The following is a 57671-nucleotide window of genomic DNA, read 5'->3' on the forward strand; positions in this document are numbered from 1 at the left end:
CCGCTTGGTGATTCATAAAGAAGATTATCGTCAAACCATTCACCTGCTGTGCGCCTTCTTGAGTGTACTTTCAGCTTCCGATATTCGTGAATTTAAAGAATCGGCGGGGGTTTTTCCTTCAGGCGATTAGGCAATTAATAGAAGGACTGTTGGCGATAGAAGATTCGTCAGCAGTCTTTTTGGTTCATCGACTAGGAATGCAAAAGCAGCTGATTAAGCCAAACTTGGCAATCTGTTGCTTCTTGCTTCTGGAAGATATATGATCGATAAAAGGAGTTGAGGAGATGTACCATACAGCATTTGGCGTCTACGGGATTTTGTTTCGACAAAATTGCTTAGCCGTCATCAAAAAGAAGGCGGGACCTTATCAAAACCGCTATGATTTGCCGGGCGGCAGCATGGAAGCAGGTGAGTTGCTGGAAGACACGCTGTGCCGAGAATTTAAAGAAGAAACCGGCATAACCGTTACTAGCTATCATCAATTAGGGGCAATTAATTTTCTTTACCCCTGGCACTATCAAGGAACATCTATGAATAATCACATCTGTGTCTTTTATGAGATTCAAACAACCGTTGGAAGTCTTGAGAAGAATGTTCCTCAATTTACAGGCCAAGATTCATTGGGAGCAGTTTTTTTCCCCATCGAGCAGCTAAATGAACAAAATGCATCACCTCTTGTAATAAAAGCTTGTAAGGTGTTTAAACGGGAGGCATTTACGGCAAGAAGCCAACGCCTAATGAAATGGGATGTATTAGAGGACCCTTCTTACGAATAATCCTTTCAGATCGTAAGACGTTTGACAGAAAAAGTGAAAAGAGCAGACGATACTATTTAGTAAGGATAAGGTGTTTTCGTAAACCTCTCTATTGTTCAACTTAGCACATGACATTTTTCTTAATAAAAACCGAAACTTTTGTCCACTTCTTTTCCTTAAAACCTCTTGAAAACGCTTAATTTAAAGGGAGTTTAATAAAACTGTGAAAAAAATCACAAAAACTATTTACAAACGAAAAAAGATGTTGTATGATCTGTATGTGAAGTAGTTAACAAACAAAACATGTTTAAAAACTAGGAGGACATACAATGGCTAAGACATTGGAAAAAGAAGTGACAATCGACGTACAAGCAATGATCGACGATTTAGCAACGAAGGCAAATGTGGCGTTAAAAGAAATGGAAAGCTTTGATCAAGAAAAAGTGGACCACATTGTTCATGAAATGGCAATGGCAGCATTAGACAAACACATGCCTTTAGCTAAAATGGCAGTAGAAGAAACTGGCCGTGGTATCTATGAAGATAAAGCGATCAAAAACATGTACGCTTCAGAATATATTTGGAACAGTATCAAACATGACAAAACAGTCGGCGTGATCAATGAAGACAAACAAAAAGGCTTGATCGAAATCGCTGAACCAGTTGGTGTCGTTTGTGGGGTAACACCAACAACCAACCCAACATCTACAACGATCTTTAAAGCAATGATCGCTTTGAAAACACGTAACCCGATCGTTTTTGCTTTCCACCCATCTGCACAAAAATGTTCAGCAGAAGCTGCACGTATCGTTCGTGATGCAGCCATCGCTGCTGGGGCACCTGAAAACTGTGTGCAATGGATCGAACATCCATCAATCGAAGCGACTGGCTTATTGATGAACCACCCAGGAATTGCGATCGTATTAGCAACTGGTGGGGCTGGCATGGTCAAAGCAGCATACTCAACTGGTAAACCTGCATTAGGTGTTGGACCAGGGAACGTACCTGCCTATATCGAAAAAACAGCGAAAGTGAAACGAGCAGTCAATGACTTGATCGTATCAAAAACTTTTGATAACGGAATGATCTGTGCCTCTGAACAAGCAGTGATCGTTGATAAAGAAGTCTATGCCTCTGTGAAAGCAGAATTTGAAGCACATCAAGTATATGTTGTAAAAGCAAAAGAATTACAAAAACTTGAAGATGCCGTGATGAACGAAGGGAAATATGCCGTAAATCCAGCAATCGTTGGTCATTCAGCAATGGATATCGCGAAATTAGCAGGCATCAACGTACCAGAAGGAACAAAATTATTGATCGCTGAACTTGACGGTGTCGGTGCTGATTACCCACTATCAAGAGAAAAACTTTCTCCAGTTTTAGCAATGATCAAAGCAAACAACACAGAAGACGCGTTCGAAAAATGTGAAGCAATGCTTGATTTAGGCGGATTAGGCCATACAGCGGTGATCCACACTGAAAACGAAGACTTGCAATTAGCCTTCGGCCTACGCATGAAAGCTTGCCGTATCTTAGTTAACACACCATCTGCAGAAGGTGGTATCGGAAATATCTACAACGAAATGATTCCATCATTGACACTTGGTTGTGGTTCATACGGGAAAAACTCTGTATCACGAAATGTTTCTGCTGTGAACTTGATCAACGTGAAAACTGTAGCGAAACGGAGAAATAATATGCAATGGTTTAAATTGCCACCAAAAATCTTCTTTGAAAAGAACTCTCTAATGTACTTGGAGAAAATGGAAAACGTTGAACGTGTCATGATCGTTTGTGACCCTGGTATGGTTCAATTCGGCTATTGCGATACGGTTCGTGAAGTACTTGCTCGTCGTAAAAATGACGTGAAAATCGAAGTCTTCTCTGACGTAGAACCAAACCCATCAACAAACACCGTTTACGCTGGAACAAAAATGATGGTTGATTTCAAACCAGATACAGTGATCGCCCTTGGTGGTGGATCAGCAATGGATGCTGCCAAAGGCATGTGGATGTTCTATGAGCACCCAGATACTTCATTCTTCGGCGCGAAACAAAAATTCTTAGATATCCGTAAACGGACATACAAGATCGACAAACCAGAAAAAACGCAATTCGTTTGTATCCCAACAACGTCTGGTACTGGTTCTGAAGTAACACCATTTGCGGTTATCACTGACAGTGAAACACACGTGAAGTACCCATTAGCTGATTACGCATTGACACCAGATGTAGCAATCGTTGACCCTCAATTCGTAATGTCAGTACCTGCGTCTGTTACAGCAGACACTGGAATGGACGTTTTGACTCATGCGATCGAATCTTATGTGTCAGTAATGGCATCTGATTACACTCGTGGATTGAGCTTACAAGCAATCAAGTTAGTCTTTGACTACTTAGAAAAATCAGTGAAAACACCTGATATGGAATCTCGCGAAAAAATGCATAATGCCTCAACAATGGCAGGTATGGCCTTCGCCAATGCATTCCTAGGTATTTGTCACTCTGTAGCTCACAAAATCGGTGGTGAATATGGTATTCCTCACGGACGTACAAATGCGATTCTTTTACCGCACATCATCCGTTACAATGCCAAAGACCCACAAAAACATGCAATGTTCCCTAAATATGACTTCTTCCGTGCCGATACAGATTACGCAGACATTGCGAAATTCTTAGGCCTTAAAGGCAAAACAACGGCTGAATTGGTTGAAGCATTGGCAACAGCTGTTTACGAATTAGGACAATCTGTTGGTATCGACATGAGCTTGAAAGCGCAAGGCGTCACTCAACAAACACTAGATACAACAGTTGATCGCATGGCTGAATTGGCTTACGAAGACCAATGTACAACAGCAAATCCAAAAGAACCACTAATCTCTGAATTGAAACAAATCATCGTTGATGCCTATAACGGCTAAACAATGAATCAAGAACACCCTGCGGTATCTTAGCTGCCGCAGGGTGTTCTTTTGTCGTTTCATTTTTTTTGAGAAAGCAAGCTGGCAGTTGCCGCTTCCTTGCCCAGATCAGTTAAGAATGCGAAAAACAGCAATCGAACAGGGAGGGATCATAAAAAAGGAGTGGATGTCTCCACTCCGTAAAAGTCTCATTTTTTCAGGGTATCGCCAAGGCGGCTGCTTTTTTGCTCAAACAGATAGGCTCGTTACTTGCTGCCGTTTTTCTTCAAGCGTAGCATCTGGAAGCTTTGTTTTTCCAAGACGACACGCAAAATGCCGTCATTCAATTCCGCTGTTTTTCCATTGACGGGCACAACGTTGTTCGGGGTTGCTTCGGTATTGACGGCATGCAAGTCTGGGTGGTGCAACACTTGATGGGTAGCGATTTGCAATGAAACATATTGACGCAAGTCGCAAGTGAATTCGTTGGCATCCTGCAAATCCTTATTTACCAAGAAAAAGGTCAAATAGTCATCTTCGTTTTCGATCGCAATGGCATCCACATAAGAAGCTTTTCCGTGGCTGCTATCGAAATCAGCTCCTCGAAGGATGCTATGCAACACGTGACCGCGACCATAGTTGCTGATCATTTCATAGGGATAAAAAATCGTTTGTTTCCAAGCGGCAGTATCGGAAGTCATGATCGGTGCGATCACGTTGACCAGCTGTGCCATGCAGGCGATTTTAACGCGATCTGCGTGATGAAGCATCGTGATCATCATGCTTGCGACGAGTAAAGCATCTTCGAAGTGATAGACGTCTTCTAATTGTGGTGGGTGTTGACTCCAAGGTTCGATTTTTTGATCCTGTTCATTTGAGTGATACCAGACGTTCCATTCGTCGAAGGAAATATTGATAGTCTTCTTGCTTCGGCGTTTGGCTTTCACCGCATCACAGATCGCTGCGACTTGACTGATGAACTGATCCATTGCGACATTGCTTGCTAGATAATCTTGGCTATCGCCGTTACGGTTGCCATAATATTGGTGCATGGAAATGTAGTCGACTTGGTCGTAACAATGACTTAATACTGTATCTTCCCACATGCCAAAGGTCGGCATCGTGAGAGAAGAACTACCACAAGCAACGGTTTCTATCGTTGGGTCCACCAGACGCATCGCTTTGCCAGCTTCTTCTGCGAGACGGCCGTATTCATCGGCTGTCTTATGTCCTTCTTGCCAAGGGCCGTCCATTTCATTGCCTAGACACCAAAGTTTGATGTCATGAGGATCGGCCACCCCATGGGTACGACGGAGATCACTATAATAGCTGCCGCCTTTTAAATTGGTGTATTCAATCAAGTTTTTCGCTGCTTCGATTCCTCGTGTCCCAAGATTGATCGCCATCATCGGTGCCGTATTGACTTCTTTGGTCCAATCCATAAATTCGTTTAAGCCAAACTGATTGCTTTCGATTACCCGCCAGGCCAAATCGATTTTTGCTGGCCGTTGCTCTTTAGGGCCGACGCTATCTTCCCATTTATACCCAGAGACGAAGTTGCCTCCTGGGTAACGGACGATCGGCACATTCAACTGCTTGATCAAGGCAGCGACATCTTGACGAAAGCCTTGCTCATTGGCAAAAGGACTTTCTGGTTGATAGATCCCTTCGTACACACAGCGCCCTAAGTGCTCCACAAAAGAGCCGTAGATCCGTTCGTCGACTGGTGCCAAAATAAAGCGTTTGTCTAAATACATCGTAGTTTTCTTCAAATTTGCAACCCCTTTCTTTTCTTTCATTGTAGCGATAGTCCATGAAAATAAACACTACATTCTGTCTTATTCTATTGACGTTTTGTCCGTTTTCTTTATACTAAAGGCAAGTAGGAAGGAGTGAGAAGTTGAACGTAACCTATTCAGGATTTCAAATGCACAATGCTGTTTCCGATCATATTTATCGACCCTCTGGCTTAAAGCATTATCTTTTCGTGTTGACGTTGTCTCCAATGGTTTTCACTTTTGAAGATGGTCATCAAGAAACTAGTGAAAAAGGTAGCTGCATTCTTTTTCCTCCAACCGTCTATCAAGATTATCGTGGCAAAGAAGATTTTTTTAATAGCTTTGTTGAGTTTCAAACGGATCAGGTGATCGAAGAAACCTATGCGATCCCTTGCAACCAACTGTTCCAGCCGAAAAACATTCAACAAATCAACAAATTGATCCAAAAGATCAATCATGAATCATTGTTGCCGCAACGGCACACGGAAGAATTGATCGCGGCGTATATGACAAATCTATTGGTCTTACTTGAACGCAATTTTGAAGAAAGCATCCCGCAACCACAAAACGAACACTATCAACTGTTTCAAGCGATGCGGTTGAAAATGTTAGTCAATTGTGAGCAGCAATGGGATTTTTCCCAGTTTAGCCGAGAGCTTTCCATCGGTAAAAGCCAATTCTATAAGCTCTATCAACAGTTTTTTCATACCACGCCCAAAGAAGATTTATTGCAAGCTCGGTTTCAAAAGTTTTTTTATTTACGCAGCAACGAAACACTAACGATTCGAGAGGCGGCGTTTCAATCTGGGTTCCAAAATATCAACCATTTTAATCGGCTCTTTGCGAAGCGCTATGGCTGTGCACCGACAAAGTACCAACAGGAGCAATAGTCAGGGGTGATTGGTAAAACCGCAGAAAAAAATCTGACGAATTCTTGACGGATGCAAGAGAAAACGGGACAATGTCATTAGGAGGTGGCGTATGGATACAGAAACGATCGTAAGCGAACTTTCTAAACGTTCAAGCGAATTGGAAGCGCTACAAAGGGAATTGGGTCAAAGCCAATTAATGAATAATGAAGCAGCACAAACGTTCATTTTTGAATTAAAGGATTATTTAGATAGCTTAAAGCTCGTAACGGATTTAGTACCGTCAGCGGCAACTACAACAGTGGAAGTTGACCAGTTGTCGTACGTCTTAGGTGAACAAAATCAAAGCATCCAGCAGCTGCTGGTCATTTTGGAAGAAGCCGAAGCAAACGACGACCAGCGCTTTTTTGGCAAAAGTGCAGGAGAAGTGCGGCGTATGATTGGCAGTCTGTCTGGGATCCTGGAACTAAACGGTCTGTTGCTGCAAGACAATCGGGGCTTTCAGCAAGTCGTGAAGGAGACTGGACCGCTTCAGGTGACTGAAACAAAGGAAGTCTCTGAGAAAAAAGGGTTTCTCCAAAAGCTTTTCGGGAAATAAGCACTGATCGTCAATCAAAACATGAATCACTTGTACCAAAAAAAACGGCGATTCACAATGCGTGAAGAACCGTTTAAGGAGACGACTTTTTTTAGGAGAAAGGGGGGCTTGAAGATGGCAGAAACAGTCACGCTTCAACCGATTACCGAAGAAATGCTTGCTGAACTTTGGTCGATCAGCTATGGACCAAAGGCAGATTTAGAATGGAAAAAATGGGACGGACCGTATTTCCAAGACCCCGTGTTGACGTGGGAAGAATTTCGAACGGGGTTTGGCGCTAGCTGTATCGACAACCCGTTACGTAAAGCGATCAGCTATCAAGGAAGAATCGTAGGGATCGCTACCGCTTATTGGGAAGACAATACCTTGCAGCAGTGGTTGGAATTCGGGATATCTATCTATGATGCTTCCCTTTGGAATCAAGGCATTGGCAGCCAAGCAATTCGCCAGTGGATCAATGATTTATTTGAATCACAGCTTCATATCCAGCGAGTCGGGTACACCACGTGGTCGGGCAATCACCGCATGATGAAACTAGGAGAAAAGCTAGGGATGACCAAAGAAGCCCAGATCCGCAAAGTCCGTTTCTGGGAAGGCACCTATTATGATTCCATCAAGTATGGCATCTTGCGAGAAGAATGGGCACAGCAGAAGTGAAGGTAGGGGATGCGAGATTTTTTCGTGTCCTCTTTCGTTGTTGATGATTGATCAGATGCATTTTGCGTATAGTAAAGTACCTAGTAAAAAAGGGGCTGATCTCCTAGCTGTATTTTGTAATTACAGTAATTACGTGGTGAAATGGACTATATATGTTATGAAGGAAAGGTGATTGTTTTAGATACAGTGAAAACAAGAAAGCAAGGAAATGCGGTAATGGTCACGCTAGCAAGTAAGTTTGAGATTCCTGCTGGTAAGACCTACTTTATCAGCAAAGAAAACGATGGTACGATTTCCTTGATTCCTCAGATCGATGATTATTTTTTAGCTGCGAAAGAGAAAGAATTTGTTGATGAAGAAGATATGCTAGCTGCTGATTTTATTGTTGAAGGCAGGCAGCTTGATGAATAGGCTCGAACAAGGGACTCTTGTATTTATTGATTTTGATCCCTCGAAAAGGAGTGAAATCAAAAAGCGCAGGCCTGCTTTAGTCATCAGCAGGGATGAGTACAGTTACACCTCAAATTTGATCATTGTTTGTCCAATAACGAGTACAGATAGGAAGCGTCCTTACTTTGTCGATATTCAACACGATAAATTGAAACCTGGGAGTAAAGTAAATACAAAGCAAGTTTATACGCTAGATTATTCCGAGCGTGACGGTAGAAAGATTGAAATTTTAGGGAAACTATCAAAAAAAGAACTGATTAGTGTTGCACAGCATTTTATGATGAACTTTAATTTTCCATTATAGTTAAAAAAACAGCAGGATGGAAAAAGTGAAGGACCCTCACAAAAAACGAGTGAGGGTCCTTCACTTTGATTTCCTAAGAATACAAGGTTTCAACAATAGAGAAAAGAAGATAGTGGAAAGATAAAAGTAAAATTTCAAAAATAGTCGACTTTCTGAACAATAACCATGTACTATCTCTATGTAATACTTTATAATAATTCCAATGTACAGATTAGAAATATTTTAAAAAAGTCGGGAATAGCGTTTGAAGTTCATTCTCAATTAGTCTAAAATAGTGAGAAAGAAAAGATACTGGAGGGAAAGAAATGTCAGTTTTAGAAATTAAAAATCTACACGTCCAAATCGAAGATAAAAAGATCTTAAAAGGCGTTGACTTAGTGTTAAAAACTGGAGAGATCCATGCCATCATGGGACCAAACGGTACAGGGAAATCAACCTTGTCCGCTGCCATCATGGGTAACCCGAATTATGAAGTGACAGAAGGGGAAATTTTGTTCGACGGCGAAAATGTCTTGGAAATGGAAGTGGATGAACGGGCTCGTTTAGGTCTGTTCTTGGCGATGCAATACCCAAGTGAAATTCCAGGCATCACCAATGCGGAATTTATGCGGGCAGCGATCAATGCCAAACGTGACGAAGACGACAAAATCTCCGTCATGGATTTCTTGAAAAAATTAGATGAAAAAATGGATTTATTGAATATGCCAGAAGAAATGGCGGAACGCTATTTGAATGAAGGCTTCTCTGGTGGAGAAAAGAAACGAAATGAAATCTTACAATTGTTGATGCTAGAGCCAACCTTTGCGATTTTGGATGAGATCGACTCTGGTCTAGATATTGATGCCTTGAAAGTCGTAGCAAAAGGCGTCAATGAAATGCGCGGCGAAGGCTTTGGCGCTTTGATCATCACCCATTACCAACGTCTGTTAAACTACATCACACCAGACGTGGTTCATATCATGATGGAAGGCCGTGTCGTGATGACCGGTTCGGCAGATTTAGCCAAACGCCTAGAAGCAGAAGGCTATGCTGGGATCAGTAAAGAGTTAGGGATCGACTACAAAGAAGAAGAAGCGTAAGGAGGCAAGGTAAATGGCAAAATTACAGGATTATCTTGAACAAGTCAACGTTTTTTCAGCGTTAAAAGAAGAGCCTGAATGGATGTTGGAATTACGCCAAGCAGCCCTTGCGAAAGTGGATGAACTTGCGTTTCCAAAAATCGAGCGGGTGCGTTACGAGCGTTGGCCATTGTTCAATATCGACGAACAAGCACTTGCTGGTGAGTACGCTTTGTCAGAAGAAGAAGTGGCAGGCGCAGTTCCCGCCTTTGACGCGATGGATAACCATCCGACCCTCGTTCAGTTCGATGACACCACCATCTTTGAGCAATTACCGCAAGAGTTGATCGACAAAGGCGTGATCTTTACCGACTTGTTTACAGCAATGAAAGAAGTACCAGAGTTGGTCAATCAATACTACATGACCAAAGCAGTGCCAATGGATGAAGACAAAATGACCGCAGCACATGCGGCGTTTATGAATAGCGGCATGTTCTTGTATGTACCAAAAAACGTGGTGATCGAAGAACCCCTTGAAGCGATTTTCTACCACAATGGCAATAGCCAAGCGCATTTCTTCAAACACATTTTGATCGTTGCTGATGAGCACAGTGAGTTCAGCTATTTGGAACGTTTCCAAACCAAAGGCGACCAAGCGAAAAAACTGTCAGGCAATATCGTAGTGGAAGTAATTGCCAAAGCAGGCGCGAAGGTCAAATTCTCTGCGATTGATCAGTTAGGTGTCAACATTACTACGTATATGAATCGTCGCGGCTACGTATTACGAGATGCGATGGTAGATTGGGCGATCGGAGTCATGAATGACGGCGACGTCGTGGCAGACTTTGATTCTGATCTTGTAGGCGAAGGCGCGCATTCGGAAGTCAAAGCGGTCGCAATCAGTGCTGGACGCCAAACACAAGGGATCGATACCCGCGTAACCAACAAAGCACCGCATTCCATTGGTCATATCCTGCAACACGGCGTTATCAGAGAACGCGGCGTCTTAACCTTTAACGGTATCGGACACATTTTAAAAGGAGCCAAAGGGGCGGACGCGCAACAAGAAAGCCGAGTCTTAATGCTTTCTGACCAGGCTCGTGGCGATGCTAACCCAATCCTTTTGATCGATGAGCACGAAGTAACAGCCGGACACGCAGCCAGTGTGGGACGGGTCGATCCAGAAGAAATGTACTACTTGATGAGTCGTGGGTTGCGCAAAGAAGAAGCGGAACGTTTGGTGATTCGTGGTTTCTTAGGATCCGTCTTGACCGCGATCCCAGTCAAAGAAGTGCAACAAGAATTGGTTGCCGTTATCGAAGGGAAGTTGCTCGCATGATCGATGCCCAAAAAGTGAAACAAGCGTTTCCCATCTTGGATCAGCTCGTAAATGACGAACCATTGATCTACCTCGACAATGCCGCCACTACGCAAAAACCAGAGGCGGTGCTGCAGGCAATCACCGATTATTACCATCAAGACAATGCCAACGTTCATCGTGGGGTTCATACCCTCGCAGAACGGGCGACCCATTCCTATGAAGGCGCACGAGAAAAGGTTCGCCGTTTTATCCATGCGAGTGAGACGGCGGAAGTGCTGTTTACTCGAGGGACGACCACTGGTTTAAATTGGGTCTCCCGCAGCTACGGCGACCGTTTTGTCAATAAAGGCGATGAAATCGTGATTTCTTATATGGAACATCACTCCAATATCATCCCTTGGCAGCAATTAGCTGCTCGGAAAAAAGCTACCTTGAAATATATCCAGTTGACACCAGAAGGCACCTTGGACATGGAAGATGCCAAGAAACAGATCACAGACAAAACCGCCATCGTTTCGATCGCGCACGTTTCCAATGTTTTAGGCGTGATCAATCCGATTGCGGAGCTAACCAAATTGGCGCATCAGCACCAAGCCGTCATGGTGGTGGATGGTGCTCAGGCTGTTCCACATATGGCAGTTGATGTCCAAGCACTGGATTGTGATTTCTACGCCTTTTCTGGCCATAAAATGTGCGGACCAACTGGTATCGGTGTCTTATACGGCAAGCGGCAATGGCTGGATCAGATGGAGCCCGTCGAATTTGGCGGTGAAATGATCGATTTTGTCCATCTGCAAGAAAGCACGTGGAAAGAACTGCCGTGGAAATTTGAAGCGGGCACACCAAATATTGCCGGTGCGATCGGTTTAGGTGCAGCGGTGGATTACTTAACAGAAATCGGCTTAGAAAACATCCACGCCCATGAAGCAGACTTAGCTGCTTACGTTTTGCCAAAACTGCAAGCCATTGAAGGCTTGACCATCTATGGCCCCCAAGAAGCAGCAAAACGCACGGGAGTGATCGCCTTTAATCTAGCAGGCATCCATCCTCATGATGTTTCTACTGCTTTAGACATGGAAGGTATCGCGGTACGGGCAGGTCATCATTGTGCCCAACCCCTCTTGACCTATTTGCAAGTCCCAGCGACTGCACGGGCCAGCTTTTACCTGTATAATACAAGAGAGGACGCCGATCGACTGGTTGACGCCATCAAGCTGACGAAGGAGTTTTTCAAACATGGCACTAACGAAATTAGATAATTTGTATCGACAAGTCATTCTGGATCATTCCAGCCACCCACATCATCGGGGCACCTTGGATGATTCAACGTACAAAGTCGAATTGAATAACCCTACCTGTGGCGACGTGATCCACTTGGAGCTCGCTGTCGAAGGAGACACCATCAAAGACATCGCGTTTACTGGCGAAGGCTGTTCCATCAGTACCGCCAGTGCATCCATGATGGGGGATGCGATTATCGGTAAGACACTAGCAGAAGCTGGTGAACTATCAGGCTTGTTTTCTGAACTCGTCCAAGGAAACGACATTCCCCAAAGCGATCGCTTAGGCGATGCTTCCATGCTTGGGGGTGTGGCGAAGTTTCCTGCACGCATCAAGTGTGCGACCTTAGCTTGGAAAGCATTAGAAAAAGCCATTGTTGCCGACAGTACACAAGCATCTGTCAGTCACAGCCACGCCAATGAATCTGACACTGAAGAAACCAGCGAATAGACAACCGCACTACAAAAGGAGTGAGAACCATGGGTGTACCCGAATTAGAAGAATATAAATTTGGCTTCCACGATGACGTGCAGCCTGTTTTTAGTACCGGCGAAGGATTGACCGAAGACATCGTCCGTGAAATCTCACGGGTCAAGCAAGAGCCAGAATGGATGCTTGAGTTCCGCTTGAAGTCTCTTGAAGCCTTCAACAAGATGCCCATGCAAAACTGGGGCCCGGATCTGTCTGACATCGATTTTGATGCCATCAAATATTACCAAAAACCAAGTGATCGTCCTGCCCGTGATTGGGATGACGTACCAGAAAAAATCAAAGAGACCTTTGAGCGCATTGGTATTCCAGAAGCCGAGCGGGCATACCTGGCTGGCGCTTCTGCCCAATACGAATCAGAAGTCGTTTACCACAACATGAAAGAAGAGTTTGAAAAACTTGGCATCGTCTTTACCGATACCGATTCAGCCTTGAAGGAATACCCTGAGCTGTTCAAACAATACTTTTCAAAATTAGTCCCACCAACCGATAACAAGCTTGCTGCTTTAAACTCAGCCGTTTGGTCAGGTGGTACCTTTATCTATGTACCAAAAGGCGTTCGTGTCGATGTGCCATTGCAAACCTATTTCCGGATCAATGCCGAAAATACCGGTCAGTTCGAACGAACATTGATCATCGTTGACGAAGGCGCCAGCGTTCATTACGTCGAAGGCTGTACCGCCCCAACCTATTCAAGCAATAGTTTGCACGCAGCCATCGTTGAAATTTTTACCCTAAAAGACGCTTACTGCCGCTACACCACCATTCAAAACTGGTCAGACAACGTCTACAACCTAGTAACCAAACGGGCCAAAGCCTTAGAAGGTGCTACCGTTGAATGGATCGATGGCAACCTAGGTGCCAAAACAACGATGAAATACCCAAGTGTGTATCTTGATGGCAAAGGCGCACGAGGCACGATGCTTTCCATTGCCTTTGCAGGTGCCAACCAAATCCAAGATACTGGTGCAAAAATGATTCACAATGCACCAAACACCTCCAGCTCCATCGTCTCAAAATCAATTTCTAAAGATGGCGGTGCAGTAAACTACCGTGGACAAGTCACCTTCGGCAAGAAGAGCGCAGGCTCTATCTCCCATATCGAGTGTGACACCATCATCATGGATGACCTATCGAAATCTGATACCATCCCATTCAATGAGATCCACAACAGCCAAGTGTCCCTAGAACACGAAGCCAAAGTCTCCAAAATCTCAGAAGAACAACTGTACTACCTAATGAGCCGCGGCCTCTCCGAAAGCGAAGCAACCGAAATGATCGTCATGGGATTCGTCGAACCATTCACCAAAGAATTACCGATGGAATACGCAGTCGAATTGAACCGGTTGATTAGTTATGAGATGGAAGGCAGTGTGGGGTAATTCGATTTTTATCGCTAGAAACGTTGATATATAAGCGTTTCTGGCGTTTTTGTTTTTTCGAAAAGTCTACTAACTACAAAACTAACTACAAAAAAGATTAAAAGAGATATTTTTCCTTTTCGATGAATTGAGCGAATTGATCTGCACTGCGTTCTTCCCGTTCAGGGTAGAAGTAGTTATAAACTTGACGGGTCATTTTAGAATCTTTATGACCGACACGATACATAATGTCTTCTAAATTCATATTCGCCATTGCGCAAAGGGAAACGTGTGTCTTTCTAAACTCATGAAGAGTAATCCGTTTTAGACCATATTTCGTAGCAATGACATCATACCAATCATTTGGCTGACTAGGACGACAGAAGCCATTCTCTATACTTGGGAATATTAATTGATGTTTTGCAGATGTTCTGATTCCAAGAATATTAAATTCCAGTTGTTGTCGTTTCCGCCATGCTTTTAATAGATTCATTGTTTCTAAATCAATAGAAATGGTTCGTTTACCAGCGTTTGTTTTTGCACTTTGGCTGGCTACTTGTGTTTTTTTAGACTTCGGATCGAATTCAACCTCTGCGAGTGTTTTTGAAATGGTTAACTTACTATTTTCAAAGTCAATGTCATTCCATTCAAGAGCAAGTATTTCTGATTTTCTAGCACCTGTATAGGATAGGACTCGAAAATAAGTTTCAATTTTCTTGTTTCCATGTTTTTTGCAGCAATCTAAAAACATCGCCAACTCTTTTGGAGTATAGACTGACATGGTTTCCGTCGCTACTAAATTTTCATCAATCTCTTGTCGTTTGATAGGTTCGGTTTTTCGCATAGGATTTTCATTAATAAGCTCTTGTTGAACACCATATTGCAAGATTTGAGCAACTGCTCGACGAAAGTAGTAAGCCTGTTTGTAGCCATCTCGTATCCAGCGTCTATTCACCTGAGTACAATAGCGGACAGTGATATCATTCAGCTTTTTGTTGCCAAAATACTCAAGTGCGTGATCTTCAATTGCTCGTCTAGTAATCATGATAGTAGAAGGTTTTACTTTTAATCGGTACTGTTCGATAAACTCTTTATAGAGTTCTTCAAAGGTGATGTTCCCACTCATTTTTAGCGTGTTCTTATCAAAATCGAGTTGTAGTTGTCGGTATACTTGTTGGGCTTCTTTTTTTGTTTGGAAGCCACTTCTAGTTGTACGAATTTCTTCTCCAAATTCGTTGGTACCAAGATAACATTGGAATTTCCAAAATTTTTGATTTTGCTTGGTGTATTTCTTAAAAGAAACAGACATATAAGACTTCCTTCCTAATTCATTAATTAGATTAGGATATGTTTGTTTTTAGTAAGATTTTGATAACTATCTAGAATTTCTATTGCTTGGAATCAACTTTTATTTGATTTAAAACAGTTGTTAACTCCTCAAGATCATACAGATGTTGTCTACCAATTACAATAGCCTCTAATCCGTTGAGATGGAGTTTCTTTAATGTATCAAATCCTATGTGCAGCTCTTTCATCAATGTCTTTTGATTAACATATCTGCCTAGGATCGGTGAAGAATCTTTTGGAATGGTCATACTCGGCATTCCACCTTTATATAATTTAATGGATAAATTTACATATTATTGATTTTTTGACCTCCAATCTAAAAATAGTTATAAAAGAGTACGAGCTAGAATCAAATACTATAACCCAATTATAGCGTTTTCACGTTTCTTTTTCTAGAGGAGGTTAGTTTGTCAAAATCTCACTTAAGAAAACAATTAAGAAAGTTTGACCACTATTAAATCTTGTCGATTTTTGAATCGCTTTAGGTAAAGCACATAGGAATTTCACCTCTCCCCAGTTTACGGCGAGCCTTACGGAAGTATCATTATTTTCTGTCATTGTCATGGCGACTTGACTACCTAAGTCAAGTTTAGTGTTAAATATCTATCGCTAAATCAGATCGTGGCGTATTTGCACTTAGCTCGAATGACAGGGAACGTGATTCAAAAATAGCTATTTAGTTTTCAAGGAACACTTGGCTTTTATGCCTTCACTAAATAAATAGCAACCAATAATCATTCTGAAACCAAAATTTCAAGAATAATTGCTGGTTGCCTTTTTTTAATCGCCAGTATATTTACTTAAATCAAATGATTGGACAGCAATAATAAATTGAACGACTAACTCTTGATAACAGTCCTCATTTATTTGATTAGTGTAGCGACGTGAGTATTTAATAATAGATGGTTCAAATTCTAGTAATAGCTCAAGCATTGCATTCTGATCACCACTTTGAGCCTTCCGAATTAAAGGAACAAGATTTTTAAGCCCCATATTATCCCACCTTAAATTTTACTTTATAAAAGATAAATTTGAGATGGAGGTGCTCGTATTTGTTGATAACTTATTAAGAAGAAAGTACATTTTTTAATTTGGAATAAATAGCTCGCTTTTTTTTAGAGATTGCTTGACTACTGCAATGAAGTTTTCGTCCAATTTCAGCATCTGATTGCTTCTTTAAGTGCTTTTCTTTCAAAATAAACAACTCTTTATCTGTTAATTGAAATAAACTTAAATATAAATGTTTATTTAAAAGTTTTTTCTCTAAAAGAATATCTGGCATGGAAAGATTAGTTTGTTGTAACAGCAACTGTTCAGTTGTATCTTTTGATTCAATCAATAATTGTGATTCATTTGAAAAAATACGTCCTTCTCTTTTATAAAAAGCATTTGCTTGTCGTTTGAGGGTAACTGTGACATAACGAATAAAGATGTAAGTAATCTCTGACTCAGTTTTCATATCCCAACCCTCCTATAGTTTTGGCAAATGATATTGCCAGTAACCGCGACAAGACTTTTCAATCGGCAAAGATCGTTCCTTTAGCATTTTCGGTAGAATATTAGCGGACAGGTTTTGGTAAGTGACATGAAGTTCATATTCAGTATTTAATTTTTCTAAAATTTGTTTATTACTGAGAGGAACAGGACTCTGCTTAAGAATCGACAAAATATTTTTGGAAACACGATCAAAAGGAAGGTAATGGGCGCTTTTATATTTTTGATGGAAGGCATCACGTTCTTGAATTTGTTCTTTTTCTATCAAAGATGAAGTAGTTGTTGGTTCTTTCTTGATGTTTGGCACATTTGGTAAAGTATTTAAGGAGTCCAAGCGTTCTTTTAAATCATAATATTGTTTGCTTAATTCTCTACGTTCAGCAATCAAATCCCTCATCAGTTTATAAATGATCTTTTTCTCTTCTTGTCTATCTAACATAAAAATCCCTCCTATAAATTAAATAGGAGGGACTAATCATTTTGAAACTAAAAATAAGAAAGAATTTATTGATTCAAAACCAGAACTTTTTCCTATACTATACAGTTATTTGACGTTTTTTAAAGAGTCTAGCATACTGTTTTTTGATATCTTATTCTTAAGGAATAGGTTAGTCAAAAACATAAAGAAAAATATCATCATGATTGAGATTGGTATGCTCATCATATTAGAAAATCAAAAGTAGTATAGCTTCCTTGGTTTGTATAACATGTATATAAATCGTAAACTTTAAAATTTGAGATCACTTTTTTAGCTGCAAAAATGGGTAGAGAAGTCAGAACTAGGATGGTAAAGAATTAAAAACTGACGCCTTTAAGAAAATGAATAATACCTTAATATATGAACAAGTCTAAAATGAGAAAATTGGTTATGTTATTCTTGCACTACTATTCACAGTCATACTTATGTCAAGCGTTGTTGTCATGGATATCATACCTTTAAAAAAAAGATATGTCAAGCGTTGTTTACACGAAGGTTCTTAGTGAGATATTTACAGATTTTTTTGTTAAACAACACTATGGGATAGTTCACGGTAAAATGAATTGGATGTCAACAGAACTTGACACTGTTGGTTTTAACTGTTATGTTATAAATGTAAACAAAACTTGACACGGAAGAGGTTCGATTATGACAAAAAAAGTGTATGTAACAATAGAGATCATCAAAATATTTTTTCTTAGTTGGTTTGTCGGAATGGTGTATGATGCAGCTATTTCTAGTAACTGTCCAGATTCAGAAATAACTATAATAGGTTATACATTTTTGATCATGCTTGGTACGCTTGTGATTAGTTCCATCATTTTAGATATTTTGATCTCATTCTTTACGCCTAAGGAAAACCAAGTTATTGGCGAATGGGAAAAACTAATTAATAAAAATATTCTTCGAAATTTTTCTTATGCGTTATCTATATTTTTTATAGCAATAATGGCAGCCTTTGCTTTAACAGCAGCTCAGGAGCAAATTATTTTGATTTTAAGAATAGGCTTCATTGTACTTATTGCAACCATTAATCTGACGAAAGCTTACTATTATGCGGGGTAATCTATGAAAACAGAAAAAGTAATTATTCAATTGAAAAAGTATCGTACTGAAGTGAAAAAGCTGACACAACAAGAACTTGCAGATCAGGTCGGTGTTTCAAGACAGTCAATCAACGCGATAGAAAATGGGAAATTTCTTCCCAGTATTGAATTAGCACTTAAATTCGCTCGATTTTTTGAAGTACCTGTTGAAGAACTATTTTATTTAGAATAAAGCAATGAATATTCTTGATCACTCTATCAACGAAGGAGGGGTTCTTTTATGAATTTAGAAATGTTGGTTAAGCCAAACTTTTTCAGCAATTTGCCGAAGATTACTGGAATTTTATTTTTGGTTTTAATCGTTATTCTATTAGTCTTTTCAACACCGGGTTCAACTATTTTTGAAATGGCTATAACGCAATCTTTGCCAACCGCCAAAGGTATGACTTTTTGGATTCGGTATGGCATTCTAGGTGATAGTTTCATTTTTCTAACTGAAATAGTCATTGCTGCTTGTCTATTTCAGTTATTTCGACACTTTCCTTCACCATTACCAGCAATTGTTAGTTTTTCTAGATTAGGCATGGCAACGATCCAAGGGGTGAATTTATTCCTGCCATTGATTAGTTTATATTTAATGACTAACGCTCCGTTAATTGAAAAATTAGGAGACGATAGAATTCGTGACTGGTTAGATGTGTTAAAGCAAGGGCATGCATATGGGGTTTATCTTTCCCAAATTTTTCTTGGGTTGAGTTTATTGGCGTTAGGCTATTTAGTCGTTGTTTCGGGAGTAATGCCTAGCTTGTTTGGTTATTTACTTTACCTAGCTAGCTTTGGTTATTTTTTCGACACCTTTCGAAAGATTTTTGTTTTGGATAATAAAATTATTAGCGCAATTACGGCTGTTCTTTTGATTGGCTCATCAATTGGAGAAATTGCTTTTGCGATTCGACTAATTATAAAAGGAATTGAACAGATTTAATCATTTAAATATGAGGAGGGAACAGATGCCTAATCAAATGAAAGCTGTTATTTGTACGAGATATGGCTCACCAGAAGTACTTCAAATTCAAGAAGTGCCTAAACCAACGATTAAAGAGGATGAAATTTTAATAAGAATTCGCGCGACTACAGTGGCTTCAGGAGATTGTGTGATTCGTAATGGAAAACTGCCAATTCGACTGATGTTCGGATTTAAAAGGCCAAGAAATCCGATTTTAGGAACGGATTTCGCAGGAGATATTGAAGCAGTTGGAGCAAAAGTAATGAATTTTAAAGTGGGCGATCGTGTAGTCGCTTCAACCGGCATGCGTTTTGGTGGTCACGCACAATATATAGCACTTCCTTCAACGAGAGCTGTTATTCAAATTCCTGATGTGATTTCTTATGAAGAAGCCACCACTTTTGCTTTTGGGGGATTTGCGGCATTACATTATATTCGTAAAGTCAAAATAATTAAGGGGCAACATTTATTAGTTTATGGAGCTTCTGGGGCGGTTGGGAGTTCGATGGTTCAAATTGCTAAAATTTTTGGCGCTAAAGTCACTGCTGTTTGCAGTAAAAAAAATCTTCATTTAGTAGCCAGCTTGGGTGCCGATCGAGTACTTGATTACACCGCTAGTAATTTCAAAGAATTATTACAGGCTGAAGAATATGATGTGGTTTTCGATGCGGTTGGTGTAGTTGGGAATGGTTCAAAAAAATCTTTAGGCCTTTCTGGTAAATATTTTTCAATTTCAAAAGGAATAGTAAGAGGCTCAGTGGCGGATTTAACTGTGCTATTGCAAATGGCTCAGGAGCAAAAACTTAAAGCAGTTATTGACCACATCTATCCATTAGAGCAAATGAAAGAAGCTTATGTTCGAACAGAATCAGGTCGCAAACGAGGAAATGTTGTTATTCAAATCCCATAAATAAAAAGAGAAGTTCACATATTATTTTTAATAAGCTACTTATGCTGTGTCTGTTAACTTTACAAGTTGCTACTGTAAAGTGCAGGTGCCGCCTAATTTTTCATCCTATAAATTTGTTTTGCAAATTAACACTAGTGATAAAGGAGTAGATGTATTCGATGAATAAAATTAAATTTTGGAATAGAATAGCTCGAACCTATAATGAAAATCAGGGTCGTAATGCTGCTGAATATGATACGCTTATTGATTTGATGAAAGAGAATATACAAGTGAACGATTCCGTTTTAGAATTAGCAACAGGCACGGGAATGATTGCTGCACGAATTGCTCCTTATTGCGCGCATGTTGAAGCAAGTGATTTTTCGGAAGTAATGATTGAAAAAGCCAAACAAAAATCGAATGCTAAAAATCTGACTTTTAGCATTCAAGATATGACGGATCTAACCTATCAAGAAAACACCTTTGATGTCGTCATTGTTGTAAACGGTATTCACTTAGTTGATGATACCCAACTTGTTTTTCGGAATATTCAGCGTGTTTTAAAGCCTGACGGTATTTTGATTGCACCAACGTTTACAACAAATGGTAAACTCGTGAAAATTCCAATGAGAGCATTAGGTTTTCATGTTTGGACTGATAAAGAGTACCGGCAGCAATTTAGTAAGCTTTGGAATGTAGCAGAGTGTTTTCCACTACCTAATTCAAAAAATTCGACCTTTCTTATTGCTCGAAAGACAAGTTTATTATAGATGTTGGAAGTTACTAATGAACTGCTGTAACTATCTTTTGTTAAGGTGTCCTATATCCTATAATATAAGAGCTGTCCTTTTCATAAGTTCGTTTGACAACCTTATCTCCTAAATTGCTTTCAATAGTGTGGGCAGTGTTATGTTCAAATTTTTCAACAATTCCTCTATGATCACTTATACCCTCGTCATTCCAATCAAAGAAATTGATATTGCCAGACGGTGACTTATTGCTAAGGCCTGGCCATGGATTAATTCAACTATAAGCTTCATCAGCGTTCTTTTTTCTTCTAATAAATTCAAAATAATCACCTCTTTATTAATAAGAGGTTTTAATGCTATCTAATAACAACAAAAAAATATTAATTAATTTTTGATAGTTTTTATATAGTAGTACTTTAAGGAAAGTGAAGAGGTGAGACAACAATGAACTAATCATCGAACATCACGATATTGAATCAATCCAAATGAAATCAGACCAAGAAATAAGGACCAGATAACTTGAACTAATAAACCTTGAGAACCATTTAATAAAGTAGATGTATGAGGTGTAAAAAAAAGATTCATGGTTGCTAAATCAGGTAGGTATTTTGCAATGCAGTCATTGCGAATAACATTTGACTTAATCCAAGAATAAGAGAGAACATTATTGCAATCGGTAAAATTTGTGATTTGGTAATGATGGTCAAAAATACTGTAATCCAAGTTATTAGCGTCCAACTTAACATTGCAATAGTAACTTTAATCAAAAATTCTAAAAATTAAAGAGAGAGTAAAAGAGCTGCTATATTGAATAATAGCAACTCCTAAGCAAACTAAACTGGAAAATAAACCAATAATCCATACTATAGCTGTTAGAAGAAATATCTTAGCAGTAATGAGTTTTATTCGAGCAGGTATTGTCAATAAGGTTTTACGTAAATATGAATTTGAATATTCTTGACCGAAGAAACTAGCAGCTATTATAACCAGTCCCGCTTGGCTTAAAAATAAATTACGTAAACTAATAAATAATATTTCATTGTTTACCAAAGATTGATCATTTTCAGTTCCAGAAAAAAATAATATTAAAGGAGCTATTAAAATAGTTCCAATCGTCCCGAACAAACACCAATTATAAGAGCAGAATTTGATTATTTCACTTTGAAGAATATTTTTTATCATTAATATTTTCCTCCCACGTCGCTACGATTAAACGAAAAAAGTACTATTAGCACAGTAAAAAGTATCCATAAAAGCAGTATCAATATACCTTTCACAGGATCATGAGGATAAGATTTACCTGGTGTAGCAACAATAAAATTGCCTGCTGCAACAGGTAGATATTCTCCCCAAGACCATCTTTCTGCTAGATAATTCCCAAGGTTGTAGATTTTGGGGACTAGAAATATCAATGGAACAATCATATTTCTAAAAAGTAAGCCAATGGAAAAGGATAAAGCGGTGCAGACAGTATTAAACTCAAGCGAGCCAGAAATCTTGCACTAAAAGGTACTGGATCTATTTGTTCTGGAAAAGTTGGATATTCATTATGCAAGTTTCATCTCCTTTAAAAGAGTCATAAACTCAGCAGCATCTGCTTTTGCTTGAGCTTTATCTAGAGAAAAAGAGGTTTCCAATTGTAGTGCTAATTCTTCTACAGTCAATCCTTTACTCAAACCTTTTAACATAGCAACTCCAGAAGCATTTAGTTGAAAATAAATTCCTCTACTTTTATCCAAAACGACTGCTCCATCATCTTTACTAATAATTTTTAGCTCTCTTTTTACTTTTCCCATCAATCTTATTCCTCCTTTTTTTAGAAAATAACTACAAGTTAACAAGCATTAAATTTCTTTCGTTTTTTCTATTTTTTTAAAGCTACACGAAGCCAGCGTTCAACAGCTACTAATCTCTCAAAAGCTTCAACTCTAGTATGTAGAGCAGAAGGCATTGATAATTCAGAAATTAGTGTATCTGCATCTATAATTCCCAACTCAACTAGCTTAAATTAGTGCACTTTCTGGGAATACTTCTTTACAGCTTCTTTGTAGCTTTTATGCTGGCAGTGATAATGTGCTATCTGAAGAACAACATTATTTCACATGCACACCAGATAACAACGATCGGACTCATGAGACCAATGCGTGGGCAGACAGTTTCGCAGAAAACAAATTGAAATTAATCGATCTTTGTATGACACCGTCATTGACCAAAAGAATACTTTACAAAAGAGAAATAAAAAGATTATTTGACATGAGTAATAAAAAAGACATGCACTTGGATGATCTGCTTGATCACCAATATTATGATTTGTTAAGTGAAGCTCTTTTACATGGGAATTTTTTCAACTTATTCTATCGTTTACTATTAACTAAAGGGGGTTTAACAAAGGTAAGAATTATTGTAAAATGATTTAGTTTAAAAGTTATATTATTAAAAAACATTTACTATAAATTGAAATATCGTTATAATGAATCAGATATGCAAATTAATAAAAATCGGTGGTTAAAAAAAACGAGAAGGAGATGGCAGATGAAAAAGAAAATTTTTTCCTACATATCTTTGGCAAGTTTAATAGTACCTTCTTTTTTTGCTCCAATTGTGAATGTTCGAGCAGATGAGCAACAAGAAAATGTAGCGCAAACAACGAGCGAAGAATCTGAAAATATGAATAATTCGAGTACAATGTTGGATTCTTCAACAACGCCAAGTGAAACTTCCGATACTTTGGCAGAAAATAATAATGAATCTACGGAAGAAACAACTATGGAAAGCTCTTCGGACAACACAGAGTCTTATAGTGAAGATCAGGGAAATAGCCAAGTTGAAAATGAGACGACAAGTCAAAGTGCCACAGATCCATCTGAGGTCGCAGTAAATAATGATCAAGAAGAGCTTGCAACTTGGCTTCCAGATCCAACATTACAATCCGTGGTAGCTAAATCTTTAGGTATAGATGTATCCGAAATCACAAAGGAACAGATGAGCAAACTTCAGACTCTTTATATCTACGCTGCAGATTCCGCTATTGCTGATTTGACAGGCCTGGAATATGCAACAAATCTATCATCATTTTATATGAGCGGCCAAAATCAAATTACTGACTTTTCCGTTCTCACTTCGTTAAATAACTTAGTTTATGTATATTTGATGGGTGCTAATGTGACGGATAACAATGTACCAAACTTTGGTGCCAATTTAACTAGATTAAATCTTAGTTCCGCAAACGTAACCGATGCTGTATTTTCTAAAATCGTTAATATGAAAGGACTAGAATCGCTTAGTTTCGAGTCCAATATGAATATTACGACTATTGCACCTCTGGTTGCATTACCAAATCTAACAGAGCTAAGAATTCAGACATGTGGTGTGACAGATTTTACCGTTATAAATGATTTTCCGAAATTATCAAGCTTAGCTGCTTATGGTCAAAACACGGGAAGAAATGATGCGATTACTTCACTATCTGCAAAAGAGTTAAATTATGACCCCGATAATCAATCATTTTTTGTTCCGTTTTCCATTATGCCTAATCGTTTAACAAACTTTGATGGATATCAGCCTCCTTTTACAACATCTAGTAGTACTAGTCAGACGTACTTTGATTTGAATGGTGTACAGGTATCCTCCTCAAGATTAAGTATTACAGAAGATGGGATTACTGTATCTGGGGTTACTCAAAGTGAATTTGAAAGTATCGAAACAATGGAGTATAACGCACGATTGAATAATCCTGCCGGATCCTATGCACAACCAGATGGGTATAGTTTTTACGCCATTTCTTCAGGAACCTATTTGCATCAATTTTCGATCAATCATCAAGAAGCTGCTGCAGACGTTACGGTGAGTTATATTGATACTGAAGGGAATGAATTGAAGCCTTCTCAAAAAATTAGCGGTAATATTGGTGAATCTTTTGATGCAACAACGCCAGAGTATAAGTTAGAAATAGACGGGTATACCATAAAAGAAGTTCAAGGTAATCCGACGGGAACCTTCAGCGATACAGCCCAAGAAGTGGTGTATGTATATGAACGTAGCGATGCAGCACCAGTCACAGTGAAGTATCAAGATTCCGAAGGGAATCAGTTGGCAGACCCAACTGTATTAAGCGGAAAAGTAGGGTTGCCATATACAAGCGAAGCCAAAGAGATCCCTGGTTGGTATGTATCAGAAACGCCAGATAATGCTTCAGGCACCTTCAGTGATACAGCGCAAGAAGTCGTGTACGTATATGAACGCAGCGATGCAGCACCAGTCACAGTGAAGTATCAAGATTCCGAAGGGAATCAATTGGCAGACCCAACCGTATTAAGCGGAAAAGTAGGGTTGCCATATACAAGCGAAGCCAAAGAGATCCCTGGTTGGTATGTATCAGAAACGCCAGATAATGCTTCAGGCACCTTCAGTGATACAGCGCAAGAAGTCGTGTACGTATATGAACGCAGCGATGCAGCACCAGTCACAGTGAAGTATCAAGATTCCGAAGGGAATCAATTGGCAGACCCAACAGTATTAAGCGGAAAAGTCGGGTTACCATACACAAGCGAAGCCAAAGAGATCCCTGGTTGGTATGTATCAGAAACGCCAGATAATGCTTCAGGCACCTTCAGTGATACAGCGCAAGAAGTCGTGTACGTATATGAACGAAGTGATGCAGCACCAGTCACAGTGAAGTATCAAGATTCCGAAGGGAATCAATTGGCAGACCCAACCGTATTAAGCGGAAAAGTAGGGTTGCCATATACAAGCGAAGCCAAAGAGATCCCTGGTTGGTATGTATCAGAAACGCCAGATAATGCTTCAGGCACCTTCAGTGATACAGCGCAAGAAGTCGTGTACGTATATGAACGCAGCGATGCAGCACCAGTCACAGTGAAGTATCAAGATTCCGAAGGGAATCAGTTGGCAGGCCCAACCGTATTAAGCGGAAAAGTAGGGTTGCCATATACAAGCGAAGCCAAAGAGATCCCTGGTTGGTATGTATCAGAAACGCCAGATAATGCTTCAGGCACCTTCAGTGATACAGCGCAAGAAGTCGTGTACGTATATGAACGCAGCGATGCAGCACCAGTCACGGTGAAGTATCAAGATTCCGAAGGGAATCAGTTGTCAGACCCAACAGTATTAAGCGGGAAAGTTGGACTGCCATATGAAAGTACAGCGAAAGAGATCGCAGGCTGGTATGTGGTAGAAACACCAAGCAATGCCAGTGGTACATTCAGTGGGGAAGTGCAAGAAGTGGTGTACGTGTATGAACGTAGTGATGCAGCACCAGTCACGGTGAAATATCAAGATTCCGAAGGGAATCAGTTGTCAGACCCAACAGTATTAAGCGGGAAAGTCGGGTTACCATACACAAGCGAAGCCAAAGAGATCCCTGGTTGGTACGTGGTAGAAACCCCAGATAATGCTTCAGGCACACTCAGTGAAGAAGCGCAAGAAGTGGTGTACGTGTATGAACGAAGTGATGCAGCACCAGTCACGGTGAAGTACCAAGATTCCGAAGGGAATCAGTTGTCAGACCCAACAGTATTAAGCGGGAAAGTTGGACTGCCATATGAAAGTACAGCGAAAGAGATCGCAGGCTGGTATGTGGTAGAAACACCAAGCAATGCCAGTGGTACATTCAGTGGGGAAGTGCAAGAAGTGGTGTACGTGTATGAACGCAGCGATGCGGCAGCTGTTACGGTGAGGTACCAAGATTCCGAAGGGAATCAGTTGTCAGATCCAACCGTATTAAGTGGGAAAGTCGGGTTACCTTATACAAGTGAAGCGAAAGAGATCGCAGGCTGGTATGTAGTAGAAACGCCAGATAATGCTTCGGGAACCTTCTCTGAAGAAGCACAAGAAGTCGTGTACGTATACAGTACTAAATCGCATAATCCTAAGAACAATGGCAATTCAAATAATTATTTGCCAAAAACTGGAGAACAGATTAAAGGACAACTGATTTTAAGTAGTGTCGGAGTTTTATTAGTCACTTTAGTATTTGTAGCATTTAAAAAACGTAAAAGAAGTAATCGATAAGAATAAGAAAGAGTGTTCAGAAATTTATGATATGCTCCCTATAAAGTAGACAGAGAAAAAACAAAAATTCCAAATCTACTTTATAGGGAGTTTTTGCATGTCTAAGAAAAGCCTTTATTCTCCAGAAGAAAAATATCAAGTCATTTCAGAAGTGATGGATGGACGCCATAGCTTGAACAGTATCGCCAAGAAGCATTCCCTTTCCTGGGCGACAATAAAAGATTGGATTCGTAAATATAATGATGACGGAATCGAGGGACTGAAAAAATCTACAACGTGGAAACGGTACACGAGTGATCTAAAACGGAACGCTGTTCTAGCAGTCATAAATGAAGAGCTATCTCTTCGGCAGGCAACAGCAGTGTTTCAACTTTCTTCGACTACTATTTTAAGAAAATGGATTTCAAGCTATACTAATGGGGAAATGCTAAAATCTACGAGTAAAGGCAGTGTACCCAAAACCATGATAAACGGACGTAAAACGACCTATCAAGAACGCATTGAGATTGTTCAATATACAATCGCTAACGAGCTGAATTACGCGCAAGCGATTGAAAAATATGATGTTTCATACCAACAAGTGTATTCTTGGGTAAAAAAATACCAACGACACGGAGAAGAAGCACTAAAAGACAACCGTGGACGAAACAGATCAAGTGAGTTCTTAACCGAAGAGGAACGGCTAAAATTAAGAATAAAAGAACTAGAAGCACGAAACAGGCATTTAGAAATGGAGAATGACTTCGCAAAAAAGTTACAAGAGATTCAACGACGAAATCGACCCTCACGTTAGTGAGAAACGTTGAACTCTACCAAGCGATTTCAGAACTGCATGAAGAAAAACACTATTCAATCACTCCTCTCTGTCAATTAGCTGGGATTGCACGCTCTTCTTACTATAAATGGTTAAAGTGGCATCCTTCTAAAAAGGAACTTGAAAACAGAAAACTAGCCAAAGAGATAAAAAAGAAATACGACAGTAAAAAAGGCGCGATCGGTTATCGACAAATTCGAATGCAGCTCAATATAAAACTTAAGAAGCACTATTCTCGGAAGCGTTATTACCGGTTAATGAAAGTACTGGGAATCAAAGCAGTGATCAAGAAAAAGCGTCCGACCTATATAAAAGCAACGGAAGCACACGTTGCTGAAAATGTATTAAACCGGAAATTTACCGCTGAGAAGCCCAATCAAAAATGGTGTACGGATATTACTGAATTGGAATACGGTAATGGTCGAAAGGCTTATTTGAGTGCCATCATCGATCTTTATGATCGTTCGATCGTTTCTTGGGCGCTCGGTCATTCCAATAGTAATTCACTTGTCATGGATACTGTTAAAAAAGCCATGTGTAAGAACCCTAGCGCAAGACCGCTTATTCATAGTGATCGCGGGTTTCAATACACCTCTTATGACTATAAGTCACTTGAAGCAAAATATAAGTTCATCAAAAGCATGTCCCGAGTCGGTCGCTGCCTGGATAATCAACCGATCGAACATTTTTGGGGCACATTTAAAGAAGAGAAGTTCTATCAAGAGCGCTATCAGAACTTTGAGGAGTTAAAGAAATCTGTGCGTAGTTATATGTGCTATTACAATAACTATCGCTATTCGAAAGTATTGAACGAACTAGCACCAAACGAGTTTAGGAAGCTAGCGGTATAAAAACAGGAATCAATCAACTCGATTCCTGAATAGTTTTACTTTTGTTTTTTAGCTGTCTACTTGACGGGGAGCACTTCATTAATTTCTGGACACTCTCTTTAGATATCAAAATTTATATGTATATCTCTATTTTTGTGTTCACAAACTCATAAATTATTCACTGTTCAATTAAAATTTAGATTTATGAGTATTAGTACAAATCTTGAAGGTGTCAGAAACTTAAAAGTTTTTGATCCTTTTTTGTTCTCCCGTTTTATGGCTCGTTCAGTAGCTCAGTTAGTTAGGATCAGTTAGATATAAAAATAAGGGACAACAGAGAGTAAAATAATAAACCTTTTTCTTATGCTTGACATTCTTTTTGTATACAGTTAAGCTATATATAGTTTAACTGTATATAACTTAACTATAGTAAAATAAGGAGTATCTTTATATGACTAGAAATCCATATTTACCTTTAACTGAAACAACTTTTTATATTCTTTTAGTTTTAACTACACCCGCTCATGGATATGCTATTATTCAAGAAATTGATAAGTTAAGTGAAGGGGCAGTTAAGGTAGCAGCAGGAACTATGTATGGAGCGATTGAAAATTTGCTTAAGCTTAATTGGATAGAAGAAATTCCAAGTAGGGAAAAAAGAAGAAGAGTTTACAAAATTACTGATATAGGAGAAGAAGTTTTAAAACTAGAAATAGAACGTCTAAGAAGCCTGATTAAACTATCTTCTGAATTTGGATATTAGGAGGGGACAACATGAAAAAATTTAGAATTTTCTTATCCTTGAAAAAAGAAGAAGAATGGATCAATTCTATACAGGAAGAGGGATATAGGTTAGTTTCTGTTAATTCTCTGGTGCCTATGTATACTTTTGAAAAAATGGCTAGTAAAGAAATGTTCATTCCGTATGTACGCATTGATTTTAGAGAAAAAAGTATGAGGAAAACAAATTACGAAGATTACGTAACACTGTTTTCTGATAGTGGTTGGAAATTAATAAAGGGCAGTCGTTCCGGTGGCGCTCAGTACTTTCAGCAAGAACATCCAGATGTAACAAGAGAGATATTTTCTGATACTGATTCTCAAGAAAGTGTAAAGAAAAGATATGTGAAATATGGTTACACATATGGATCTATATTTTTATTGTATTTTTATATTTTTTCTAGCAGTAATTCATGGAGTTTAAATAATATTTTAAACATTAAATCATGGTATTTCACCCAAGGTTTATGGGAAATGAAGGGTATGTGGTTTTGGAAAGCATTTATTTTTGAAACTCCATTTGTTTTACTACGTGTATTACCTTTATTTTTCTTTCTATTTTTAGGTGTCTATTATCTCTTACGTTCGCTTATAAATGATGACTCAAAATTTAAAGCAAAATAAAAATAAAGGAAGTAGCCTTTTGAACAAGGGTGCTTCTTTTATTTGTTGTGGGACACCAGAGTATACTCTAACGTTCGATTTGTTAGTTTTAATATACAGATTATTCGTAATGGTCAAGTAAGCTGAGCATAATCAAAGTCTGAACAATAGAACTACGCACGTTGGAATGTATAAAAACTATTCAGAAAGTGAACGATTTTTGCACATATGTCTTGTAATAATAAATAGTTTTTTTTACTATTTATTATTATCCAAAATGACTATGTTTATCTGCATTCGAATAATTTAACAATTTAATCATTAATTTCAACTTATTGGACGGAAAAATAGTCCGTATAAATTCTGGGAGCCTTTATAGAATATAATCTTTATTGTGAATTATGTAACATGATTTGGATATTTATAACAATTATTCTTAAATCTTATCTCAGGAGGTGATTAACTGTGTTCAACAATTTATGGTTGGATAAATGGGCTATTTGGAAGTGGAAATAGCCCATTTTAATTCATAGTTAAGCTTTATTTTAAGCTTCGAAAAAGAATTATTGTCAATAAATTAAAAAATCTTAATTTCATAATTCCGTATTAAATTATCTTAGGAGATGAAATCAATCATGACTATTATTAATTCGTATGCCCTAAATTCTTATCTTTCACTTTTAAATATGAAATACTCGAAAATCTTAAAAAACCAATGGTTCTGGTGCGTTTTCGCGTTGCTGGTTCTTGCTTCATTTATCGGTTATGCTGTTTATTGTACTAGTAAAGGCTATAGTTTTAATGGTAATGTTAAATTTAACTGGCCTAAAGTGTGGGAAATGGGAATAGGCTGTAAGAAAAAATAAATAATCTTGGAGGACTATCTAAAGACCATTAGATAGTTCTTCATAAGAAGAAGGTTTGAAATGCTAAGGATTAATGGACTTACCAAAAAATATGGAGATAAATTCGTTTTTAAAGATTTATCTACCTCATTTACAGATAATGGAGTTACTTTGATTGTAGGGTTAAATGGCAGTGGAAAAACTACATTCTTAAATGCTGTGAATAGAATGATTGAGGTTGAAGAAGGAAAGATTTTTATAGATGATATTAGCAGCGACTCTGTCAATTATAAACGTGCAATAACATATATTCCCTCAGACTTCTATCTACCAGACTATATGACTGGGAGAGAGTTTTGTGATTTTACTTTTTCCGTTTACAAAAATTATGATATTTCCATGTTTCATTTATTAATTGATTTATATGATTTTGAAGATTCCATAGATCAATTAATTGAATCCTACTCCTTTGGAATGAAAAAAAAGCTACAGATCATTACTTCTTTTTCATTGAACGTAAAATATATTTTTGCGGATGAACTGATTAGTGGTTTGGACCTAGAAACCCAGCTCCTAACGAACAACTTGATAGATTTTCTGAAGAATGATCAAAAAATTGTATTAGTCACACATTCATTAGATGCTATGAATAGATATAGCGATGATATTAGAATACTTGATTCTGGTGAACTCAAATTAGTATCTAGTATGAATGATATTGAGAATTATATTTTAAAAACAGGAGTTATCGATGATAAGTTTACAACCATTAAAAAATATTTTCAAGATTGTTAATTTTTTTATCACAGAAACTTTCAAAGGTCTAACAAATCAAGGTTTTTTTAAAACAAAAGCAAATAGAGTTCTGTTATCAACTGGATTTATCATTCTATACGTACTTTACTTTTATATGAATGTAAAACAAGCAGCAATTTTGAGTAATGGAACAAGCTCTGCTGATTTTGAAACAATTACATACCTAATCAGTAGTTTTACCAATACGATTTTAATTTTAAGTATACTTGTATTTCTGATTGTCAACTCTACATTTAATTTGAGTCCTGTAACGCTTTTTACTATAAAAAAATTGCCTTTCTCAAATAGAGAAATTACCATTTCTCAAAAAGTGTTTAAGGTACTTATAGGTTTAATCATTTTTGAAGTTTTACTAATTGTAATGTTACCTTCACTAACGATGATAAGCATTTCTTTAATCAGTTTAATTCTTTTTTTTATTATTACTCATATTGTTTTCTTAGTTGGTTTCTTGACGTGCCAATTAATATTTAGCATAATTTTCTTTGTTATTCCCTCTTACAAAATACGAATCTATACATTGAATATCTTTTTTTCAGTATATTCGGTTTTCTATATGTTCTATTTAAGATTCAAGATTGATACATTTGTAGTTTCATCAGCGATTATTATTACCAATGAAGCTCTACTTTATTTTCTATTCATTATGCTGTTTCTTATGGTAGTTAATATAGTGTTTTTACTTAATATTGGCAGTGATAATGAAACGTTTATACGAGGAAATTTTTTTCGGATGCCTAACTTAGTTAAAACTAAAAATTTTGCTATACTGTCTTTTTTTAGATCTAAAAAGCTTTTAATGGTTTTTTTGTTAGTTATATCAATTAGTTTAGCAAATCTTATTCTTGTAAAAAGTATCTCTGCCGTAACCTATAATATATATATTTACCTATTAGTACCTTTTAATGGGATCTTGTACTCAAGTGCTAACTACAGGTTTCGACATACTTTAATAAGATACAATATTTCAATTCTGAGAGAGTTTACATTGATCCAAGTAACGAATATTGTACTTGCTATCCCTATTATTTTAACTTGTGTAGTGGATATTGAGAACATTGTTATGGTTTTATTTAGTATGACCTTGTTTAATATTTCTTTATCTATGGGACTGATTTTTCCAAAGCAAACAAGTAGCATTAATGAAACATTTTCTACTCTGACTTCTATTATTTTAAGTGTTCTTGTAATTACCATAATTAATAATACAGCATTTGTATTTTTGGCTTTAATAATATCTAGTTTGATTTTATTAGTAATCATAAGACAGGAGAATTGCATACGATGATTTTAAAGAAAAGTATAATTTGGGGAACAACTATTTGGGCAATCCTATTCATAATCACTGGGTTTATGACATTATTTCAAATAAATGAAACAACAAGTGTAACCACTCTATTAGGTTTGAAAATAAGTACTGTATTCTCAAATAGTGAGTTAAACACCACCTTCACTCTTACCTATAAAGTTATTTTTGGACTGTTGGTAATCAATCTGTTAACATATATCATTTTTTCCATTATGAAAAAGAAAAGTTGATACGATGGTTTTAATTCTTATTAAACTAATCATAAGCTTCCTAGTCGTTTCATTTATCCATGAAATAAGCCATCTATTGTTTGCCTTATTTTTTAAAAGAAAAAATATCAGAACTCATATTTCTTGGACTTGTTTTTGTATAACATATGAAAACAATTATAACGATCTTCAAAATATGGTGATAGCCATTTCAGCACCCATAGTAACAACTAGTATTGGGTTATTTTTAGTGTTTGAAATACCCGATTTAAGAGGATTAGGTATTTTATTTTTAACAAATATAATTAACTTTTTTCCTATAACCAACGACGGGGAAATAATATTGATGTCATTGATAAATATAGTACGGAGGAAAAGATGAAGAAAATTATTTATTTAGTAGGGATACTCGTTGTTCTTATATTAGCAGGGTTTTACGCATATAGAAGTGTTTCACTTCCAAAATATAATGATAATACACAAAATATGAAACATATTGATGCTACTGAAATTGTAAACTCGTTAGTTGAACATGAACCTGGAGTCTATTACTTTGGGTTTGAGAATTGTCCCTGGTGTAGAGAATTACTTCCTATTTTAGATAATCAACTTGAGAAAAATCATGTGAAAGCTTTTACTGTAGATACAAAATCAAACGAATTTAGTAATGAATACAAAAGGAAGGTAGAAACTTTTTTTGAAAAATATACAGGGGAGGGCGATTTGACGGTACCTTTTACTGTATTTATTAATAGTGCTCAGGAAGTACGTTATAACATTGGTACTGTTCCTGAACATAATGCTCCTGAAAGACGATTGACAAAAAAACAAAAACAACAACTCATAGATCTATTAAATGACTCCATAAAATTTGTCGAAGAATAAAAAGCTATTTAGCAAGGTTAAATAGCTTTTTAACTATAAATATAAGTAACCTTGGGATTTTCCTAGGTTTTATAGTACGAGAAGAGTGTTCAGAAAATGACGATTTTCTGAACACTCACTTTAGATATCATAATTTATATGTATATCTCTATTTTTGTATTCACAAACCCATAAATTATTCACTGTTCAATTAAAATTTAGATTTATGAGTATTAGTACAAATCTTGAATGGTGTCAGAAACTTAAAAGATTTTGAAATCACTCGTAAAATAATCATGCTTTATAGAGCGCTTGGGATAATATTAATTCTGAGTGCTTTTTTTATTTGAAAAAAATAGTTAAACATTTTGTTATGTAATTTATAGCAAGTGAAATTCGCGATAAACACAAAATGAAAACGGTTGCTTTTGTGTGTAAGCGCGCCTCAAATGATTAAGCAATGAATTTCTTGTAAATAAAATTAGAACCTCTTAGACACATGTTATTAGGTCTTTTACGCCTATTTTTACGGCTGATGTGTTCTGTTAAAATAGTGATTCGATAGTAAATAAAATATGTGTAGAAAGAGGTTGCTTATTGTTATTTAGTGTATCTTTAATTTTATTGACGGGTTTATTGTTTAATCGAATCTTCGCCAAACTTCGATTACCAGGTTTAATTGGAACGATTATTGCAGGTTTTTTATTAGGTCCGATTATATTTAACTTAATTGATGGTAGTATTTTAGCGATTGCTGATGATTTGATGGAAATGGCTCTGATACTTGTGTTAACCAATGCTGGTTTATCAATGGATATAAAGGACTTAAAACAAATAGGGAAACCGGCCATTCTGATGTGTTTTGTCCCAGCCCTTTTTGAAATTCTAGCTGCCACGATCGTAGGCCCACTCTTCTTAGGACTGAGCTTAATTGAATCAGCGTTGCTAGGTTGTATTTTGGCTCCAGTAGCTGCAGCAGTTTGTGTTCCTTATATGATAGTGTTGATTAAGCAAGGATATGGTGTAGAGAAGAAAATCCCTCATATCATTATTGCGGGTACTTCGATTGATGATGTTCTTGTTATGGTTTTGTTTGTTACTTTTTTGAAGATCGCTCAAGGTGGAGAAGTCAACGTAATGGAATTTGCTCAAATTCCACTTTCTATAATAAGTGGTGCGGTTATAGGGTATCTTATTGGCTTACTGTTTGTTACACTTACTGCCAAAATAAGACTGCTAGAAACTACAAAATTCATACTATTCCTAGGTCTATCATTTTTCCTGGCAGGGGTAGAGACTATCGCCCCGACAGTTCCATTTTCAGGGCTTTTAGCTTTGATTATCATGGGGATGGTCGTATATAGCAAAAACAATGATTTGGCATTAACTATGAATCGTTCTTTGGATAAAATATGGTCCATTGTGGAGCTTTTTCTCTTTGTCTTGGTTGGAGCTTCAATTGATTTATCAATTATCAATCTAAATTTGATTCTGTCTGCATTAGCTGTTCTTTTCTTCTGTACAATTCTAAGGTATCTAGGTATTTTGATTAGCCTACAATCAACAGATATGAATGCTAAAGAAAAACTTTTTTGTGGAATTGGATATTTACCGAAAACGACAGTCCAGGCAGCCCTTGGTGCTGTGCCACTTTCATATGGATTAGCTGGTGGTCAAACAATTTTAACTGTATCTGTGATAGCAATTCTTGTGTTTGCACCATTAGGCTCTTTTTTGATAGAGAGAACCTATAAAAAATTATTGACGAAAGATATAGGTAAATAAGTAAATGATTAAGTCTGATGTTATGTATTGTTTATGAGATGTCGTTTATTAATTTTAATTTTGTGCTCCTTTTTAATAGACTATAGACCTCTCCTTAGTTTGAGAGGCCTTTTCTAACTAAATCAAATTTAATATGCAATTTAAAAAATAGTTAAAGGGGGCAGAAACTTAATAGTTTTTGACACCTTCAAAGAATTGCTGGTATATTTGACTTTATAATGTGTCAGAAACTTATGTCTATGAACAGTAGTAAAATTCAGCAACAAACGATAAAATGAATTTAGTTGATGGTGATAAATATCCTATATTATAGGAAAATGAATATCATAAAGGAGTTCGCTCATAATCTACCTCTTTAAACTATGGAAGAGGCGTTACTGAATTTTTTGGCAATTGGATTTTGGAGGAAGATAATCTATGAAAGAAAAGGAGCTTTTTGAAAAAAGCTGGGGAATAGCTTCGAGTGCTCAACGGGTCAGATACAATAAGTTGGTATCCGCCTATCCCTTTATTAATTGGACGTACAGGGAAAAAACATTATTGCTATGGTTGTGCCAGATGGATATCGATACACTTAAAACATTTGAGATTATCTTCAAAAAATTGACTAATTCGAAAAAATAAAAAAGGGATCCACTGATTGAAACGAGTGGGTCCTTTTAGTATGAATTAAGATAGTACATTAGAGGGTTTCACTCCTTATGCGAGTTTTTCTAATTCATGTAATGCATTTTCAATTGTTGTACCAGTTGCAACTTTGGTTTCATCATTTTTAGAAAAAACAATAAACAAGTTTAAGTTAGTGTCCAAAGTAACACGATAATCAATCGTTTTATTAGTGAATGTCATAATACATTCTCCTTTCTCAGATAGTGACGAAAGGTAACGATAACGTTCATAGCGAAATTCTATATAGATAGTATAGCACATAAAATATAAAACAGTGTATTGTACACGATATGTTTATAAAAAAATAATATATTTATGTAAAGTTGCAACAAGAGGGTTTGTGTGGTATACTGACTTTAGTGATAAACTTTGAAATGTATTAAGAGTGCTATACAGAAATTTATACTCTCCTTTTGCTTATCAAACAATTATTGCAACAAAACGCATACGTAGTGATGCACAAGGAGGAAATAGTATGAATAAAGGTACAGTAAAATGGTTTAATGCAGATAAAGGTTTTGGATTTATAACCGGAGAGAATGGTCAAGATGTCTTTGCTCATTTTTCAGCAATTCAAGCCGATGGCTTTAAATCATTAGATGAAGGTCAAGCAGTTACTTTTGACACTGAAGAAGGTCAACGCGGCTTGCAAGCTGCTAATATCTACACAGCATAAACGATTTGTTCAACCGTCTCAACTGTTTGAGACGGTTTTTTTAATACTTAATTTTACTATTTAAAAAGGGGAGATTATTATGAGTTTTGGACAGTGGAAACCAATACAACCATCCATCGAGGGATTGGCTTTTAAAAAAAATCAACAAGTCACATTTAGGTTTAGGAAAAAACAAGTAATTGGGACAATTGTAAAGTTGTTAAACAATTCAGCAGTTGTCACCTTATCAATCGCCAATGTGACGAATACTTCTGAAAAGACAGTGATCAATTATAAAAAGTTAATGGCGACCTGAATCAAATCTCTATACGAGTAGTTACTCATGATTTTATCGAATGAATGAAATCTTATCTGGTTTAGCTATATAGCTATCCTCAATATTAAATAGCGTGAAGATGGAAGCTCTTATTTTTAAGGGCTTTTTAAGCTGTGTTGTAAAAAAGATGAACGAGGAGAGGGTTATCCTATTATTTAGGACAGAACTACTGAATTTTTTATTTCATCCAAAAGTTAGATTTTTGATCTAACTTTTGGATTTCGCTTCATGTATTGGGTAGGAACGTTTTTACTATTACTTTAAATGTTTCATTATTTGATCAATGACTTCTGCACAAGATATAATTTCAGTGATACCACCAGCTGCTTCTGAGACACTTATGGTTCCATTGGTCAAGTCGCCTTTTAATAATCCTAATTTAAAACCATTTTTGTAATACGGATAGGCTTCATCGGCTTTCCCTAAATTGATTAATTCGAGTGCTTTTTTTCCGGCCTCGGTTGGTAAAGTCCTTAAATGGCTTGTTCCAGATTTAAACTCAATAAAGTCTTCACTTTTAGCGCTTAAAATAGCTTTTTTAGCTCTAATGCTCGCAGGATTTTCTGTAGTAGCAATGAATCGTGTTCCCATGTAAATCGCTTCTGCTCCCATATCAAAAACAGCTTTAGCACCAATTCCATCAATAATACCACCTGCAGCAATGATAGGAAGGCTTGCTTTTTTCGTTACTTGTGGTACTAATGAAAGAGTACTAATTTTAAATTCACTCATATGTCCACCTGCTTCATAGCCGGTCACAATTAATGCGTCTACGCCTGATTTTTCAGCTTCCATTAGTTTTTCAACCGTTGGATTAAGGTCTCTATAAATTATTGTGATGTTCTGTTCCTTTAATCTCTCAACTTCATGTTGTACTACACCTTGTCCTATAGCGACAACAATTTTAATTTTTTCTTCGATAAGGACATCATATATAGCACTAGTAAACGGATCTTCACTTGTACCTCCCATAGGAAAAATGTAATTTACTGCAAATGGATTGTCCGTGAGTTGCTTCACTTTTCGAATTTCTTTTCTTAAATTTTCTGCATTCTCCAATGGTGTTGACGAAGTTTCATTTTGCCCTGCATTTGGTCCTAGAACTCCTAATCCGCCAGCATTTGAAACAGCTGCTACAAACTCAGCTGAAGTTACCCATGTCATTGCTGCAGAAATAATTGGGTATTTGATATTAAGTAGTGTTGTTACTCTGTTTTCCATAAAAACCTTCCTTCGATTAGAATATTTGTATACCAAAGACTTATAATTGATTATTTTATCGAAGTCCTGACACTATAATATATCTGTTGCTTAAGTTTTTAAAGTAGGCTATTATTTATGCCGTAGTACATTTAAAAGTACTAAAGGGGGCGAAAAGAAATATGGCAAAATTATGTAAGAATGGTTTTGAAAAGGAATTTATTGAGAATCAAAAAGAAAAATATGGTATTGCCTACACACAAAACATATTGACTGGACGTTGGAAAGCTTTAATATTATGGTTTTTAAAATCAGAAAAGCATCGTTATGGTGAAATAAAAAAATTCTTATGGAATATTTCTCAAGGTTCTCTCACAAAGCAACTCAGAGAATTAGAAGCTGATGGACTTGTGAAACGACAAGTATTTCCCGAAGTGCCTCCTCGTGTTGAGTATTCTTTAACAGAAAAAGGGCAAGCTTTTATACCTATTATAAATATGATGGAAAGCTTTGGGAAAACTTATGGTGAAAATACAGAAGATAATCACCTGACAGAAAATATTTCTGGTTAAGACATTAATATTCACAAGTGATAAGAGTGAATCTGTGGGGTTAATCAAGCATCGAAATGTCAAATTGCTGACTAGCGAGGGGGATATTTAGTAACTGAGTTGATCCGCGAAGTGTATATTTTAGGGGGAAATATATAAATAAAGTTTGTAGAGAGTGATCAGAAACAGACTTTTCTCTGATCGCTCTTTTTTTAATGTAAACTCAAGTATCGAATTGTTTAATCATAGGTATGATTCTGAAATTTAAGCAAGTTCTTAAGAGAGACAAGCTTTCAAATTTTTTGTTTATTGGGAAGTCACTAGAGTATACTCTTATACTCTAGAGGCCTTTCTTTTGGTTGGAGTATATAAACCGTTCTTGGCGGCAAGATATGTTGAGTAAAATCAAATCTGAAATAAGAAGATATACATGAGGGAACTGTTAAAAAAGTGTTTAGAAACTAGTTTCTGAACACTTTTTTATAGCATAATTGAACTATTTTATTACATAACAAGTATAGAATAATATTTGATCTGAATCCTCTGATAATTAAAGGAATCCACTCGTTTCAATCAGTGTCCCCCTTAATACTACTGGAAATAAGTACCGGTCCTCACTTGCATTTCGATATGAGTTTGTCCCAGAACCGAGCACAAGATGAAGTGTTCTATCCATTGAGCAATTATTTAAATAAAGATAACATGCAAACTGCCTGTAAAAAAGGAAATAGGAGAGAAGGTGTTAGTGAAAACTATTCATAGCCTGGGAGACTATTTAGCTTCTTCTAAAAAAGAGTTGTTCATGACGATAATTCTTAAAAATATCAAAAAACTAACTTGTACTATGAAGAATTATATCGAGAGTTTAAACAAGTTTATAAAGATGAGGGAATTTTTTTGAAAATGGAGGAACCATATTGCGTTAAATGCACAAATTCAAATTTTGTTAGAATTAGATAAAGCATTCATTGGGGGATTACTTCTTGGATCAGAAAATCAGTTAATCAATATGATTCTTCATGAAAAAATTCATTTTATCGGGAAGCTACCGGAAGAAACATGAACGAACAATCAGGATGGGGAGGATTTATTTAAGGGAAGAACAATGAAAATAGCATTGGTGTAGATTGACAAGAAACCAATTATATCGAAAATACAAAAAATGTAAAAGTAAATATAGTATTAATAATTACGTACTTATTTTCAATTTATTACTTAGCAAAGAATATTTGGAATTTCTGAAAAAGACTTATCTTATCAGAAGGAATATCAAATAAATTTATATAAATATTTGACTAGCGAGGAATAATTTGATGCTTTCCTCGCCAGATGAAGGCTGGAATGGGACAGAGCATGACGAAAATAATTTATCCAAGGAGAAAAATCAGCTTTTGAAACCAGCCCCTTACTCAACTTAACCTTAGAAGAGATTAATTACCAAATAATTAAGAAAACTTAATTTTTTAAAAATCCATTACAAATAATTAAAAAATTACTTGTGAACATCAAGATGGTCATTTTTTTAGACATTTTTATAGGTATTACTTCAATTGATTTTTAAGAGAGGTATTTGAAACTTACATTTTGATCTTTTAATTGTTTAATGAGTTCTGTAACATAGGCATCCTGGAAAATTTTATGGAAGGTATGTAGGAATTCTTCGGATGTAGAATTGAATTTTTTCTCTGAAAACTCAAGTACTTCAATGGGTGTTTCGAACTCTGCAATAACTGAGGCACTATCGAAAGAATCAGCCACTTGTATGGATACATTTTTCATTAGTGAGACAATATCAATTTTTGTTTTTAACATAAGTCACCTCTTTGTATAATTTTAAAATAAAATGATAAATCAGATAAAGCTAATGAAGAATTAGAATACTGCACCAGAGTATTAATTATACATCTCTTTAACGAACACTGCTTAAAGGAAATTATGACAAATTTCAATTGAAGCATTAATTTGACTGTGAGATACAAATTAACTCTATCAATCTAGAATAGCCTAAACTTATTGAAAAAATTAATATAAGAGAAAGTACTATAGCTTCAGTTCTGTCATTTAATTCTGGTGAAGGTCTGATATTCCATAAAATTTTGGTTCTGAAGACATAGTAAATATAGTTTAGGTTAATCAGAAAAGTAAAAATAAGCAAATATTAACATAAAGTGGAGTGAATCAAGTGAAATATATAAAGTTTTTTTAAGCGAAAAAATGACTTCTCTACTTCCAATCAGCTATTCTACTTTATTTACTCTTCCGCCTATCTTGGATGCAAATTCTTCTGCTTCAGATTTATATTGAAATAATCTTGCTTTGCTTTTAAAAAGTGTTCGGTACCCGTCAGGTGTTATATAGCCATGCAATACTTTTACAACGTACATTAAATATCGTCTCCTTTCATTAGTGCTCAGATTACTATTAATTAATTCCAAGGTATAGTAGATTTTGAAAAGCGTATTCGAGGAGAGGCTGTTTAGAATAATCAAAATTTATTGAAAATAAATTAATAAAAAGTGAAAGCTAGTATTTTGTTCATAAATGAGCAAAATCGGTCTTTATAGTAACATTTTCTTTTTTGTATTTTTAATTATTGAGAATTGAAAATAAGAATCAATCAAGAACTCTAACAGCAAGATATTCATCTTTGTAGAAATAAAACCTAACATCATTATCGTTATGATTCATATTTTCATCAAAAATTCTACGCAATACATCTTGATACTTATAACTACGAGTGATGATATATAAATTGGAAAGCTCCTCTGTATTTAAATTGACGAATGAGATTCTTTCTTCATGGAAGCCAACATAACTATTATTTTCTGGCACTAACCATATTACAGTCTTGTAAATCATGCGATCACTTCCTTTTATGTAGTATAACATATTCAACCTTTTATATCTCCTTATTGGTAGTAAGCGCTTAAATAGAAAGAAATTAGAAAGTATTTTTGCTTATGTATGATTCAGTTTAGTTCCGTTCTTTACTATTTTCTATATGGTTTTAAAAGCTACTGTTAAAACTTTATATAACAAGTCTGATATTTTTCTCGCAACGTATTAATTGTTTGTAGGTTGATTACTTAAGATACTATACTATTTTATTAAATGTGGGTAGGAATAGACTAGGAAGAGCTTATTCTAACTGATCCGGATGGAATATATCCTTCAGAATTATGTCTCTATTGGTGGAAAATAGCAAATGGATTGTATGGGAATAATGTTAGTGTAAAGAGTTTATTAGGTTACATGAGAAGCAAAATAATCTTTTTACTTTACAAGGGTCAGTAAATTAAGCTTATTTAACGTTTTAAACAAAATACTTTGCAAAATTTAATAATTATGCTATTTTGAGAATGATCGTTCTAGTAATTTCGGGAAGAGGATTTCTTTTTTTAGATAATTTTTAGAATGGTCGTTCTAAATAATGGATCAAATAAAAATTATAACCAAAGGAGTTAATAATGTGGGGAGACCAAAGGAGTTTGATACTCAAGAAGTTTTAGATCGAGCGATGGATGTCTTTTGGGAAAATGGATATGAAGCTACTTCGATACAGGATTTAGTCGATGCAATGGGGATTCATCGACGTAGTATTTATGATACTTTTGGCGATAAGCATAATCTATTTGTTCTATCCCTAAAGCGCTATGAAGAAATGATTGCTCGTAAAATAGACAAAACGTTATCTGTAAGCATATCAGGATATGACCGTTTAAAGAGTCTTTTTTCAATCGTTCTTTCGACGGAGAAAAATAGGGCAGGATGCTTAATTGTAAATTCTGCAACCGAATTATCATACATTGATCCTAGTATAGCTAAAGAAGTTCAAGATTATTTTGATCGTGAAGTTCAAATTATTTCTGAGATATTGGAGAAAGCGCAAGAGGAAAAACAACTGACGCCAAATACGAATATACAAGCGTTAGCATACTATCTTCATAATGCATTAGTTGGTATTCGAGTATTGGCAAAAACAACGAATGATTCTCAAAAATTAAATATAATTATTGACCAAACACTAAAAAATATATTCTAAAGGAGTCACAAAACATGGAATTTACAGTGATTACAGGAGCTAGTTCAGGAATTGGCTATGAAGCAGCTCTGGCATTTTCCGCAAAAGGAAAGAATTTGATATTAGTAGCCAGACGAATGGATAAATTAGAGGAACTGAAGGAAAAGATTCTTTTTGAAGATAATACACTTAACATTGTTCTCAAAAGTAGCGATTTATCTGATCGAGGACAGGTCTATGAGTTATATGAAGACTTGAAATCCTATAATATTGAAACATGGATTAATAATGCAGGCTTAGGAGATTCGGGTTTAATCATTAATGAAGACCTCCTGAAAATAGAATCTATGTTACGAGTAAACATTGATGCAGTAACTATTTTGTCTACTCTTTTTGCAAAAGAATATGCCGATAAAGAAAATACACAATTAATCAATGTTTCATCAGCTATGGGTTATATACTTGCATTAGGTAATACCATTTATTCGGCAACAAAATATTATGTTAGCGTTTATACCGAGGGTTTAGCGAAAGAATTGCAAGGACATCGACTGAAAGCGAAAGTTTTGGCACCAGCAATCACGGAAACAGAATTTATTGCTAAAGCCAATAATCTTGATAGTTTTGACTATAGCACGGGTGTGAAACAGTATCATACAGCAAAGGAAATGGCACAATTCTTGATCAAGCTATATGAAAGTGATCATATCGTAGGGATTGTAAATGAAAAGAACGAATTTGTATTGAATGATGGAATTCACCCAATATTACAAGGATTATAAGATAAGGGAGAAAACAAAATGGATAAATTATTCGCAGAAAAGTACTACGGACAACGCACTTCAATGGGATTGATTATTACTGAAGGCGTACAACCATCAGAAATAGGTCAAGGTTATCTTAATACGCAGGAATTTATACTATCGAACAAGCCAACGCTTGGAAGACAGTAATTGATGAAGTCCATGCAAAAGGTGGGAAAATTTTTATTCAATTAATGTATGTTGGGAGAATATCACACCCGGATAACTTGCCCTCTCATAAAAAAGCAATCGCGCCTTCAGCAATCGCACCTAAAGAAAAAATGTTTACACTTACAGGAATGCAAGATATTCCTGTTCCGAAAGCCATACAAACAGAAGATATTCCTACTATCATTGATGAGTACCGTCATGCTGCCTCTTTAGCAATCGAAGCAGGAGCAGATGGTGTGGAAATTCATGGAGTAAACGTCTATTTAATCCACTGCATGTGTAGGAAAAGAAGCGTTTTTACAAGATATTAGCCATTTATGGGACAGTGTTTTAATCGTAAACAGACCATATCGCCCATTATCAAGTATAGCGAGTGATTTAGAGAATGATTTAGCTGATCTTGTTTCGGTAGGAGTCATCTCTTTGGCGAATCCTGATCTAGTGGAACGATTAAAAAATGAGTATCCCTTAAATTCACCGAATCCAAATACGTTTTATGTCAACCAAGGAGAAGCTGGCTATGCCGATTATCCTGAAATGAACTAGACAACAAAAGAAAACATCAATAAAAAAATATTGGTGGTTTCTTTAATAGGAGAGTGAAATTTAGATGAAAGCAGCGCAAATCAATCATTATTCCAAATCAATTGATGTAAAAATTACAGATATTCCAATTCCAAAAATTTCAAAGCATGAGGTGCTAATTAAAGTAAAAGTGGCCGCAGTCAATCCATTAGAAACTTTAAATATTACGGGTGCTGTAAAGTTGATTCAAGACTACCCAAAACCATTGACACTTGGAAATGAATTAACGGGGATAATCGAAGCTGCCGGAAGTGAAGTAACCAATTTTAAAAAAGGAGATAAAGTCTATACAAGATTACCAGTGGATAAAATTGGCGCATTTGCGGAATATGTCGCAGTCGATCAATCAGCAATTTGGTTTTTACCCACGAATTTAGATTTTGTTACCGGGGCTGGTGTTCCTTTGACTGGACTTACCGCTTATCAAGGATTGACAGAAATATTACAAGTTCAAGCTGGTCAATCTGTTTTTATTTCTGGTGGCTCAGGGAGCTTCGGGCAAATGGCAGTGCCACTTGCGAAACATCTTGGGTTACATGTCATTGTATCAGGAAATGCAGCTGCAAAAGAACGAATTCTCCAAGCAGGTGCAGATCGATATTTAAATTATAAAAAAGAAAACTATTGGGAAGTTCTAGATAAAGTTGATTTTGTTATAGATACGCTAGGCGCGAAAGAAATTGATCGGGAGCTTTCTATCATCAAATCTGGCGGGAAATTACTTAGTTTGATTGCAGGGCCAAATAAGCAATTTGCAATCAATCAAAACATGCCAAAATGGAAACAATGGGTATTCGGAGTAGCGGGCGCCAAGATAGATCAAAAAGCGAAGAAACATGGTGTTGAGTATTGTTTTATTTTTGTTCAAGCGAATGGGCAGCAATTACGAGCAATATCAGAAATCGTAGAAAAAGAAAATATCGTACCAAAAATTGATTCACATGAGTTCGCATTAGAACAAGTGAACGAAGCTATAACATTTGTCAAAGATGGTCATCCTAATGGCAAGGTAGTGGTCAAATTGGATTGAGAAAGGAGATATAGAAACAAATGCAACCGATAGTTCGTCATTTGAGGACAACACATAAATCTTTAGCTTAGAGCCAACCACGATAATATAAAATCCCTCCTGTTCGAATCTGAATAAGAGGGATTTGGTCGTAAGAAAAAAATTGGACGATAGTTTAATTAATAATATCTATTATGTAATAATAATGATAAGATAAAAAAGAAGAGTGCTAGGTAAGCATAGAAAGACTTCCCCCAAAACTTCCCCAAACTTTCTAGCCTAGTACTCTTCTTTTTTAATACACCTTGCATAATAACCCTACATTAAAAAAAAATCATTAGCAAGCATTTTTTGTCAATTTATATTAGCTTAATTTCGAACTGTAGATTTTACTCTTGGTAACTATGCACATTCACTTTTTTTCAAGCGGTTTTTTTTATAAAATTGTAAGTCCGCTTACTTAATAAGATGTCAGTTTTCGGTCTATTGTCGGTCCAATGGCTAAACAACCGTATCCACCTACGCATTTTTTAATCACGTTATCCCAATAAAACAATTGAACTGATTCGTTATGCAAAATAACTTTATGGTAGGCTCTAGTTCCCTCACCCTAAATTACGCCAATGGTTTTTAAATACCCACACATCACCTTTTGGTGTTGCTGAATGGTACCGAGCAATTTTAGTAATACCTGCCACGAATCTGTCCGGTTTCATTGATCCCATGATTCTTGAATCACCTTGTAAATCTACAATTTTTGTCATAATGTCTCCCTCCTAATTTTTTAAGCTTTAACAACTTTGTTTTCCAACTTATTATATGCATTAAAGTAGTACTCGTCTTTGTCACAGTGCTTTCTAAGGGATACTATACACAGAATAAAAATATTTGAGCGTTTAGGATATACGGTGTATACATAATATGGGAGCTGATAATATGAATATTAAAAAAAGGAAGATTAGAGAAGTAGGTAACTCAATAGTTGTAACTTTATCAAAAGAAAGTTTATTACAAAAGGGTTTGAAGTCTGGAGATACAATTTTTATTGATGAAGACAAAATGATGGATGCGATCGTGAAGGAAGAAAGCAATTTAGATCTTGAAATTGATATGTATGTGAACCAAGCTCTATCTGAATGTGATGCTGCATTTAAGGAACTCGTTGATAGATGATCTATTTAAGTGAAAAAGATATAGTAAAATTAAATGTCATTCAAATAAAGAATTATTCACCGCAGGAAACAATTGGTATCAGTGATAAAAATGCGTTGAGTATGGCTGTTAATGAACCCAAACAACATATTTTTGAAAAAGATTTATATCATGATGGGTTTAGCAAAGCAGCAGTCCTATTAATAAACCTGATCAAAAATCATCCATTTCATAATGCAAACAAACGTACAGCATTTTTAGCTGCATATGTTTTTCTTAAGCTAAATGGCCATTCCCTAAAAATGGAAAATCAGGAAGTTGTAGAATTTGTAGTTAGAATTGCTACGTATCAGGGTGAATTTGATACCTTAAAGAATTTAACAACAGACATGCTAAAAAACAATTCAACGAAGATTGATCCCAAAGAATAGGAGCAAACTAGTGATTCATTTAAGTATGGAGATTTAGTTTACTTCTATTTTTGGGGGTTAAGAAATATTATTATGTAGATATAGGAAGAGCTTTTAAGAGATACTTAGATAGACAAAAATTGCCATGTGCATCAGGCGTAAATTTCATGTCATTAAGCTTTACTTTAGAAAAATACCTTATTTCCAAAAAACTACATTCCTATCTAATTATGTGGTATACTACTTATAGTGATATATTTTGAAACGTATTAAGAGTTCTATACTTAAATTTATACTCTCCTTTTGCTAATCAAACATTTATTGCAACAAAACGCATACGTAGAGATGCACAAGGAGGAAACAGTATGAATAAAGGTACAGTGAAATGGTTTAATTCAGATAAAGGTTTTGGGTTCATTACAGGAGAAGATGGTCAAGATGTCTTTGCTCATTTTTCAGCGATTCAAGCGGATGGATTTAAATCTTTAGATGAAGGTCAAGCAGTTACTTTTGATACTGAAGAAGGTCAACGTGGCTTGCAAGCTGCTAATATATATAAAGCATAAAAGGATCTTTTAAACTCGTCTCAACGTGTGTGAGGCGGGTTTTTTCATACTTTAAAGGAGGGGTGAGAATGAGTTTTTCACAATGGAAACCACAAGAACCTTCAGTAGAAGGACAAGAATTTCATAAAGATCAACAAGTCTTATTTAAATATAGAAAAAAACAAGTAGCAGGAACAATTATAAAACTACTCAGTAATTCAGCAGTTGTAAGCTTATCACATTCAGAAGTGACGAATACTACAGAAAGAACAGTTATAAATTATAAAAATTTAATGAGTAACTGAAATCAATGGAGAACATTCTTAGTGTATATGATGATTTACTATTTATAAGTAAATAGATAGTCGATTTTTTGAATGGAGGAATAAAATGCAAAAAGAAGCTATTCATCAGTTAATTGTAAAATTGACACTTAACAAGGATTGGCTTAATGACCCAGTGATAGTTAATCAGGTGAAATTGTTAGGAGACCAGCTTTCTTGCACTCGACGTTCACCGATTAATTATAATCAGATTCAAGGGATCATTGTTTATTATCTGGATGGTTCGAAAAAGGTGTATACTTCCTTAAAAAGTTGTTGTGAAGGAGAAAAACTCTTTAAAGGAACCATCCAAAAATATATTTTATCCGAGTCTCCAATAGCGGACGGAAGATATTTTCGTATCATTCGATAAAGCTATCAACTTCTTAGTCTATTATCAAAAGTATAGCGTTAGATTTTTCTTTTTATCAAGCGGATGAACGATGAACATTTGGGTTTAGTTTTAGTTTATTAGAAATAGATAAACAAAAAAACTAGCTATAATCAGCTAGTTAAATTATTTATACATAAGAGAGTTGCATCTAGATTTAGCTTCCTCTAAAGTAGAAAATTTTTCGATATCAATATCGTAAATAAATAACTTGAGTTGAATATTGCGCAACTCTTTCAAATTTAACACGGCAAATGAGGTGATCAAAGGCGGTCTGGATTGAAAATCATACAAACTTGTTTTTGCTTTTGACGAATATAAACGATAGTCTGAACTAAAAACTTCAACTGGGTAAAAATTAGTATTCATATTTGAACACCTACTTTCATGGTACTTATCCAGTATAGCACTTTAAAGAAGACAAAAGTAAAAACAGAAAAAACGTAAGGGATTCCTAAGTATTATTTATGCACCGCTGCTTGATCAATTAATACTATTTCTACACCTTGACACGTTAATATATCAGTGATTTGCTGATTTTAGATAAACAAAAGACAAATAATCATAATTAGTACAGTGGCGTATATTGCTTGCAAAAAAAGATTTTATAACGTAGGCTGAGTAAGCAACATGCATTAATCTAAGAAGAGTACTGGCACAGAAAACTTGGGGAAGTTTTTCTGGACTGCGCCTGGTACTCTTCGTTTTTTTATTTTAGCATTATTCAAGCATAATGAATATTAAAATGTAAAAAATCGTATCTTTAAATTAGATATATATAACAATACGATGGATCGACATACTTTTTGATGGAGCAAAAACGAAAACTTACAATCTATTCTAAAGTATAAGCGTTTTATCTTGTGATAGATTTAATATGATAGACAAATAATTTCCACAGAACACTTGCTCTGGAGCTAAGACCAAGGTTTGTTATGATGGTGACAAAGCGGAGGAAATTCGATGAATATCAAAAAAACAACTGAAATGTTTGATTTGAGTATACACACTACGCTACTATTTATTTCACTAAATATGTTGGGTATAGAAGGGCAAGATTGTTTAATCTAAATTCTTAAATGCGCGTAATCAAAAAATGTGACAAAACACCTCATTTGCCATATTTCTGTAAATGAGGTGTTCTGATAATTACCTAATAATTTTCCAATTGTCTTGCTTTTTAAGGATTAACTCATATTGCGCAAGGTGAGTAGTCTTAGTATCTTGATTTAAGTATTTCACAGTGATACTTGCAAAAATCTGTTTATCTTTTTTAGAGTAAATTGGGTTAACTAGTTCCGCAAAGACATAGTTCTTCTGAATCACTGGTAACGCGTCATTGCTGACATAATAAGCTAGTTCTTTTTCAGTTGCTGTTGGGTACAACTTAAAGAATGTTTCAAGAAAACTATTGAGTTCAGTCGTTAGTCTAGCATCTACGGTACCGTCACTTTCAAGTGATTTTGGTTGATAGGTTGATTTCTTGGGTTGACTATCCATGGTCGGATTCTTTGTGATTACTAGATTTCTATTCTTATCCATATAAACTTGGACGCTGTAAGTAGAAGTGATAGTAGTTTCTTTCTTGTCCTCTGTTATCTGTTGCTCTACTGAAAAGAGTACGTCATACTCCTTATCATCGGCTTGCATGACGCTCCAAATCTGTACACGTTGAACGGTAGCGCTGGTAGGAATATCGGAACGTACCATTTCCAGATTGAGTTGTTGTAGCTCTTCGGTAAGGTAGTTTTTTAATTGCTCATTTCTACGATCAATAGCGGCTTGATCTTGTTGCCAAGTATAATAATCCGTCGCAAAAGCCGTCACAAAACTTTCAATCCGGTTCGTATCTACTATCTTTGTTTCAATCACTTCTTTTTCGTGCACAGTGTGCCGATCGATGGCTGTAAAATTCTTATAGATACCGAAGCTGACACTACCAATCAATACAAACCATAAAACAAGTGTTAGCTTTTTATGCGTGCCTACCTTAATCGTAGATTTTTTCTGTTGCTTATTCGGTTTTGGTTGCTTTTCCGTTCGTTCGATTTTTATTTTCATTTCATCTAATCCTCTCTTAATTATGAATAACCCGACCTGCTCCAATCAAATGGGATTGCCAATAACTGTCTGTCAAACCGGCATAACCAATTGGATCGCCAGCGTTATACATCCGATTATTTCCCACATAGATCCCTACATGAGTGACATACTCCCCAGCATTATAAGTCGAATGAAAAAAGACCAAGTCCCCAGCTTTCGCTTCGGATAATGAAATATGGGTGGTTGCGTCATATTGGGCTTGGGCTGTGCGCGGGAGTTGAATGCCAGCTTTGGCATAACACCATTGCACCAAACCGGAACAATCGAAACTAGTACTTGGTGAGGAACCGCCAAAGACATAAGGGAAGCCTTCATATTTCAGAGCTTCGTCCATAATGGTTTGTACCGTCTTATTGTCAAAGTGAGCAGGGGACAAATATTGCTTAACCAATAAGACGTAGAATTGATTGCCGTAAGCAAAGCGCCAACCGCCATTAATCGGAATGGCGATTGGATTGGTATAAGTCACCTTCTTACCACCAGCTTTTTCCTTTGAAAAACTTTCTGCCAGTTCATAAGTGTATTTTTTGCTATGCGCTGCCACGTAAGGTAAGAAGCCACCGCCGTAGTTATAGCTTTGAATCACTGAATCGGAATCACAGCCAAGTTTCTCAGCAGTAGCTAATAGCTCACTAAAATACTTACAACCTTGTTTAATGGATTCCTCAGTGCTTAGGCTATTTGGTGGCAATCCCAACGATTCTGAACTTTGCATCACATCCACCGCAGTACCGCCGGATTCCACTTGCATGATGGATAAAATAGTAGTCACGTATTCCTCAATTTCGTATTCTTTACAATATTTTTCAACCAATGCTTTGTGCTTTAATACTTCGGGAGAAACATTCAAACCGCCAGTTACTGCTGTTTGGTTGGCTGTGCGATCTTCGGAATCTGCTGTAATTACTACAAAGAACAATAACAAGCTAAAGAACAGCGAGCAGACGACACCCATGATAGCCATATAACGTACTTTCATAGCTTCGACCTCGGTTTATTCTTTTGTCTTTTCTTCGTTTTATTTGCCGAATGTTTCGTTGTTACTGTTTGTTGTTTTTGTGAAGAGAGACGTTGTGTGTTGCTCGTTGGAGCAGTATTTTTGGGTACCGTGATTGTTCTTTGTATGTTTGGTTCTGCTGGTGTAGGCTTCTTGTTTGTTGTAGTTGCGGGTCTTGTTGTTTTTGGTTCCAGTGGTACCACCGTATTTTTTTCTATTGTTGCAGGTCTTGGTGGCTTCGGTTCTGGTAGTGCTAGTCGTTTTTCGGGTTTCAGTAAAGCGAACGGTTTTTTAGGCGCGACAGGATTAACAGCTGGTCTAAGGTTTTCGGAAGCTTTTGGCGTTTTCCTTGGAACATTGCTTGGTTTCAATCCCGGTGCTAGGTTAGCCGGATTAGCTGTCATGGGTCGCTTGTGTGCTGGGTTTTTTGGTACAGTATTAACCGGTTGTTCTGGTTGCAGCCTTGCTTGTTTGGCTTTTTCCATCTCTAATCGTCGTTGGGTAATGGTTGCTTGTCGCTGGTGTCGCTGCAGTTCTCGTTCGGTTTGTTTTTGCGTTCTGGTGTCATTTAGGGTTGATGAAAAATCAGCGGCATTCCGCACTAACTCACGTTGTCCTTGATAGATGGCATATTTCGCATTGGTTGGTGCGTCTTTGATCGTGTCTTTTAGTTTTGTTGCCTTGTTGAATGCTCGATTTTTTGTATCTAGCACATTGCCAACGGCTGCCCCTGTTTTTGCCCCTAAATTTTGCTGCTTATGCTTAGAATCATTTGGAGGAGTTGCGTTTTGTTGCCTGTTTTGATTGTTTCGTTTATGAAGAGCTGAGTTCGTTTGTACCGGTGTTCCGTTGGTCGTAGCTTTCGTTGATGCCTGTCGCGTACTTCCATGCATGACTTGCCGCATAGTACGTTGAAGTCGGCGACTTTGACGGGTCATAAACATACGTGGTCTTCTAAGTAGCTGCCTACTCATGCCTTGGAAATCGTTGCTTTGTAAAGCAAACAAATTCATAATATCGCCTAGCTTAAAGTAAATACCTGCAAAAGTAACAACCTGTAAAAACATGGTCATGAAGAAAGGCGTGGAACCAGCTAATGAATAAAGCATAGAAGAGATACTAAAGGCTACGGTAATCACTAGGGTTAAGCCAGCACGAGTCATGATCACATTAAATAATTTTGTAATGGCACGTTTGCCCATCCCGTCAAAACTAGGGATCATGCTTAGCAGAAAACTAATCGGTAAGAACATGGCAAAAATGATAAAGAGTACTTGGGAAAAGATCATCATGCCAGTTAATAAGAAAACAAAAATAGAAATCCCACTATTAAACACAACTAAAAAGAATACTGTACCTAAACGGTTAATAACTTTGGCAATCGATAAATTGGCATTATCTTGGTTTTCAATTTCATCAATGACTATTGTTTCACGGTCTTTGCCATTATTAGTATTAGGACTGACGGCTAATAGCTTTTCTTCTCTGCCTTTATCCACATCTGTTGAACCGTACTGTAAAAGTAACCATGGTTGTTTGACTTGGATCGCAAATAAACTATCACGAATCATTTCTACGCTGTCTTTACCTTGACTACTACTATTTGGTAAGACGATTTTAGTGCCAACTTCAAGACTAGCGGTACTGATATCCTTGGAAAAATCATTGATCTTTTCAATATAACTAGGCGCATAAGCAATAAAGGAAGAGGATAGAAGAAAGACCACCAAGAAATTCATCATTGCTTGAAGGGCTTTGGTGGTTTCACGTTTGATTAATCCAGTATACGTGACATAGATTCCTAGAATTAAAATAAAGAGCAGTAGGAAACCAACATAAAACCCCGAACTGGAAAAGCCATTTTGAGTGATCCCAGCAAGGGTCTGCATGTTCTTTCCAATTGCATTGGCGGTATCACTGATAAAATCTAACTGGTAGGCTTCTTGGATTAAGTAACCTGTCGCATTGGACAAGTACAGAGAAATTGTCCAAATGAAATTCGTAATGGCATATAAGCCATACATGACGCTTTTTCCCAAGCCATCAGACCAATTCCACGGTAACCAACCCCAAGAATTATCAACGTAAAAATCAAGCTGGTAGTTATCCAGTCCATATTTGGAATACTCATTGGCGGTGTTGATGATATCATCCACTAGCCCAGCCGCATATGCTACTGTTCCGAGACAGGCAAGGATAATGATAACTGCCACAAATCCAATCACAGCTATAGTAGAATAAAGAACTATTTTCTTATATGACGGTAGCTGCTTGACCGTTTCTTTCTTCTGAATCTTCTTTTGTCTTTTAGCCTGCTTTTTTTGTTGCATTTGTTGTTTCTTTTCTTCATGATGCTTCATTATTCCACCTCTTTTCGGATTGGTGGACGCGTGTCAAAGGCGTGCAAGAGTTCTTCAAAAATAGGGTGGAACTGAATCACCCCAACCCGACCGTAAATATCAGACATCAAGCATTGCCCATTTTCTAGCTCACGTAGGCGCTTCTGATTCGTCTCATCTTCGGCATCCACCCCGAAAAATTCCAATGTTTTCTTGATTTCCACCAAATCAGTTGAGCGAAAGGCAAACTTCAACCCAATATTATTTTTCATTTTTTCATCTAGTAAGTCTCCAGCATTTTGGGTCACAAAATAGACCCCTGCATTCATTGCTCGACCAGCACGAACCAATTTCATGGAGAGGGTCTTTCCTTGGGAAATTTGTAAGAAGCTCCATGCTTCGTCAAGGTCTACGATTTTAAAAATAGAGCAATCAGAGTGAATAAAGTCTAAGGCAAAGGTGCTAACCACGATTAACATGGCGACACTAAGCAGCTCCATAGTTGTGTATTCCTCAAAGCCAGTATCCGAGTCAGGTAAGACCAAGTCCGCTACTTGAATAATATTTAGCTGCTTTTCAAGGCTAATAGACTGTTTCACGGTACCATCACTAAAGAGCAATTGGGCAAAATCATAATCTACAAAGCTTTCAATATGATCGGCGATATTTTGACTAATCGCTGTATTTTCTTTACGTAATTTATCAATCACCAATAATAAGCCGCGTTGCTTGCTTTGCGTTACTGCTCGAATCGCTTTTCGTAAAACAGGGAACTTCTCACTATCACGACTGGATATTCCAGTTAAAAATGTGAGTATGTCGATCGCTAAACTTTCGGCATCTTTCTTGCGTTTTAAAATGACATAAGGATCAAGTAACCCTTTATTTTTTTCTTCGCTTGTTAAATTAACAATATTAATTTCATGGGCAATTTCCGGTAAAGTATCTTTCCAATTACCACGTTCAGCTTTGGGATCAACAATCACGGCTTGACCACCAAAGAGCACAGCGTAGTAAACCAGCATGTTATTAGAGAATGATTTTCCGCCGCCAAGAGAGCCAAGGAAAGCCGCCGCAAGGGCATTCGTCACGGAACCTTTCACGCCTTGACTGGCAAGGTTTGGTTTTAGATACACATTGCGTCCAGTATCGAGATTATAGCCGACATAAATTCCTTCATTTTCCCCAAGCATTTGTGTCGCTCCAAAACCAAGTCCAGCCAAAAAATCCGAAGTGACATACTGAATATAATCATTGATATAGCGTTTAGAAGCAGGGATAAATTCGCCATGCAAGCCCAGCATATCGCCAAACGGGCGAACCAATTTAATACTCAAATCGTCGTAAAAGTCTTTGACTTCATCACAACGGCGTTTCAATTCATCCAGGTCTTTCGCGGTCACACGTACCACATAACTCAATTTATACATGGCTTCTTTGCTTTGATCTAAGGTTGCTTCTAGTTCATTGACTGATTCCAAGGCATCTACTACATTAGTGCTGGTTTCATTGTCACTTTCCCATGCGTGGCTATCTAAATCCTTTAGTTCCTTTTTCTTGTTGCGAACCGTCGATAAAGCCTTTTTATTTGCCACAATTTCTACATTCATGCTGGTATCAATCGGAAAGGTAAATTGTTGTTGCTGGTAATAAAAAATTTCACTACTGGGAAAGTCCAGCTCACCAACAATCGAGTTGATGGTAAAGTAAGCAGCATAGGTAACGCTGTCCTCATGTTCCAACTTCAAGTAGCGCTGTTTTTCTTCAATGAGACAGCGAGTTGGTTTCAATAGATCGTATTTCTTTACGAGCACTTCTTTATCCCGATACCGTTTAGGTAAATGATAATCATACTCTTCAAAGGGGGTGCCTTGATTGCCATAAAGATGCTCAATGAGATAGCCGAAATCATTTTTATCTAATGCGCGTGCTTTAAAGCGACGAGAAATTTTACTCGCTAAAAGTTTTTCCATTTTCGCAAAACGGTCAATCTCTGCTTTAGGCATTGAAACAAAATCGCCCATTAATTTGTGATTAACACCATTTAAGAAGTCTAGAAAAGCAGTTTTGATACTAGACTGTACATTTTTTAGGGAAAGTTCTTGTTCCGTTAAAAGCAGCTTAAAGCCAATAAAAAAGCGATAGTTTACTTGATTGTTGCCAATCATAGAAACTAACGCTTCGGTTTGTTCGTCTATTTTTTTATGGGCGACCTCTTTTAGGCGTCCGGTGACTTCGGCTTTTGACCTTTCTTGTGTGGCTCGGATACTGGCTTCTGTCGCTAGTTGTAAAGCATGGATTTTACCATCACGATTCTGAGCGATTAACTGACGAAAGTTATCATGTACTTGGTATTTCTCATCAGGACTTAAAAAGCTGTAATTATAAGGAATCAGCTCATAGTAAGCAAAACATTCGCCATCATGATTGAACACTAAATTGTCTTCAATATATTTAATTGGATATGCCATAGTATAGTTCACTCCTAACGATCGTAATGGCTTCATTGAGTTTCTGATTTTGTAGTTTCACTGTTTTTCCAGCACAGGTGACCTTGGGACGAAGCCAATAACTGAGGATTGATTTTAAGAATCCATAAGGCTTTTTTCCATCAAAGGTTTTCTGGCTCATAACCCATGTCAGTGCTGCTGGTAGTCCTACGTATTTTAGTAATGCCCCGTCAATGAAAGACAGAGGTGGTATATTACCAAAGAGGATCACCATCAGTAATGACACCACAAACCACGTCATTTGTGTAAAGGTAATAGGGAAGGGTAGTTGTAGATCATTGATGGCATAGAGCACTTTTTCTACAGACCAAATACTGGTATAACTTCTAATTTTTTTCAAATTATCACATCCATTCTTTTTGCATAGAAAAAGAGCCACAGTTGTGACTCTTCATTTGTCAATCTGAAATTTTCATCATCATTTTGTAGTGTGGTTCATGACCCAATTTTTCAAATATCAATCTGAAAATATCTTTGTACTTATCAACGCTTTCATAATCAAAAGTAATAACAAAATCATCACTAATAAAATGGGAACCATCATTTATACAAGAAACTAGAGACTTGCATACTAGCTTATCTTGTCCCTCAAACTCATCTACACATTTTTCATAATCTACATCACCAATGATTTTGAAATAATATTCTAATATTCTTCGCATAGTGTTAAAGGAAGTAACAGTAGATAGATTATCTTCTGATAATTCTCTCCATAATAATTGATAAGTTGACTCTATAGGATTATCGGGACACTCAATAAAACTTGAAACATTATCCTTTTTTCTTATAATACCAAATAGTACCTCATCTGGAGAGTAACTAGCTCTGCTACCTAAAAAAGTAACTTCCTTATGGAAATATATATTGTGTGTAAGAATGAATGTTTGTAGAATACCATTTTCATTATTATAGCAATCCTTTAATAAATTTTTGACTAATGTACTTACAATAAACAGTACATTACTATCTAAGCTAGAAATAGGATCATCAATCACAATGATTTTTTCAGATGTAATACCTGTCTTTTCTTGACTACCATATACAAGATGGTAGAAATATAAGAATGTAATGAAATTGTATTCTCCTTCACTAAGAGTATCTTTAGCATTAGTACCGTCTACTCTTACAATTTCATAAGTTCCTTTAAGTTGTTCATTTTCTTTTAAACTAAATCCTCTGAAATCA

At 36.6% G+C, this 57671-nt stretch carries 64 protein-coding genes (2 of these 64 only partly in view); 43 read left to right on the top strand and 21 right to left on the bottom strand.

Annotated features, from left to right (window positions below; all coding sequences use genetic code 11):
- From IGI92_RS02425 to adhE, 3 genes are all read left to right on the top strand, one after another.
- Window positions 1-130, top strand: the final stretch of a protein-coding gene (locus IGI92_RS02425; protein WP_430607859.1) for a M42 family metallopeptidase. 977 nt of this gene lie to the left of the window's left edge; the window shows 130 of its 1107 coding nt (coding positions 978-1107); the start codon falls outside the window, past its left edge; the stop codon is at window positions 128-130.
- 154 nt (window positions 131-284) lie between these two features.
- Complete coding sequence (locus IGI92_RS02430; RefSeq protein ID WP_430607862.1) at window positions 285-776, top strand: NUDIX hydrolase; 492 nt, start codon at window positions 285-287, stop codon at window positions 774-776.
- 308 nt (window positions 777-1084) lie between these two features.
- Window positions 1085-3676: a bifunctional acetaldehyde-CoA/alcohol dehydrogenase gene (gene adhE, locus IGI92_RS02435; RefSeq protein ID WP_008376050.1), complete on the top strand. Its 2592-nt coding sequence runs from the start codon at window positions 1085-1087 to the stop codon at window positions 3674-3676.
- 245 nt (window positions 3677-3921) lie between these two features.
- Here the strand turns inward: adhE and IGI92_RS02440 are convergent, their stop codons facing one another.
- Window positions 3922-5454, bottom strand: coding sequence for an alpha-N-arabinofuranosidase (locus IGI92_RS02440; protein ID WP_430607865.1), 1533 nt, complete (start codon window positions 5452-5454; stop codon window positions 3922-3924).
- A 101-nt stretch (window positions 5455-5555) separates the two neighbouring features.
- On the opposite strand from IGI92_RS02440, the gene IGI92_RS02445 reads away from it, so the two are divergent.
- The 10 genes from IGI92_RS02445 (at window position 5556) to sufB (ending at window position 13842) form a co-directional block, all read left to right on the top strand.
- A complete protein-coding gene (locus IGI92_RS02445; RefSeq protein ID WP_061053717.1) occupies window positions 5556-6323 on the top strand; it encodes an AraC family transcriptional regulator in 768 nt (255 codons plus the stop codon).
- Window positions 6324-6414: 91 nt separating this feature from the next.
- Complete coding sequence (locus IGI92_RS02450; RefSeq protein ID WP_430607868.1) at window positions 6415-6900, top strand: hypothetical protein; 486 nt, start codon at window positions 6415-6417, stop codon at window positions 6898-6900.
- Between the two features lie 114 nt (window positions 6901-7014).
- Window positions 7015-7557, top strand: coding sequence for a GNAT family N-acetyltransferase (locus IGI92_RS02455; protein WP_430607871.1), 543 nt, complete (start codon window positions 7015-7017; stop codon window positions 7555-7557).
- A 141-nt stretch (window positions 7558-7698) separates the two neighbouring features.
- On the top strand, window positions 7699-7968 hold the full coding sequence (gene mazE / locus IGI92_RS02460) for a type II toxin-antitoxin system PemI/MazE family antitoxin (protein ID WP_430607873.1): 270 nt from the start codon (window positions 7699-7701) through the stop codon (window positions 7966-7968).
- Window positions 7961-8311: a type II toxin-antitoxin system PemK/MazF family toxin gene (locus IGI92_RS02465; RefSeq protein WP_086372597.1), complete on the top strand. Its 351-nt coding sequence runs from the start codon at window positions 7961-7963 to the stop codon at window positions 8309-8311. The genes mazE and IGI92_RS02465 overlap by 8 nt, the downstream gene beginning before the upstream one ends.
- A 305-nt stretch (window positions 8312-8616) precedes the next feature.
- Complete coding sequence (gene sufC / locus IGI92_RS02470) at window positions 8617-9390, top strand: Fe-S cluster assembly ATPase SufC (protein ID WP_005227367.1); 774 nt, start codon at window positions 8617-8619, stop codon at window positions 9388-9390.
- Between the two features lie 13 nt (window positions 9391-9403).
- Window positions 9404-10708: a Fe-S cluster assembly protein SufD gene (sufD, locus tag IGI92_RS02475; protein WP_016619703.1), complete on the top strand. Its 1305-nt coding sequence runs from the start codon at window positions 9404-9406 to the stop codon at window positions 10706-10708.
- Entirely contained in the window at window positions 10705-11949 is a 1245-nt protein-coding gene (locus tag IGI92_RS02480) for a cysteine desulfurase (protein WP_430607877.1), read from the top strand. The genes sufD and IGI92_RS02480 overlap by 4 nt, the downstream gene beginning before the upstream one ends.
- On the top strand, window positions 11927-12421 hold the full coding sequence (gene sufU / locus IGI92_RS02485) for a Fe-S cluster assembly sulfur transfer protein SufU (protein WP_430607880.1): 495 nt from the start codon (window positions 11927-11929) through the stop codon (window positions 12419-12421). Before IGI92_RS02480 ends, sufU begins: the two co-directional genes overlap by 23 nt.
- Before the next feature lie 29 nt (window positions 12422-12450).
- Complete coding sequence (sufB, locus tag IGI92_RS02490; RefSeq protein ID WP_005232103.1) at window positions 12451-13842, top strand: Fe-S cluster assembly protein SufB; 1392 nt, start codon at window positions 12451-12453, stop codon at window positions 13840-13842.
- 97 nt (window positions 13843-13939) lie between these two features.
- On the opposite strand, the gene IGI92_RS02495 is transcribed toward sufB, so the two are convergent.
- The 5 genes from IGI92_RS02495 to IGI92_RS02515 all read right to left on the bottom strand — a co-directional run bounded on the left by IGI92_RS02495 (window position 13940) and on the right by IGI92_RS02515 (window position 17101).
- Window positions 13940-15130 carry a tyrosine-type recombinase/integrase gene (locus IGI92_RS02495; RefSeq protein ID WP_429974871.1) on the bottom strand — a complete coding sequence of 397 codons (1191 nt, stop codon included), beginning with the start codon at window positions 15128-15130 and terminating at the stop codon, window positions 13940-13942.
- 79 nt (window positions 15131-15209) lie between these two features.
- On the bottom strand, window positions 15210-15416 hold the full coding sequence (locus tag IGI92_RS02500; RefSeq protein ID WP_429974870.1) for a hypothetical protein: 207 nt from the start codon (window positions 15414-15416) through the stop codon (window positions 15210-15212).
- Between the two features lie 532 nt (window positions 15417-15948).
- The gene (locus IGI92_RS02505; RefSeq protein ID WP_430607882.1) at window positions 15949-16161 is read right to left on the bottom strand and encodes a helix-turn-helix domain-containing protein; all 213 of its coding nucleotides are present in this window, start codon (window positions 16159-16161) and stop codon (window positions 15949-15951) included.
- A gap of 73 nt (window positions 16162-16234) precedes the next feature.
- Window positions 16235-16627, bottom strand: a complete 393-nt coding sequence (locus IGI92_RS02510; RefSeq protein WP_429974868.1) for a sigma-70 family RNA polymerase sigma factor — start codon at window positions 16625-16627, stop codon at window positions 16235-16237.
- Window positions 16628-16639: 12 nt separating this feature from the next.
- On the bottom strand, window positions 16640-17101 hold the full coding sequence (locus tag IGI92_RS02515) for a hypothetical protein (RefSeq protein WP_429974867.1): 462 nt from the start codon (window positions 17099-17101) through the stop codon (window positions 16640-16642).
- A gap of 687 nt (window positions 17102-17788) precedes the next feature.
- Between IGI92_RS02515 and IGI92_RS02520 the strand changes: the two genes are divergently transcribed.
- From IGI92_RS02520 to IGI92_RS02540, 5 genes are all read left to right on the top strand, one after another.
- Window positions 17789-18205, top strand: a complete 417-nt coding sequence (locus IGI92_RS02520; protein WP_429974866.1) for a hypothetical protein — start codon at window positions 17789-17791, stop codon at window positions 18203-18205.
- A gap of 3 nt (window positions 18206-18208) precedes the next feature.
- Window positions 18209-18418, top strand: coding sequence for a helix-turn-helix transcriptional regulator (locus IGI92_RS02525; protein ID WP_137663432.1), 210 nt, complete (start codon window positions 18209-18211; stop codon window positions 18416-18418).
- Window positions 18419-18466: 48 nt separating this feature from the next.
- The gene (locus IGI92_RS02530; protein WP_430607887.1) at window positions 18467-19171 is read left to right on the top strand and encodes a DUF4386 domain-containing protein; all 705 of its coding nucleotides are present in this window, start codon (window positions 18467-18469) and stop codon (window positions 19169-19171) included.
- Between the two features lie 25 nt (window positions 19172-19196).
- Window positions 19197-20102: an NAD(P)-dependent alcohol dehydrogenase gene (locus IGI92_RS02535; protein WP_429974864.1), complete on the top strand. Its 906-nt coding sequence runs from the start codon at window positions 19197-19199 to the stop codon at window positions 20100-20102.
- A 158-nt stretch (window positions 20103-20260) separates the two neighbouring features.
- Window positions 20261-20851, top strand: coding sequence for a class I SAM-dependent methyltransferase (locus IGI92_RS02540; protein ID WP_429974863.1), 591 nt, complete (start codon window positions 20261-20263; stop codon window positions 20849-20851).
- A 174-nt stretch (window positions 20852-21025) separates the two neighbouring features.
- Here the strand turns inward: IGI92_RS02540 and IGI92_RS02545 are convergent, their stop codons facing one another.
- From IGI92_RS02545 to IGI92_RS02555, 3 genes are all read right to left on the bottom strand, one after another.
- The gene (locus IGI92_RS02545) at window positions 21026-21151 is read right to left on the bottom strand and encodes a hypothetical protein (protein ID WP_430607890.1); all 126 of its coding nucleotides are present in this window, start codon (window positions 21149-21151) and stop codon (window positions 21026-21028) included.
- Between the two features lie 438 nt (window positions 21152-21589).
- Window positions 21590-22012 carry an ABC transporter permease gene (locus IGI92_RS02550; protein ID WP_429974862.1) on the bottom strand — a complete coding sequence of 141 codons (423 nt, stop codon included), beginning with the start codon at window positions 22010-22012 and terminating at the stop codon, window positions 21590-21592.
- A 365-nt stretch (window positions 22013-22377) separates the two neighbouring features.
- On the bottom strand, window positions 22378-22626 hold the full coding sequence (locus IGI92_RS02555) for a PqqD family protein (RefSeq protein ID WP_429974861.1): 249 nt from the start codon (window positions 22624-22626) through the stop codon (window positions 22378-22380).
- Window positions 22627-23362: 736 nt separating this feature from the next.
- On the opposite strand from IGI92_RS02555, the gene IGI92_RS02560 reads away from it, so the two are divergent.
- From IGI92_RS02560 to IGI92_RS02610, 11 genes are all read left to right on the top strand, one after another.
- Window positions 23363-26860, top strand: a complete 3498-nt coding sequence (locus IGI92_RS02560; protein WP_430607895.1) for a MucBP domain-containing protein — start codon at window positions 23363-23365, stop codon at window positions 26858-26860.
- Between the two features lie 97 nt (window positions 26861-26957).
- The gene (locus IGI92_RS02565; RefSeq protein ID WP_430607897.1) at window positions 26958-27653 is read left to right on the top strand and encodes a transposase; all 696 of its coding nucleotides are present in this window, start codon (window positions 26958-26960) and stop codon (window positions 27651-27653) included.
- The gene (locus tag IGI92_RS02570) at window positions 27653-28525 is read left to right on the top strand and encodes an IS3 family transposase (protein ID WP_430607900.1); all 873 of its coding nucleotides are present in this window, start codon (window positions 27653-27655) and stop codon (window positions 28523-28525) included. The genes IGI92_RS02565 and IGI92_RS02570 overlap by 1 nt, the downstream gene beginning before the upstream one ends.
- A 430-nt stretch (window positions 28526-28955) precedes the next feature.
- Window positions 28956-29267: a PadR family transcriptional regulator gene (locus tag IGI92_RS02575; RefSeq protein WP_010749139.1), complete on the top strand. Its 312-nt coding sequence runs from the start codon at window positions 28956-28958 to the stop codon at window positions 29265-29267.
- 11 nt (window positions 29268-29278) lie between these two features.
- Window positions 29279-29908, top strand: a complete 630-nt coding sequence (locus IGI92_RS02580) for a DUF2812 domain-containing protein (protein ID WP_430607903.1) — start codon at window positions 29279-29281, stop codon at window positions 29906-29908.
- Between the two features lie 905 nt (window positions 29909-30813).
- Window positions 30814-31527 (top strand): ATP-binding cassette domain-containing protein, encoded by a 714-nt coding sequence (locus IGI92_RS02585; protein WP_430607906.1) that lies wholly within the window; start codon window positions 30814-30816, stop codon window positions 31525-31527.
- Complete coding sequence (locus IGI92_RS02590) at window positions 31484-32836, top strand: hypothetical protein (RefSeq protein WP_430607908.1); 1353 nt, start codon at window positions 31484-31486, stop codon at window positions 32834-32836. The genes IGI92_RS02585 and IGI92_RS02590 overlap by 44 nt, the downstream gene beginning before the upstream one ends.
- Window positions 32837-33091: 255 nt before the next feature.
- Window positions 33092-33448 (top strand): metalloprotease family protein, encoded by a 357-nt coding sequence (locus IGI92_RS02595; RefSeq protein WP_430607911.1) that lies wholly within the window; start codon window positions 33092-33094, stop codon window positions 33446-33448.
- Complete coding sequence (locus IGI92_RS02600; protein WP_430607913.1) at window positions 33445-33951, top strand: transporter; 507 nt, start codon at window positions 33445-33447, stop codon at window positions 33949-33951. The genes IGI92_RS02595 and IGI92_RS02600 overlap by 4 nt, the downstream gene beginning before the upstream one ends.
- Window positions 33952-34527: 576 nt before the next feature.
- Entirely contained in the window at window positions 34528-35715 is a 1188-nt protein-coding gene (locus IGI92_RS02605; protein ID WP_429974859.1) for a cation:proton antiporter, read from the top strand.
- A gap of 417 nt (window positions 35716-36132) precedes the next feature.
- Complete coding sequence (locus IGI92_RS02610; RefSeq protein WP_016620668.1) at window positions 36133-36339, top strand: hypothetical protein; 207 nt, start codon at window positions 36133-36135, stop codon at window positions 36337-36339.
- Between the two features lie 75 nt (window positions 36340-36414).
- Here the strand turns inward: IGI92_RS02610 and IGI92_RS02615 are convergent, their stop codons facing one another.
- Entirely contained in the window at window positions 36415-36564 is a 150-nt protein-coding gene (locus tag IGI92_RS02615) for a hypothetical protein (protein WP_016612421.1), read from the bottom strand.
- A gap of 295 nt (window positions 36565-36859) precedes the next feature.
- Between IGI92_RS02615 and IGI92_RS02620 the strand changes: the two genes are divergently transcribed.
- Window positions 36860-37060: a cold-shock protein gene (locus IGI92_RS02620; RefSeq protein WP_086332069.1), complete on the top strand. Its 201-nt coding sequence runs from the start codon at window positions 36860-36862 to the stop codon at window positions 37058-37060.
- A 79-nt stretch (window positions 37061-37139) separates the two neighbouring features.
- A complete protein-coding gene (locus IGI92_RS02625) occupies window positions 37140-37355 on the top strand; it encodes a hypothetical protein (protein ID WP_016620670.1) in 216 nt (71 codons plus the stop codon).
- A 276-nt stretch (window positions 37356-37631) separates the two neighbouring features.
- Here IGI92_RS02625 and IGI92_RS02630 read toward each other — a convergent pair whose 3' ends face one another.
- Window positions 37632-38633, bottom strand: a complete 1002-nt coding sequence (locus tag IGI92_RS02630) for an NAD(P)H-dependent flavin oxidoreductase (RefSeq protein ID WP_430607920.1) — start codon at window positions 38631-38633, stop codon at window positions 37632-37634.
- Window positions 38634-38758: 125 nt separating this feature from the next.
- Here IGI92_RS02630 and IGI92_RS02635 point away from each other — a divergent pair, with 125 nt between their 5' ends.
- A complete protein-coding gene (locus tag IGI92_RS02635; RefSeq protein ID WP_016620672.1) occupies window positions 38759-39148 on the top strand; it encodes a winged helix-turn-helix transcriptional regulator in 390 nt (129 codons plus the stop codon).
- Window positions 39149-40684: 1536 nt separating this feature from the next.
- On the opposite strand, the gene IGI92_RS02640 is transcribed toward IGI92_RS02635, so the two are convergent.
- From IGI92_RS02640 to IGI92_RS02650, 3 genes are all read right to left on the bottom strand, one after another.
- Window positions 40685-40939: a hypothetical protein gene (locus IGI92_RS02640; RefSeq protein ID WP_016620677.1), complete on the bottom strand. Its 255-nt coding sequence runs from the start codon at window positions 40937-40939 to the stop codon at window positions 40685-40687.
- A 425-nt stretch (window positions 40940-41364) separates the two neighbouring features.
- On the bottom strand, window positions 41365-41511 hold the full coding sequence (locus tag IGI92_RS02645; RefSeq protein ID WP_016620678.1) for a hypothetical protein: 147 nt from the start codon (window positions 41509-41511) through the stop codon (window positions 41365-41367).
- A gap of 229 nt (window positions 41512-41740) precedes the next feature.
- Entirely contained in the window at window positions 41741-41986 is a 246-nt protein-coding gene (locus IGI92_RS02650; protein WP_042890047.1) for a hypothetical protein, read from the bottom strand.
- 571 nt (window positions 41987-42557) lie between these two features.
- Here IGI92_RS02650 and IGI92_RS02655 point away from each other — a divergent pair.
- The 6 genes from IGI92_RS02655 to IGI92_RS02680 all read left to right on the top strand — a co-directional run bounded on the left by IGI92_RS02655 (window position 42558) and on the right by IGI92_RS02680 (window position 45737).
- The gene (locus IGI92_RS02655; protein WP_016620680.1) at window positions 42558-43169 is read left to right on the top strand and encodes a TetR/AcrR family transcriptional regulator; all 612 of its coding nucleotides are present in this window, start codon (window positions 42558-42560) and stop codon (window positions 43167-43169) included.
- A 14-nt stretch (window positions 43170-43183) separates the two neighbouring features.
- The gene (locus IGI92_RS02660) at window positions 43184-43930 is read left to right on the top strand and encodes an SDR family NAD(P)-dependent oxidoreductase (RefSeq protein ID WP_016620681.1); all 747 of its coding nucleotides are present in this window, start codon (window positions 43184-43186) and stop codon (window positions 43928-43930) included.
- An 18-nt stretch (window positions 43931-43948) separates the two neighbouring features.
- Window positions 43949-44101, top strand: a complete 153-nt coding sequence (locus IGI92_RS02665) for a hypothetical protein (RefSeq protein WP_016620682.1) — start codon at window positions 43949-43951, stop codon at window positions 44099-44101.
- Window positions 44101-44433 carry a hypothetical protein gene (locus IGI92_RS02670; RefSeq protein WP_430608476.1) on the top strand — a complete coding sequence of 111 codons (333 nt, stop codon included), beginning with the start codon at window positions 44101-44103 and terminating at the stop codon, window positions 44431-44433. Before IGI92_RS02665 ends, IGI92_RS02670 begins: the two co-directional genes overlap by 1 nt.
- A gap of 112 nt (window positions 44434-44545) precedes the next feature.
- Complete coding sequence (locus IGI92_RS02675) at window positions 44546-44668, top strand: hypothetical protein (protein ID WP_430607926.1); 123 nt, start codon at window positions 44546-44548, stop codon at window positions 44666-44668.
- A 64-nt stretch (window positions 44669-44732) separates the two neighbouring features.
- Complete coding sequence (locus IGI92_RS02680) at window positions 44733-45737, top strand: NADP-dependent oxidoreductase (RefSeq protein ID WP_429974857.1); 1005 nt, start codon at window positions 44733-44735, stop codon at window positions 45735-45737.
- Between the two features lie 584 nt (window positions 45738-46321).
- On the opposite strand, the gene IGI92_RS02685 is transcribed toward IGI92_RS02680, so the two are convergent.
- Window positions 46322-46480, bottom strand: coding sequence for a hypothetical protein (locus IGI92_RS02685; RefSeq protein ID WP_016620685.1), 159 nt, complete (start codon window positions 46478-46480; stop codon window positions 46322-46324).
- A gap of 172 nt (window positions 46481-46652) precedes the next feature.
- Here IGI92_RS02685 and IGI92_RS02690 point away from each other — a divergent pair, with 172 nt between their 5' ends.
- The 5 genes from IGI92_RS02690 (at window position 46653) to IGI92_RS02710 (ending at window position 48519) form a co-directional block, all read left to right on the top strand.
- Complete coding sequence (locus IGI92_RS02690) at window positions 46653-46889, top strand: AbrB/MazE/SpoVT family DNA-binding domain-containing protein (RefSeq protein WP_042890049.1); 237 nt, start codon at window positions 46653-46655, stop codon at window positions 46887-46889.
- Entirely contained in the window at window positions 46886-47299 is a 414-nt protein-coding gene (locus tag IGI92_RS02695) for a type II toxin-antitoxin system death-on-curing family toxin (protein ID WP_016620687.1), read from the top strand. The genes IGI92_RS02690 and IGI92_RS02695 overlap by 4 nt, the downstream gene beginning before the upstream one ends.
- A gap of 344 nt (window positions 47300-47643) precedes the next feature.
- A complete protein-coding gene (locus IGI92_RS02700; RefSeq protein WP_005237682.1) occupies window positions 47644-47844 on the top strand; it encodes a cold-shock protein in 201 nt (66 codons plus the stop codon).
- A 68-nt stretch (window positions 47845-47912) separates the two neighbouring features.
- Complete coding sequence (locus IGI92_RS02705; RefSeq protein ID WP_016620689.1) at window positions 47913-48128, top strand: hypothetical protein; 216 nt, start codon at window positions 47913-47915, stop codon at window positions 48126-48128.
- 85 nt (window positions 48129-48213) lie between these two features.
- The gene (locus tag IGI92_RS02710) at window positions 48214-48519 is read left to right on the top strand and encodes a hypothetical protein (RefSeq protein WP_016620690.1); all 306 of its coding nucleotides are present in this window, start codon (window positions 48214-48216) and stop codon (window positions 48517-48519) included.
- Between the two features lie 1167 nt (window positions 48520-49686).
- On the opposite strand, the gene IGI92_RS02715 is transcribed toward IGI92_RS02710, so the two are convergent.
- The 6 genes in view from IGI92_RS02715 to IGI92_RS02740 are tightly spaced (at most 58 nt apart) and all read right to left on the bottom strand, a layout consistent with a single transcriptional unit that may run on beyond the window.
- Window positions 49687-50598 carry a conjugal transfer protein gene (locus IGI92_RS02715; RefSeq protein WP_429974856.1) on the bottom strand — a complete coding sequence of 304 codons (912 nt, stop codon included), beginning with the start codon at window positions 50596-50598 and terminating at the stop codon, window positions 49687-49689.
- Between the two features lie 16 nt (window positions 50599-50614).
- Window positions 50615-51619, bottom strand: a complete 1005-nt coding sequence (locus tag IGI92_RS02720) for a lysozyme family protein (protein WP_430607934.1) — start codon at window positions 51617-51619, stop codon at window positions 50615-50617.
- Entirely contained in the window at window positions 51616-53967 is a 2352-nt protein-coding gene (locus tag IGI92_RS02725; RefSeq protein WP_430608478.1) for a CD3337/EF1877 family mobilome membrane protein, read from the bottom strand. Before IGI92_RS02725 ends, IGI92_RS02720 begins: the two co-directional genes overlap by 4 nt.
- A 29-nt stretch (window positions 53968-53996) precedes the next feature.
- Window positions 53997-56447 (bottom strand): ATP-binding protein, encoded by a 2451-nt coding sequence (locus IGI92_RS02730; protein WP_430607936.1) that lies wholly within the window; start codon window positions 56445-56447, stop codon window positions 53997-53999.
- Window positions 56431-56826, bottom strand: coding sequence for a conjugal transfer protein (locus IGI92_RS02735; protein ID WP_430607938.1), 396 nt, complete (start codon window positions 56824-56826; stop codon window positions 56431-56433). The genes IGI92_RS02730 and IGI92_RS02735 overlap by 17 nt, the downstream gene beginning before the upstream one ends.
- A gap of 58 nt (window positions 56827-56884) precedes the next feature.
- Window positions 56885-57671 carry the final stretch of an AAA family ATPase gene (locus tag IGI92_RS02740; protein ID WP_430607941.1) on the bottom strand. It continues 1397 nt past the right edge of the window, so the window shows 787 of its 2184 coding nt (coding positions 1398-2184); the start codon falls outside the window, past its right edge; it ends in the stop codon at window positions 56885-56887.

Origin of the sequence: Enterococcus sp. DIV2379 (assembly GCF_050542965.1) — a bacterium.
Classification (GTDB): domain Bacteria; phylum Bacillota; class Bacilli; order Lactobacillales; family Enterococcaceae; genus Enterococcus_D; species Enterococcus_D entomosocium.

Coding starts and splice junctions, on each gene's coding strand:
- IGI92_RS02690 (WP_042890049.1), top strand. CDS start 46,653: ATGAATATTAAAAAAAGGAAGATTAGAGAAGTAGGTAACTCAATAGTT.
- IGI92_RS02585 (WP_430607906.1), top strand. CDS start 30,814: ATGCTAAGGATTAATGGACTTACCAAAAAATATGGAGATAAATTCGTT.
- IGI92_RS02655 (WP_016620680.1), top strand. CDS start 42,558: ATGGATCAAATAAAAATTATAACCAAAGGAGTTAATAATGTGGGGAGA.
- IGI92_RS02650 (WP_042890047.1), bottom strand. CDS start 41,986: ATGATTTACAAGACTGTAATATGGTTAGTGCCAGAAAATAATAGTTAT.
- IGI92_RS02610 (WP_016620668.1), top strand. CDS start 36,133: ATGAAAGAAAAGGAGCTTTTTGAAAAAAGCTGGGGAATAGCTTCGAGT.
- IGI92_RS02590 (WP_430607908.1), top strand. CDS start 31,484: ATGATAAGTTTACAACCATTAAAAAATATTTTCAAGATTGTTAATTTT.
- IGI92_RS02495 (WP_429974871.1), bottom strand. CDS start 15,130: ATGTCTGTTTCTTTTAAGAAATACACCAAGCAAAATCAAAAATTTTGG.
- adhE (WP_008376050.1), top strand. CDS start 1,085: ATGGCTAAGACATTGGAAAAAGAAGTGACAATCGACGTACAAGCAATG.
- IGI92_RS02550 (WP_429974862.1), bottom strand. CDS start 22,012: ATGATAAAAAATATTCTTCAAAGTGAAATAATCAAATTCTGCTCTTAT.
- IGI92_RS02645 (WP_016620678.1), bottom strand. CDS start 41,511: ATGTACGTTGTAAAAGTATTGCATGGCTATATAACACCTGACGGGTAC.
- IGI92_RS02540 (WP_429974863.1), top strand. CDS start 20,261: ATGAATAAAATTAAATTTTGGAATAGAATAGCTCGAACCTATAATGAA.
- IGI92_RS02440 (WP_430607865.1), bottom strand. CDS start 5,454: ATGAAAGAAAAGAAAGGGGTTGCAAATTTGAAGAAAACTACGATGTAT.
- IGI92_RS02700 (WP_005237682.1), top strand. CDS start 47,644: ATGAATAAAGGTACAGTGAAATGGTTTAATTCAGATAAAGGTTTTGGG.
- IGI92_RS02555 (WP_429974861.1), bottom strand. CDS start 22,626: ATGGGAAAAGTAAAAAGAGAGCTAAAAATTATTAGTAAAGATGATGGA.
- IGI92_RS02725 (WP_430608478.1), bottom strand. CDS start 53,967: ATGCAACAAAAAAAGCAGGCTAAAAGACAAAAGAAGATTCAGAAGAAA.
- IGI92_RS02635 (WP_016620672.1), top strand. CDS start 38,759: ATGGCAAAATTATGTAAGAATGGTTTTGAAAAGGAATTTATTGAGAAT.
- IGI92_RS02705 (WP_016620689.1), top strand. CDS start 47,913: ATGAGTTTTTCACAATGGAAACCACAAGAACCTTCAGTAGAAGGACAA.
- sufD (WP_016619703.1), top strand. CDS start 9,404: ATGGCAAAATTACAGGATTATCTTGAACAAGTCAACGTTTTTTCAGCG.
- IGI92_RS02505 (WP_430607882.1), bottom strand. CDS start 16,161: ATGGGGCTTAAAAATCTTGTTCCTTTAATTCGGAAGGCTCAAAGTGGT.
- IGI92_RS02640 (WP_016620677.1), bottom strand. CDS start 40,939: ATGTTAAAAACAAAAATTGATATTGTCTCACTAATGAAAAATGTATCC.
- IGI92_RS02730 (WP_430607936.1), bottom strand. CDS start 56,447: ATGGCATATCCAATTAAATATATTGAAGACAATTTAGTGTTCAATCAT.
- sufB (WP_005232103.1), top strand. CDS start 12,451: ATGGGTGTACCCGAATTAGAAGAATATAAATTTGGCTTCCACGATGAC.
- IGI92_RS02715 (WP_429974856.1), bottom strand. CDS start 50,598: ATGAAAATAAAAATCGAACGAACGGAAAAGCAACCAAAACCGAATAAG.
- IGI92_RS02625 (WP_016620670.1), top strand. CDS start 37,140: ATGAGTTTTGGACAGTGGAAACCAATACAACCATCCATCGAGGGATTG.
- IGI92_RS02695 (WP_016620687.1), top strand. CDS start 46,886: ATGATCTATTTAAGTGAAAAAGATATAGTAAAATTAAATGTCATTCAA.
- IGI92_RS02525 (WP_137663432.1), top strand. CDS start 18,209: ATGAAAACAGAAAAAGTAATTATTCAATTGAAAAAGTATCGTACTGAA.
- IGI92_RS02580 (WP_430607903.1), top strand. CDS start 29,279: ATGAAAAAATTTAGAATTTTCTTATCCTTGAAAAAAGAAGAAGAATGG.
- IGI92_RS02480 (WP_430607877.1), top strand. CDS start 10,705: ATGATCGATGCCCAAAAAGTGAAACAAGCGTTTCCCATCTTGGATCAG.
- IGI92_RS02720 (WP_430607934.1), bottom strand. CDS start 51,619: ATGAAAGTACGTTATATGGCTATCATGGGTGTCGTCTGCTCGCTGTTC.
- IGI92_RS02565 (WP_430607897.1), top strand. CDS start 26,958: ATGTCTAAGAAAAGCCTTTATTCTCCAGAAGAAAAATATCAAGTCATT.
- IGI92_RS02560 (WP_430607895.1), top strand. CDS start 23,363: ATGAAAAAGAAAATTTTTTCCTACATATCTTTGGCAAGTTTAATAGTA.
- IGI92_RS02510 (WP_429974868.1), bottom strand. CDS start 16,627: ATGAAAACTGAGTCAGAGATTACTTACATCTTTATTCGTTATGTCACA.
- IGI92_RS02575 (WP_010749139.1), top strand. CDS start 28,956: ATGACTAGAAATCCATATTTACCTTTAACTGAAACAACTTTTTATATT.
- IGI92_RS02430 (WP_430607862.1), top strand. CDS start 285: ATGTACCATACAGCATTTGGCGTCTACGGGATTTTGTTTCGACAAAAT.
- IGI92_RS02515 (WP_429974867.1), bottom strand. CDS start 17,101: ATGTTAGATAGACAAGAAGAGAAAAAGATCATTTATAAACTGATGAGG.
- mazE (WP_430607873.1), top strand. CDS start 7,699: ATGGACTATATATGTTATGAAGGAAAGGTGATTGTTTTAGATACAGTG.
- IGI92_RS02535 (WP_429974864.1), top strand. CDS start 19,197: ATGCCTAATCAAATGAAAGCTGTTATTTGTACGAGATATGGCTCACCA.
- IGI92_RS02595 (WP_430607911.1), top strand. CDS start 33,092: ATGGTTTTAATTCTTATTAAACTAATCATAAGCTTCCTAGTCGTTTCA.
- IGI92_RS02660 (WP_016620681.1), top strand. CDS start 43,184: ATGGAATTTACAGTGATTACAGGAGCTAGTTCAGGAATTGGCTATGAA.
- IGI92_RS02450 (WP_430607868.1), top strand. CDS start 6,415: ATGGATACAGAAACGATCGTAAGCGAACTTTCTAAACGTTCAAGCGAA.
- IGI92_RS02615 (WP_016612421.1), bottom strand. CDS start 36,564: ATGACATTCACTAATAAAACGATTGATTATCGTGTTACTTTGGACACT.
- IGI92_RS02465 (WP_086372597.1), top strand. CDS start 7,961: ATGAATAGGCTCGAACAAGGGACTCTTGTATTTATTGATTTTGATCCC.
- IGI92_RS02685 (WP_016620685.1), bottom strand. CDS start 46,480: ATGACAAAAATTGTAGATTTACAAGGTGATTCAAGAATCATGGGATCA.
- sufU (WP_430607880.1), top strand. CDS start 11,927: ATGGCACTAACGAAATTAGATAATTTGTATCGACAAGTCATTCTGGAT.
- IGI92_RS02455 (WP_430607871.1), top strand. CDS start 7,015: ATGGCAGAAACAGTCACGCTTCAACCGATTACCGAAGAAATGCTTGCT.
- IGI92_RS02665 (WP_016620682.1), top strand. CDS start 43,949: ATGGATAAATTATTCGCAGAAAAGTACTACGGACAACGCACTTCAATG.
- IGI92_RS02520 (WP_429974866.1), top strand. CDS start 17,789: ATGACAAAAAAAGTGTATGTAACAATAGAGATCATCAAAATATTTTTT.
- IGI92_RS02500 (WP_429974870.1), bottom strand. CDS start 15,416: ATGACCATTCCAAAAGATTCTTCACCGATCCTAGGCAGATATGTTAAT.
- IGI92_RS02680 (WP_429974857.1), top strand. CDS start 44,733: ATGAAAGCAGCGCAAATCAATCATTATTCCAAATCAATTGATGTAAAA.
- IGI92_RS02530 (WP_430607887.1), top strand. CDS start 18,467: ATGAATTTAGAAATGTTGGTTAAGCCAAACTTTTTCAGCAATTTGCCG.
- IGI92_RS02710 (WP_016620690.1), top strand. CDS start 48,214: ATGCAAAAAGAAGCTATTCATCAGTTAATTGTAAAATTGACACTTAAC.
- IGI92_RS02600 (WP_430607913.1), top strand. CDS start 33,445: ATGAAGAAAATTATTTATTTAGTAGGGATACTCGTTGTTCTTATATTA.
- IGI92_RS02620 (WP_086332069.1), top strand. CDS start 36,860: ATGAATAAAGGTACAGTAAAATGGTTTAATGCAGATAAAGGTTTTGGA.
- sufC (WP_005227367.1), top strand. CDS start 8,617: ATGTCAGTTTTAGAAATTAAAAATCTACACGTCCAAATCGAAGATAAA.